At 67.1% G+C, this 56497-nt stretch carries 60 protein-coding genes (1 of these 60 cut by a window edge); 16 read left to right on the forward strand and 44 right to left on the reverse strand.

The genetic code is table 11. From position 1 onward, the window contains the following. Positions 1-132 (forward strand): integrase core domain-containing protein (locus tag BKG60_RS14990; RefSeq protein ID WP_138746402.1); only part of this gene is annotated, 132 nt, incomplete at its 5' end. Positions 133-210: 78 nt separating this feature from the next. Beyond that, on the forward strand, positions 211-1455 hold the full coding sequence (locus BKG60_RS14995; protein WP_075909722.1) for a DUF4303 domain-containing protein: 1245 nt from the start codon (positions 211-213) through the stop codon (positions 1453-1455). Here the strand turns inward: BKG60_RS14995 and BKG60_RS15000 are convergent. Beyond that, on the reverse strand, positions 1437-1943 hold the full coding sequence (locus tag BKG60_RS15000) for a dihydrofolate reductase (protein WP_070944050.1): 507 nt from the start codon (positions 1941-1943) through the stop codon (positions 1437-1439). The genes BKG60_RS14995 and BKG60_RS15000 overlap by 19 nt on opposite strands. After that, the gene (locus BKG60_RS15005) at positions 1940-2740 is read right to left on the reverse strand and encodes a thymidylate synthase (RefSeq protein WP_075909723.1); all 801 of its coding nucleotides are present in this window, start codon (positions 2738-2740) and stop codon (positions 1940-1942) included. Before BKG60_RS15005 ends, BKG60_RS15000 begins: the two co-directional genes overlap by 4 nt. 42 nt (positions 2741-2782) lie before the next feature. Between BKG60_RS15005 and BKG60_RS15010 the strand changes: the two genes are divergently transcribed. Continuing rightward, positions 2783-3532, forward strand: coding sequence for a dienelactone hydrolase family protein (locus BKG60_RS15010; RefSeq protein WP_075909724.1), 750 nt, complete (start codon positions 2783-2785; stop codon positions 3530-3532). Between the two features lie 57 nt (positions 3533-3589). Here the strand turns inward: BKG60_RS15010 and BKG60_RS15015 are convergent, their stop codons facing one another. Genes BKG60_RS15015 through dapB form a run of 4 tightly spaced genes read right to left on the reverse strand, consistent with a single transcriptional unit; the run spans position 3590 to position 5723 of the window. Further along, positions 3590-4054, reverse strand: coding sequence for a hypothetical protein (locus BKG60_RS15015; RefSeq protein WP_075909725.1), 465 nt, complete (start codon positions 4052-4054; stop codon positions 3590-3592). 12 nt (positions 4055-4066) lie between these two features. Beyond that, entirely contained in the window at positions 4067-4522 is a 456-nt protein-coding gene (locus tag BKG60_RS15020; RefSeq protein ID WP_075909726.1) for a flavodoxin family protein, read from the reverse strand. Next, on the reverse strand, positions 4519-4989 hold the full coding sequence (locus BKG60_RS15025; protein ID WP_075909727.1) for a hypothetical protein: 471 nt from the start codon (positions 4987-4989) through the stop codon (positions 4519-4521). Before BKG60_RS15025 ends, BKG60_RS15020 begins: the two co-directional genes overlap by 4 nt. Next, positions 4986-5723: a 4-hydroxy-tetrahydrodipicolinate reductase gene (dapB, locus tag BKG60_RS15030; protein ID WP_075909728.1), complete on the reverse strand. Its 738-nt coding sequence runs from the start codon at positions 5721-5723 to the stop codon at positions 4986-4988. Before dapB ends, BKG60_RS15025 begins: the two co-directional genes overlap by 4 nt. A 126-nt stretch (positions 5724-5849) precedes the next feature. On the opposite strand from dapB, the gene BKG60_RS15035 reads away from it, so the two are divergent. Together BKG60_RS15035 and BKG60_RS15040 are read left to right on the forward strand one after the other, a co-directional pair. Further along, positions 5850-7232, forward strand: a complete 1383-nt coding sequence (locus BKG60_RS15035) for an HNH endonuclease signature motif containing protein (protein WP_075909729.1) — start codon at positions 5850-5852, stop codon at positions 7230-7232. A 48-nt stretch (positions 7233-7280) separates the two neighbouring features. Continuing rightward, positions 7281-8054 (forward strand): META domain-containing protein, encoded by a 774-nt coding sequence (locus tag BKG60_RS15040; protein WP_120764928.1) that lies wholly within the window; start codon positions 7281-7283, stop codon positions 8052-8054. A gap of 2 nt (positions 8055-8056) precedes the next feature. Here BKG60_RS15040 and aldR read toward each other — a convergent pair whose 3' ends face one another. Next, positions 8057-8569 (reverse strand): HTH-type transcriptional regulator AldR, encoded by a 513-nt coding sequence (gene aldR, locus BKG60_RS15045; RefSeq protein WP_070186382.1) that lies wholly within the window; start codon positions 8567-8569, stop codon positions 8057-8059. A gap of 94 nt (positions 8570-8663) precedes the next feature. Between aldR and ald the strand changes: the two genes are divergently transcribed. The 3 genes from ald to BKG60_RS15060 all read left to right on the forward strand — a co-directional run bounded on the left by ald (position 8664) and on the right by BKG60_RS15060 (position 11027). Then, a complete protein-coding gene (gene ald / locus BKG60_RS15050; RefSeq protein ID WP_070186381.1) occupies positions 8664-9779 on the forward strand; it encodes an alanine dehydrogenase in 1116 nt (371 codons plus the stop codon). 98 nt (positions 9780-9877) lie between these two features. Further along, positions 9878-10429 carry a DUF4334 domain-containing protein gene (locus tag BKG60_RS15055; RefSeq protein WP_070186393.1) on the forward strand — a complete coding sequence of 184 codons (552 nt, stop codon included), beginning with the start codon at positions 9878-9880 and terminating at the stop codon, positions 10427-10429. 127 nt (positions 10430-10556) lie between these two features. Further along, positions 10557-11027, forward strand: coding sequence for an Hsp20/alpha crystallin family protein (locus BKG60_RS15060; RefSeq protein ID WP_075909730.1), 471 nt, complete (start codon positions 10557-10559; stop codon positions 11025-11027). Here BKG60_RS15060 and bla read toward each other — a convergent pair. The 6 genes from bla to BKG60_RS15090 form a co-directional block, all read right to left on the reverse strand. Continuing rightward, positions 11019-11903 carry a class A beta-lactamase gene (gene bla, locus BKG60_RS15065; protein WP_075909731.1) on the reverse strand — a complete coding sequence of 295 codons (885 nt, stop codon included), beginning with the start codon at positions 11901-11903 and terminating at the stop codon, positions 11019-11021. The genes BKG60_RS15060 and bla overlap by 9 nt on opposite strands. A gap of 18 nt (positions 11904-11921) precedes the next feature. Next, entirely contained in the window at positions 11922-13211 is a 1290-nt protein-coding gene (locus BKG60_RS15070) for a M16 family metallopeptidase (RefSeq protein WP_075909732.1), read from the reverse strand. A gap of 29 nt (positions 13212-13240) precedes the next feature. Beyond that, positions 13241-15511: a polyribonucleotide nucleotidyltransferase gene (locus BKG60_RS15075; RefSeq protein WP_075909733.1), complete on the reverse strand. Its 2271-nt coding sequence runs from the start codon at positions 15509-15511 to the stop codon at positions 13241-13243. A gap of 291 nt (positions 15512-15802) precedes the next feature. Continuing rightward, positions 15803-16303 (reverse strand): LppU family putative lipoprotein, encoded by a 501-nt coding sequence (lppU, locus tag BKG60_RS15080; protein ID WP_423226855.1) that lies wholly within the window; start codon positions 16301-16303, stop codon positions 15803-15805. Between the two features lie 10 nt (positions 16304-16313). Next, entirely contained in the window at positions 16314-16583 is a 270-nt protein-coding gene (rpsO, locus tag BKG60_RS15085; protein ID WP_070188021.1) for a 30S ribosomal protein S15, read from the reverse strand. Positions 16584-16706: 123 nt separating this feature from the next. Beyond that, a complete protein-coding gene (locus tag BKG60_RS15090) occupies positions 16707-17693 on the reverse strand; it encodes a bifunctional riboflavin kinase/FAD synthetase (RefSeq protein WP_070188020.1) in 987 nt (328 codons plus the stop codon). Between the two features lie 80 nt (positions 17694-17773). Here BKG60_RS15090 and mntR point away from each other — a divergent pair, with 80 nt between their 5' ends. Continuing rightward, positions 17774-18493: a manganese-binding transcriptional regulator MntR gene (mntR, locus tag BKG60_RS15095; RefSeq protein WP_070188019.1), complete on the forward strand. Its 720-nt coding sequence runs from the start codon at positions 17774-17776 to the stop codon at positions 18491-18493. 36 nt (positions 18494-18529) lie between these two features. On the opposite strand, the gene BKG60_RS15100 is transcribed toward mntR, so the two are convergent. From BKG60_RS15100 to BKG60_RS15155, 12 genes are all read right to left on the reverse strand, one after another. Further along, the gene (locus BKG60_RS15100; protein ID WP_070188018.1) at positions 18530-19378 is read right to left on the reverse strand and encodes an SDR family oxidoreductase; all 849 of its coding nucleotides are present in this window, start codon (positions 19376-19378) and stop codon (positions 18530-18532) included. Continuing rightward, positions 19375-20988 carry an acyl-CoA synthetase gene (locus BKG60_RS15105; protein ID WP_075909734.1) on the reverse strand — a complete coding sequence of 538 codons (1614 nt, stop codon included), beginning with the start codon at positions 20986-20988 and terminating at the stop codon, positions 19375-19377. The genes BKG60_RS15100 and BKG60_RS15105 overlap by 4 nt, the downstream gene beginning before the upstream one ends. Beyond that, positions 20985-21821 carry an alpha/beta fold hydrolase gene (locus tag BKG60_RS15110; protein ID WP_070944064.1) on the reverse strand — a complete coding sequence of 279 codons (837 nt, stop codon included), beginning with the start codon at positions 21819-21821 and terminating at the stop codon, positions 20985-20987. Before BKG60_RS15110 ends, BKG60_RS15105 begins: the two co-directional genes overlap by 4 nt. Beyond that, positions 21818-23089: an acyl-CoA dehydrogenase family protein gene (locus BKG60_RS15115; RefSeq protein WP_075909735.1), complete on the reverse strand. Its 1272-nt coding sequence runs from the start codon at positions 23087-23089 to the stop codon at positions 21818-21820. Before BKG60_RS15115 ends, BKG60_RS15110 begins: the two co-directional genes overlap by 4 nt. Further along, positions 23086-23958, reverse strand: coding sequence for an SDR family oxidoreductase (locus BKG60_RS15120; protein ID WP_075909736.1), 873 nt, complete (start codon positions 23956-23958; stop codon positions 23086-23088). The genes BKG60_RS15115 and BKG60_RS15120 overlap by 4 nt, the downstream gene beginning before the upstream one ends. Before the next feature lie 3 nt (positions 23959-23961). Next, entirely contained in the window at positions 23962-24849 is an 888-nt protein-coding gene (locus tag BKG60_RS15125) for a MaoC/PaaZ C-terminal domain-containing protein (protein WP_075909737.1), read from the reverse strand. Next, the gene (locus BKG60_RS15130) at positions 24846-25286 is read right to left on the reverse strand and encodes a type II toxin-antitoxin system Rv0910 family toxin (protein WP_075909738.1); all 441 of its coding nucleotides are present in this window, start codon (positions 25284-25286) and stop codon (positions 24846-24848) included. The genes BKG60_RS15125 and BKG60_RS15130 overlap by 4 nt, the downstream gene beginning before the upstream one ends. Positions 25287-25312: 26 nt before the next feature. After that, the gene (locus tag BKG60_RS15135) at positions 25313-26518 is read right to left on the reverse strand and encodes a lipid-transfer protein (protein ID WP_075909739.1); all 1206 of its coding nucleotides are present in this window, start codon (positions 26516-26518) and stop codon (positions 25313-25315) included. A 122-nt stretch (positions 26519-26640) separates the two neighbouring features. Next, the gene (locus BKG60_RS15140) at positions 26641-27282 is read right to left on the reverse strand and encodes a TetR/AcrR family transcriptional regulator (RefSeq protein WP_070188010.1); all 642 of its coding nucleotides are present in this window, start codon (positions 27280-27282) and stop codon (positions 26641-26643) included. Positions 27283-27366: 84 nt separating this feature from the next. Beyond that, positions 27367-28254: a tRNA pseudouridine(55) synthase TruB gene (gene truB / locus BKG60_RS15145; RefSeq protein WP_207553883.1), complete on the reverse strand. Its 888-nt coding sequence runs from the start codon at positions 28252-28254 to the stop codon at positions 27367-27369. Further along, positions 28251-28925: a 4'-phosphopantetheinyl transferase PptT gene (gene pptT, locus BKG60_RS15150; protein ID WP_070188009.1), complete on the reverse strand. Its 675-nt coding sequence runs from the start codon at positions 28923-28925 to the stop codon at positions 28251-28253. The genes truB and pptT overlap by 4 nt, the downstream gene beginning before the upstream one ends. Continuing rightward, on the reverse strand, positions 28922-29878 hold the full coding sequence (locus tag BKG60_RS15155) for a metallophosphoesterase family protein (protein ID WP_070188008.1): 957 nt from the start codon (positions 29876-29878) through the stop codon (positions 28922-28924). Before BKG60_RS15155 ends, pptT begins: the two co-directional genes overlap by 4 nt. Before the next feature lie 164 nt (positions 29879-30042). On the opposite strand from BKG60_RS15155, the gene BKG60_RS15160 reads away from it, so the two are divergent. Continuing rightward, complete coding sequence (locus BKG60_RS15160) at positions 30043-30636, forward strand: DUF3558 domain-containing protein (RefSeq protein WP_070944072.1); 594 nt, start codon at positions 30043-30045, stop codon at positions 30634-30636. 51 nt (positions 30637-30687) lie between these two features. Next, the gene (locus tag BKG60_RS15165) at positions 30688-32331 is read left to right on the forward strand and encodes a CocE/NonD family hydrolase (RefSeq protein WP_075909740.1); all 1644 of its coding nucleotides are present in this window, start codon (positions 30688-30690) and stop codon (positions 32329-32331) included. Here BKG60_RS15165 and BKG60_RS15170 read toward each other — a convergent pair. Next, positions 32320-32883, reverse strand: coding sequence for a DUF1802 family protein (locus BKG60_RS15170; RefSeq protein ID WP_075909741.1), 564 nt, complete (start codon positions 32881-32883; stop codon positions 32320-32322). The two genes, BKG60_RS15165 and BKG60_RS15170, sit on opposite strands and share 12 nt — an antisense overlap. After that, positions 32880-33146, reverse strand: a complete 267-nt coding sequence (locus BKG60_RS15175; protein ID WP_070188045.1) for a DUF2277 domain-containing protein — start codon at positions 33144-33146, stop codon at positions 32880-32882. Before BKG60_RS15175 ends, BKG60_RS15170 begins: the two co-directional genes overlap by 4 nt. A gap of 22 nt (positions 33147-33168) precedes the next feature. Here BKG60_RS15175 and BKG60_RS15180 point away from each other — a divergent pair, with 22 nt between their 5' ends. Then, the gene (locus BKG60_RS15180) at positions 33169-33924 is read left to right on the forward strand and encodes an enoyl-CoA hydratase (RefSeq protein WP_070188004.1); all 756 of its coding nucleotides are present in this window, start codon (positions 33169-33171) and stop codon (positions 33922-33924) included. A 69-nt stretch (positions 33925-33993) separates the two neighbouring features. Here BKG60_RS15180 and BKG60_RS15185 read toward each other — a convergent pair whose 3' ends face one another. Next, positions 33994-34461 (reverse strand): MerR family transcriptional regulator, encoded by a 468-nt coding sequence (locus BKG60_RS15185; RefSeq protein WP_070188003.1) that lies wholly within the window; start codon positions 34459-34461, stop codon positions 33994-33996. A 45-nt stretch (positions 34462-34506) separates the two neighbouring features. On the opposite strand from BKG60_RS15185, the gene BKG60_RS15190 reads away from it, so the two are divergent. Beyond that, the gene (locus BKG60_RS15190; RefSeq protein WP_070944076.1) at positions 34507-35118 is read left to right on the forward strand and encodes a class I SAM-dependent methyltransferase; all 612 of its coding nucleotides are present in this window, start codon (positions 34507-34509) and stop codon (positions 35116-35118) included. Between the two features lies 1 nt (position 35119). Here BKG60_RS15190 and BKG60_RS15195 read toward each other — a convergent pair whose 3' ends face one another. The 7 genes from BKG60_RS15195 to rimP all read right to left on the reverse strand — a co-directional run bounded on the left by BKG60_RS15195 (position 35120) and on the right by rimP (position 42867). Next, complete coding sequence (locus BKG60_RS15195) at positions 35120-36454, reverse strand: MATE family efflux transporter (protein ID WP_070188001.1); 1335 nt, start codon at positions 36452-36454, stop codon at positions 35120-35122. Between the two features lie 29 nt (positions 36455-36483). Next, positions 36484-37488 (reverse strand): DHH family phosphoesterase, encoded by a 1005-nt coding sequence (locus tag BKG60_RS15200; RefSeq protein WP_075909769.1) that lies wholly within the window; start codon positions 37486-37488, stop codon positions 36484-36486. Then, the gene (rbfA, locus tag BKG60_RS15205) at positions 37481-37984 is read right to left on the reverse strand and encodes a 30S ribosome-binding factor RbfA (RefSeq protein WP_070188000.1); all 504 of its coding nucleotides are present in this window, start codon (positions 37982-37984) and stop codon (positions 37481-37483) included. The genes BKG60_RS15200 and rbfA overlap by 8 nt, the downstream gene beginning before the upstream one ends. 14 nt (positions 37985-37998) lie before the next feature. After that, positions 37999-40782 (reverse strand): translation initiation factor IF-2, encoded by a 2784-nt coding sequence (gene infB, locus BKG60_RS15210; protein WP_075909742.1) that lies wholly within the window; start codon positions 40780-40782, stop codon positions 37999-38001. A gap of 79 nt (positions 40783-40861) precedes the next feature. Next, positions 40862-41245, reverse strand: coding sequence for a YlxR family protein (locus tag BKG60_RS15215; protein ID WP_075909743.1), 384 nt, complete (start codon positions 41243-41245; stop codon positions 40862-40864). A 51-nt stretch (positions 41246-41296) separates the two neighbouring features. Then, entirely contained in the window at positions 41297-42325 is a 1029-nt protein-coding gene (gene nusA, locus BKG60_RS15220; protein ID WP_070187998.1) for a transcription termination factor NusA, read from the reverse strand. After that, positions 42322-42867, reverse strand: a complete 546-nt coding sequence (rimP, locus tag BKG60_RS15225) for a ribosome maturation factor RimP (RefSeq protein WP_070188043.1) — start codon at positions 42865-42867, stop codon at positions 42322-42324. The genes nusA and rimP overlap by 4 nt, the downstream gene beginning before the upstream one ends. 208 nt (positions 42868-43075) lie before the next feature. Between rimP and BKG60_RS15230 the strand changes: the two genes are divergently transcribed. Continuing rightward, a complete protein-coding gene (locus tag BKG60_RS15230) occupies positions 43076-43600 on the forward strand; it encodes a hypothetical protein (RefSeq protein WP_070944174.1) in 525 nt (174 codons plus the stop codon). Next, entirely contained in the window at positions 43597-44076 is a 480-nt protein-coding gene (locus BKG60_RS15235) for a ferritin-like domain-containing protein (RefSeq protein ID WP_070187997.1), read from the forward strand. Before BKG60_RS15230 ends, BKG60_RS15235 begins: the two co-directional genes overlap by 4 nt. 92 nt (positions 44077-44168) lie before the next feature. On the opposite strand, the gene BKG60_RS15240 is transcribed toward BKG60_RS15235, so the two are convergent. From BKG60_RS15240 to mqo, 9 genes are read right to left on the reverse strand one after another with little or no spacing between them, the layout of a single operon-like run. Then, complete coding sequence (locus BKG60_RS15240; RefSeq protein ID WP_070944079.1) at positions 44169-45926, reverse strand: proline--tRNA ligase; 1758 nt, start codon at positions 45924-45926, stop codon at positions 44169-44171. 24 nt (positions 45927-45950) lie between these two features. Next, positions 45951-46613 carry a VOC family protein gene (locus tag BKG60_RS15245; RefSeq protein WP_070944175.1) on the reverse strand — a complete coding sequence of 221 codons (663 nt, stop codon included), beginning with the start codon at positions 46611-46613 and terminating at the stop codon, positions 45951-45953. Positions 46614-46634: 21 nt separating this feature from the next. After that, on the reverse strand, positions 46635-48155 hold the full coding sequence (locus tag BKG60_RS15250) for an MFS transporter (protein WP_070187995.1): 1521 nt from the start codon (positions 48153-48155) through the stop codon (positions 46635-46637). A gap of 33 nt (positions 48156-48188) precedes the next feature. Further along, a complete protein-coding gene (cobA, locus tag BKG60_RS15255; protein WP_070187994.1) occupies positions 48189-49406 on the reverse strand; it encodes a uroporphyrinogen-III C-methyltransferase in 1218 nt (405 codons plus the stop codon). Beyond that, positions 49403-50764 (reverse strand): cobyrinic acid a,c-diamide synthase CobB, encoded by a 1362-nt coding sequence (locus BKG60_RS15260; protein ID WP_165617751.1) that lies wholly within the window; start codon positions 50762-50764, stop codon positions 49403-49405. The genes cobA and BKG60_RS15260 overlap by 4 nt, the downstream gene beginning before the upstream one ends. Before the next feature lie 13 nt (positions 50765-50777). Beyond that, positions 50778-51392 carry a cob(I)yrinic acid a,c-diamide adenosyltransferase gene (gene cobO / locus BKG60_RS15265; RefSeq protein WP_070187992.1) on the reverse strand — a complete coding sequence of 205 codons (615 nt, stop codon included), beginning with the start codon at positions 51390-51392 and terminating at the stop codon, positions 50778-50780. A 34-nt stretch (positions 51393-51426) separates the two neighbouring features. Continuing rightward, positions 51427-53298, reverse strand: coding sequence for a magnesium chelatase subunit D family protein (locus BKG60_RS15270; protein WP_075909744.1), 1872 nt, complete (start codon positions 53296-53298; stop codon positions 51427-51429). A gap of 13 nt (positions 53299-53311) precedes the next feature. Beyond that, positions 53312-53782 (reverse strand): GNAT family N-acetyltransferase, encoded by a 471-nt coding sequence (locus BKG60_RS15275; RefSeq protein WP_070187990.1) that lies wholly within the window; start codon positions 53780-53782, stop codon positions 53312-53314. Between the two features lie 13 nt (positions 53783-53795). Next, the gene (mqo, locus tag BKG60_RS15280) at positions 53796-55298 is read right to left on the reverse strand and encodes a malate dehydrogenase (quinone) (protein WP_070187989.1); all 1503 of its coding nucleotides are present in this window, start codon (positions 55296-55298) and stop codon (positions 53796-53798) included. Positions 55299-55553: 255 nt separating this feature from the next. Here mqo and BKG60_RS15285 point away from each other — a divergent pair, with 255 nt between their 5' ends. Continuing rightward, on the forward strand, positions 55554-56497 hold the 5' portion of the coding sequence (locus tag BKG60_RS15285; RefSeq protein ID WP_075909745.1) for an alpha/beta hydrolase. 88 nt of this gene lie beyond the right edge of the window; the window shows 944 of its 1032 coding nt (coding positions 1-944); the start codon lies at positions 55554-55556; its stop codon lies beyond the right edge, outside the window.

The following is a 56497-nucleotide window of genomic DNA, read 5'->3' on the forward strand; positions in this document are numbered from 1 at the left end:
GAGGCCGAACGCGCCGGAACCTACCAGCACTGGCTGCATCACTACAATCACCACCGACCCCACACCGGCATCGGCGGAATGACACCAATCGAGCGCCTACGCGTTCACAACCTACCCGTGAAGAACACCTAGGGCACCGACAAGTAGCGGAGCGGATTGGAGCGAGAGCACCGACAAGTAGCGGAGCGGATTGGAGCCATACTGGTCGCCGTGGCGTTCGAGTGGGATGCGTTCGAGACCGAATTGACCCTGGCCGCTTCGAGCGCGGTTCGCACGATGGTCCAGGCGGCCACGTCCGAGACCCCGTATGCCGTGGCGTTCAGTGCGTTCTATGCCGAGACCACCGGGGTGATCTATCTACCCAGCCTGGCGCTGGCCACCGAGGAATCGGTCGCGGATCCCGATTGCCGGTTCAGCCCGCCGGACTGGGAGTACCAGGACTATGAGTGGGGCGAGACGGATTCGGGCTGGGGCGAGCAGCTGATCACGGCGGTGACCGGTCTGCCCCGCGCGCAGTGGGAGCAGGAATGGGATCGGTTCGCGCGGTCGATGCTGACTATCGCCGCAGGTACCCGTACCGCTCTCGTCGCGGACGGAACGCTGCCCGAGGATGCGGTGGTCTACCTCGACGACGAGGACGCCGATCTTCTCGTTCGCTCGCTGACCGCGGATGAACTACGGCTCCATTTTCCCGAGTATGTCGCAGCGGCCGATGCCGAGCGGGCGATCCTCGACCTGGCGGTCCCGCAACGCATCACAGCGCTGGCGGTGGCTGCGGGTCTGGCCCCCGGCCCTCCCACGACAGATCTGGGACCGGAACGCGCCGGTGAGCTGCTGCTGGATACAGGGGACGCCGCCGTACCCGTCGCAATCGCCGCACTCGCTCGTCACGACACCGCGTGGCGGGGTGCCAAGCTCCTGGCTGATCTGAACGTCACGACCCCCGGGGTGTTGGATGCCCTGTGGGCCGCCTTGCCACTGCGCCGTAATGCCCACGACTGGGTGGCTGCCGCCCTGGGGCGGCTGGGAGTCGGATTGGAAGTGCTTGCCCGCCAAGATGTTCCAGTTGGTAGCAGGTCGGCCGCGGTCGCCGCGCCGTACCGTTCGTTCCGCGATCACGGCCGCGGGCACCCTCCGCTGGATTACACCCTGCTGGCCGCGGGGCTCGCCGATCCGGCCGTCGCGGCGGCCGTGGCAGACGAACTGCAGCCGGGCCGCGGTTTCTGCACCCTCGACCTCGCCGATCTCGCGGGTGTGCGACCCGGCCTCACGCATGCCCAGCCGCTGATCCGTCGCCACGCGGTCGTCGTGCTCAGCGATCTCATCGGGCCCATGGGCCCCGGAGGCCTCGACCCTGCCGTGGTGACCGAGCTGGAGACGCAGATCGACGAACTGGCCGCAGCGGACCCCGATTCCGAGGTGCGCAGGCTGGCCGGCTACCGAGCCCGGGCGTAGCTGCAGTACCGGTACCGCAGACCTGAGCTGCTGGTGAGCCACTCTCCCGTGGCCTTGGTCCAGGAGTCGTCGAGCTCCGGAGCCATCGCGTCGCCCTCGACGGGTGGCAGGTCGATGTCGATTTCGGTGACCTCACAACGATCTGCGAACGGCAGGGCCCGGGCATAGATCTGTGCGCCACCGATCACCCAACCCCGGAAGACGTCGCCGAATTCGGTCACCACCTCAGCGCCGTCAGCGATGTACCCGGCGTCACGGGTGATGACGACGTTGCGCCGCCCCGGCAACGGACGAACCTTGGCAGGCAACGACTCCCAGGTCAGCCTCCCCATCACCACCGTCTGGCCGAGTGTGAGCTGCTTGAACCTGGCCTGATCCTCGGGCAGCTGCCACGGGATGCCATTGCCACGGCCGATGACGCCAGAAGTCGACTGCGCCCAGATCAGCGCCAGCCGTCGAAGATCACCCTTCACGTGCTTGTCGGTCATACAGCGACGGGCGCCTTGATTGCCGGGTGCGGGTCATAGTTCAGGATGGCGATGTCCTCATAGGTGTAATCGAAGATCGAGTCACGTTGCGCCAGAACGAGTTCTGGATATGGTCTAGGTTCACGGCCGAGTTGCAGGGCCACCTGCTCGACGTGGTTGTCATAGATGTGGCAATCACCGCCGGTCCAGATGAACTCACCGACCCCCAGGCCGGCCTGCGCAGCCATCATGTGCGTCAGCAGGGCGTAACTGGCGATGTTGAACGGCACCCCCAGAAAGAGGTCTGCGCTGCGCTGATACAGCTGGCAGGACAGTTTCTGATCGGCCACATAGAACTGGAAGAAGGCGTGGCACGGCGGCAACGCCATCTGCGGGATCTCGCCGACGTTCCACGCCGAGACGATGTTGCGCCGCGAGTCGGGATCACGCTTGAGCAGCTCAAGAGCGCCGGAGATCTGGTCGATGTGCTCACCGGACGGCGTCGGCCACGACCGCCACTGCACTCCGTAGACGGGGCCGAGATCGCCTGTCTCACTGGCCCATTCATCCCAGATTGTGACACCGTGATCCTGCAACCAGCGCACGTTGGAATCACCGCGCAGGAACCACAGCAGCTCAAAGATCACCGATTTGGTGTGCACCTTCTTGGTGGTGATCAACGGAAACCCGGCCGCCAGGTCGTAGCGCATCTGGTGCCCGAACAGGCTGCGGGTGCCGGTGCCGGTGCGATCGGATTTCGCCACCCCCTGTTCGGTCACCTTCCGTAACAGGTCCTCGTACGGCGTCTGAATCGGCACGCACTCAGCTTACGTGCCGTCGCGGGGAGTAGAACGGAAGCCATGCCGACCACCACAGACACCATCACCACACCCGATGGCACCTGCCCCGTCACCGTCGCCAAGCCCGAGGGAGACGGCCCCTGGCCCGGAGTCGTGCTGTTCCCCGATGCCGGCGGCCTGCGCCCCACCATGGAAGAGATGGCGGCCAAGCTGGCTGGATTCGGCTACGTCGTGCTGGTGCCCGACGTCTACTACCGCACCCCGGGATGGGGACCCATCGACCTCAACACCGTGTTCACCGATCAGGAGCAGCGCAAAAAGCTCTTCGAGCTGATGGGCACGCTCACTCCGGAGATCATCGCCGCCGACGCCGAGGCGTTCTTCGACTACCTCGCCGCCCGGCCCGACGTCTCCGGCGATAAGTTCGGCACCACCGGCTACTGCATGGGCGGACGCGCCTCCCTCATCGTGGCGACCCGCGTCCCGGAGCGGGTCGCTGCCGCGCTCTCGTTCCACGGCGGCAGGCTGGCCGTCGAAGACGATCCCGACAGCCCGCACCTGCTGGCCGACAAGATCCAGGCGACGGTATACGTGGCCGCGGCCGAGAACGACGCCTCCTTCACCGAGGACGACGGCAAGAGGTTGGAGGTCGCGCTGTCGGGCGCGGCAATCGAGCACACCATCGAGTTCTATCCCGCCGCGCACGGATTCGCCGTGCCCGATCATGCGGCGGTATACGACGAGGACGCCGCACAGCGGCACTGGGAGAACACCGAGCGGGTGTTCGGGGCTACTTTGGCTCCCGCCTGACCGTTCCACGACTTCGCACGCCGACGTCACCGGGCATGCATCGCCGCTGACGTTGGATCAGGCCCGCGGTTTGTCGTCGTTTCGGTGCAGGTAGGTGTTGATCGCGCGGGCAATACCGCGGCCCGCGTAGATCGCCGCGGCCACCGAAACGATGATCATCACGATGAAGGTCAGTGTCCAGTTGGGCCGGCTGTGGCTGACGTTCCACCAGATGTACGTGAACAGCAACGCACAGACGAACACCAGGATGTCGCGCCAGTTGCCGCGGTAGGACATCGCGGCCTCACGGATTTCGCGCGTGCGGTCGCCGGCCTCGATCAACTCGTCGATGCGCCGGTCGATGTTGGCCTGGAACCGTGCTCGTCGCTCCGTCTGCTCGGGAGGGATCTTGGCCAGCAGGTCGAGATCCTTGGCGATCAAACCGCGCACGTCCGGTGGCTTGAGGTTGCCTGCGGCCGCGCCCAGCAGAGCACCGCCGGCGATGGGCGCCGCCCCCAGCGCGAGATCAGCGATTCCTGGCATTCCGTCCCTCCATCACTCCATCAGCGTTGCGGCCAGGGTGCCGCCCAGCTCGTAGGCCCGCTCTCGGACACCGCCGTCGACCACACCCGTAACTTCAAGTACACCAGCCGCTTTGACCAACGCCAGCCCCGCAACGATCTTGTCGACCGCGCCTGCCGCACCGACGGTGTCATTGTTGCCGTGCACCCACACCCCGTACGGGCGCCCGGCCACGTGGTCGAGGCTCGGATAGTACACCGTATCGAAAAAATGTTTCAGGGCGCCGCTCATGTAGCCGAAATTGGCTGTGGTGCCGAACAAATAGCCGTCGGCACCCAACATGTCGGTGACCGTCGCAGCTAGTGCGGGCTTCGATTCGACCGTGACACCGGAGATGTCTGGATCGTGGGTCCCGGCCAGCACTGCCTCCAGGAGCTCACGCGTCGCCGGAGACGGCGTGTGGTGCACCACGAGCAGCGTCTTGGTCATGAGGGCTGCTGCTCCTGCATCCGCACAGCGGTCCGCATGGTTTCGCGGGCCCGGCCACGGTCACCGGCGAAGTCGTAGGCGCGGGCCAGTCGGTACCAGCGAACCCAATTGTCCGGGTCGGCCTCCAGTTCGGCCTTGACCGTCATGAACAGCCCATCAGCCGCATCGCGTTCGATGCGGCCCGATGGCCGGGTGGGCAACTCACTGACGTCGAGTTCCATGCCCTGCTCACGGGCCAGACGGGCCAGCCGTTGGTGCGCCAGGCCCGCCCGCAGGGTGGTGACCAGCACCCAGATACCGATCAGTGGGAACACCAGCAGCGCCAGGCCCAGTCCGATCGCGGCCGGCTCGCCCGAAGTGATGAAAACCCACGCGGTGCGCCCCAGCATCAGGAAGTAGACGATCAGCGCCAGGCACATGAAGCCGATCACCAGTTGGATGCGCAGCGACCGCGCGCCGTCACTCACGACAGGTCGAGCAGCGGTTCAATGCCGATGGTCAGACCCGGCCGCTCGCTGATCTTGCGCACGGCCAGCAGCACGCCCGGCACGAACGAGGACCGGTCCAGGCTGTCGTGGCGGATCGTCAGCGTCTCCCCCTGGGTGCCGAACAGCACCTCCTGGTGAGCGACCAGGCCGGCCAACCGGACCGAGTGCACCGGCACGCCATCCACGTCGGCGCCCCGCGCCCCCTCGAGGCCGGTGCTGGTGGCATCCGGATTGGGCGGCATACCTTTTCGCGCCTCGGCGATGAGCTTTGCGGTGCGCGCGGCTGTACCCGACGGCGCATCAGCCTTGTGCGGATGGTGCAGTTCGATGATCTCGACCGATTCGAAATACCGCGCCGCCTGCTGGGCGAAGTGCATGGACAGCACCGCACCGATGGCGAAGTTCGGCGCGATGAGCACCGCGGACTCGGGCTTTGCCTTGAGCCAGGCCTCCACCTGTTCGATGCGGTCCCAGGTGAATCCGGTGGTGCCGACGACGGCGTGAATTCCGTTGTCGATGAGGAACTTCAGGTTGTCCATCACCACATCGGGGTGGGTGAAGTCGATGACGACGTCGGTCTTGGCATCGGTGAGCATGGTCAACGGATCGCCCATGTCGACCCCGGCTGACAACGTCAGATCTTCCGCGGATTCAACCGCGTGCACCATGGTCGCGCCGACTTTGCCTTTTGCTCCGAGAACACCCACTCGCATGGTTGGGAGCCTACTGCCCGGGAGTGTCAGCGACATTGAGGGCGGTCCGAGAAAACTTTGACCTCATTTGTCACTGCAGCATCAGACCAGCCAGATCTGTCAGATGCTCGAACTAATGTTCGAAGCATGGACAGCGGGGTAACCGGCAAGCTCGCCGCACTGGCGGCCGCGGTCGCCGACCTGCAGTCGATACCCTTCACCGCCCTGTCGGCCGCGGAGTTGCTCGACGTGTGCTCAGGCCTGCAGGAGGCCCGCAACCTGATCCCCACCATCGAGCACCCCGCCATCACCGCACTCGCCGAGCAGGGTACAGCGGCCCGCCTCGGCGCGAAGTCCTGGCCCGAGGCGCTGCGCATCCGGCTGCGGGTGTCAGGGACCGAGGCGCGCCGCCGCTACCGCGACGCACTGCACTTCGCGCCCCGGACGTCGATCTCCGGGGAGTCCCTGCCGCCGTTGCGGTCAGCGACCGCAGCGGCCCAGGCCGGTGGTTGGGTCAACTCCGAACACATCGAGATCCTCGAATCGTTCTTTCGCAAATGCCCACAGTGGGTGGATGCGACCAACCGCGCCCGGTTCGAAGAGAAGCTGGTAGCCGTCGCCGCCCAAAACGCCCCCGAGACCTTGCAGCAGTCGGTCAACGAGGCGCTGTATCTGTTGAACCAGGACGGACCTGAACCCGCTGACGAACAGTGCGCACGACGCCGCGGGATCGTCATCGGCCACCAACAGCCCGACGGATCCTCGCGCATCTCGGGCTGGATCAACCCTGAACTACGCGCTGGCCTCGAAGCCGTCAACGCCAAAACCGCGGCACCGGGCATGTGCAACCCCGACGACGAGAACCCCTGCACCAGCGGCACACCCACCCAAGATCAGATCGATGCCGACACCCGCAGTCCAGCCCAACGCACTCACGACGCCCTGCTCGCCCTGGTCCGCAGCGCGCTGATGTCGGGCGGCCTCGGCCAATACAACGGGCTACCTGTCTCGATCGTGGCGACCACCACCCTGCAGGAGCTGGAGGCCGGCGCCGGGGTCGCGATCACCGCCGGCGGCACCAAACTCTCGATCCCCGATGTGATCCGGTTGGCTGCCCACGCCTGGCACTATCTGGCCGTGTACGACAAACACACCAATATGCCGCTCTACCTTGGCAGAACACGACGTATCGCCACCCTGGCTCAGCGCTTGATGCTGTTCGCACGCGAACGCGGCTGCACCCGGCCAGGGTGTACCGCGTGCGGCAACAAGTGCCAGGTACATCACGCCCAACAAGACTTCGCCCAAGGCGGACGCACCAATGTTGATGAACTGACACTTGGTTGCGGTCCTGACCAACGTCTGGTGGGCCCGGGAAAATGGACGACCCGCATCAACAGCCGTGGCCAATGCGAGTGGATCCCGCCCCCACTCCTCGACACGGGCCAAGCCCGCACCAATACCTACCACCATCCACAGCGCTACTTCACTGACGGCGGCGACGACGAAACCGACTGTCATCCAGCCTGATTGCCGACATCGGTGACCGGGACGGATATTGGTCCCTAGGGTGGAGCCATGCGTCTGATCCCGCTGGTCCCTTTCGCCGTCGCCCTGCTGGCCGTCCTCGGGTGTTCTGACAACGCGACCGCCGACGCCGACGACCTCAACGGGCGCACCTTCATCTCCCAACAGGTGGAGGGTGACCAGATCCCCGGCGGTGGACCGCTGACGATCGGTTTCGACGGACCGCAGATCAGCACCTTCGCCGGCTGTAACCACGGTTCGGGCAGCGCCGATCTGTCGGGAGGCCGAATCACCGCCAACCAGTTGGCCATGACCATGATGGCCTGCCCGCCACCGGTGGGCGACGCGGATGCCTGGGTTTCGAAGTTCTTCGACGCCAAACCGACCTGGTCCTTGTCGGGCGACACCCTCACGTTGCACACCGACGCCGCGACCGTCACGTTGCGGGACAAGAAGGTGGTCGACCCCGACCGTGCGCTCACCGGCACCACGTGGCAGGTCACCGGCCTGGTGTCGGCGCAGGCGATCAGCACCTCGGTGGCACTCGAACAATCCAAGCCCACCTTGACCATCGGTGCGGACGGAGCAGTGAGCGGTTCGACGGGTTGCAACCGGATCAACGGCCACGCGACCGTTTCCGGGTCGCCGGCGGTCATCGACTTCGGCCCGCTGACCACCACGAGGATGGCCTGCCCGCCGGAGGTCACCGAGGTCGAGCAGGCCGTTCTGCGGGTCCTCAAGGGCGCGGTCCAGACGGCTGTCGACGGTGACGAGCTGAAACTGTCCGGCACCGACGGCAACGGGCTGGTATTGCGCGCGCAGTGAACTTACAGCGGTGACGCCCCGCGCAGGTGTTCGAAGATCAGTGAAGTCTGCGTACCCGCCACGTCGGCGTCGGCATTGAGGTTCTCGACCACGAATGCCCGCAGATCCTCGGTGTCGCGTGCTGCCACATGCAGGATGAAATCGTCTCCGCCGGCCAGGAAATACACGTCCATCACCTGCGGCCGCGTGCGGATATGGGCGATGAAGTTCCGGATCTTTCCGCGCGCGTTCGACTGCAGGCTCACCGAGATCATCGCCTGCAGACTGAGCCCGACCGCGGCCGGATCGATGTCGGTGTAGAAGCCCCTGATCACCCCGATCTCCTGGAGCCTGCGCACTCGCCCGTGGCAGGTCGATGCGGCGATACCGACCGCGTCGGCCAATGCGCTGTTGGACATGCGGGCATCGGCGTGCAGCGCCAGCAGGATGCGACGGTCCACCTCATCGAGTTCGGGCCGAACATCCTTCGGTGAACGACCCCCACGACCCGGCAAGATTGATGATCCTTCAGTCACACAGTAACCATAACGAATTTTTATCGCAGATATTGATCAGTTATCGAAGGTTCTTCACAATTGTTCTCAGCATCCCAACATTGAAGGAGCAACCATGCTCGTCGGTATCCCGACCGAGATCAAGAACAACGAGTACCGCGTGGCCATCACCCCGGCGGGCGTGGCGGAGCTGACCCGACGCGGCCACGACGTGATCATCCAGGCCGGAGCGGGCGAAGGCTCAGCCATCACCGACAACGACTTCAAGGCCGCCGGCGCCGAGCTCGTGACCACCGCCGACCAGGTCTGGGCCGAGGCCGAACTGCTCCTCAAGGTCAAGGAACCAATCGCGGCCGAGTACTCCCGGATGCGCAAGGGCCAGACCCTGTTCACCTATCTGCACCTGGCGGCATCCAGGGAATGCACCGACGCCTTGCTGGCCTCGGGCACCACCTCCATCGCCTATGAGACGGTGCAGAGCGCCGATGGTTCGCTGCCGCTGCTGGCGCCGATGAGCGAGGTCGCCGGGCGCCTGTCCGCGCAGGTCGGCTCCTACCACCTGATGCGCACGCAAGGCGGCCGCGGCGTGCTGATGGGTGGCGTCCCCGGTGTCGCCCCGGCCGAGGTCGTCGTCATCGGTGGTGGCGTCGCCGGTTACAACGCCGCCCGCATCGCCAAGGGCATGGGCGCACACGTCACGGTGTTCGACCTGAACATCAACACACTGCGCAAGATCGACAACGAGACCAACGCCGGCATCGAAACCCGCTACTCGTCTTCACTCGAGCTCGAGGAAGCCGTGAAGAGGGCCGATCTGGTGATCGGCGCGGTGCTGATCCCGGGCGCCAAGGCACCCAAGCTGGTCACCAATTCAACTGTCGCCCATATGAAGCCGGGCGCGGTGCTGGTCGACATCGCCATCGACCAGGGCGGTTGCTTCGAGGATTCACGGCCCACCACCCACGATGACCCGACGTTCAGCGTCCACGACACGGTCTTCTACTGCGTGGCCAACATGCCCGGCTCAGTGCCGCGCACCTCCACCTTCGCGCTGACCAACGCCACCATGCCGTACGTGCTCAAGTTGGCAGACAAGGGCTGGAAGGCCGCTTGCGCAGACGACGCGGCGCTGGCCAAGGGCCTGTCGACGCACGAAGGTGCGCTGCTTTCCGAGCAGGTCGGCGCCGACCTCGGATTGCCGTTCACCGATCCGGCCACGGTCCTGGCCTGATCCCGCCACCGTCGCCCGGCTGGAGCCCGCTCCGGCCGGGCGATGCGCATCCCGGGGGCGAATCCCATACTTGACACGTGTCAAGTATGGTGACGTCCATGCTGCAGCAGTTGTTTCCGACCGTCCCGACGACGACGCGTGAAGCGCTCACCGTGTTCGACGCGGCCGATGCCGTCGAACCGGAGTTCATGCTCGGTACCTGGAACGGGGCCGAGTTGCCCACCGGACATCCGATGGACGGCGTGCTGGCGGCCAGCGGCTGGTGGGGCAAACAGTTCGTCGACGGCGAAACCGTTCACCCGCTGCTGTTCCCCGCCGGTGACGGCGCATCACTATGGGCCCTCAATCCGGCCCTGGCATTCGGCGGACTCGCCGTGTCGAACAAAGTTCCACTACTTCGGAATCGGTCGATGGTGGCACCCATCGCCGCCCTGCGACCCGTACTGCAAACCCGCGCGCCCAAGGCCAGGCTGCGCACTACGCGCTACCGCGGCGTCGACACCGCGACGATGATCTACGACCAGCTGCCGATCAACGACGTGTTCCGGCGGCTGACCGACGACGCCGTGATCGGAGCGATGGACCTGCGCAATTCCCGCGCACCCTATTTCTTCGTCCTGCAGCGCGACGATTCACTTCGGGTCACCTAGCAGCCGCGCGTACCCGAGCTGTTCACCGCGCATTCGACCCGTGGCTCCACGTGAGTGCTTGGATCGAAAGGGCAAGCGTTACAAGGCCTTTTCCTCCGATCGACGTTCCAGGACTGAGGAGTCACCCATGGTCAACCTGCCCGTCGCGCACCAGCCCCGCCCGCTGCTGCCCGAGCTCTCCGAGTTCTTCGCCGGGATCACCCCGTTCGCCGGCCTGCGGCCCATCTTCGAGCGCAATCTCATGCGCATCGAGGACGAGGTCACCGAAGACCATTACGAACTGCGGGCCGAGATCCCCGGCATTGATCCCGGCAACGATGTTCAGATCACCGTGGCCGACGGCCAGCTGACGGTGAAGGCCCAACGTTCGGAGCGCGCCGACACCACCGCCCGGTCGGAGTTCTCCTACGGCTCGTTCCTGCGCACGGTGACGCTGCCCGCCGAGGCCGACGAGGACAACATCACCGCCGGTTACGAGCGCGGCATCCTGACCGTGCGCGTGCCGTTGTCGCAGAACCCCGCCGGCGCCCGCCAGATCGCGATCCAAGGCACCGAGAACGGCTCGACCGCAATCGAACCCGCTGAACACTCACAGTAGCGACGGCAGCACCAGGGCTGTCAGCTCACCGATGAGCGGTCGCAGGTTCTCGGCCTTGGGGTCGTCGGCCTGCGATCGCGTCATCATCACCAACAGCAACCGCTGACCCTCGGGACCGAAAGCGATTCCGGCGTCATTGGTGCTGCCGTAATCCCCGCTACCGGTCTTGTCAGCGGTGGTCCAGCCCTCCGGAAGCCCGGAACGCATGCTCGAGGTCTGGTTGGCCCGCATCCAGTCCTCCAGCAGGCGGCGCCGCGGCGGGCTCAACGCGTCACCCGCCAACACCGCGCGGTATCCGACCGCCAGCGCCGAAGGCGTGCTGGTATCCCTCGGGTCCCCGGGAATCGCCGAGTTCAACTCGACCTCCCAGCGGTCCAGGCGGGTGCGCTCATCGCCGACGCTGCGGGCGAAAGCGGTGACAGCCGCGGGCCCGCCGATGGTCTTCAGCAGCAGGTTCGCCGCCGTGTTGTCACTGCGCTGAAGCGCCGCCTGACACAACTGAGCCAATGCCATTTCGCCACCGGCACGGGTCTCGGTGACCGGGGAGTTCGGCACGATCGCCTCACGGTCGATGAACACCCGATTGTCCAGTGAGACCTCGCCGTGCTCAGCCATCTGCAGCACCCGCGCGGCCGCATAAGCCTTGAACGTCGAGCACATCGCGAACATCTCGTCGGCACGGTGCGTCAGGGTGCGGCCGGAATCCAGATTGGACGCGTACAAGCCGACGAAGGCGTTGTTCCTACGCTCCAGTTCGGCGATCCCGTCGTCAACCGGGGCCGCGAAAGCCGGTGCGGCGTTACCCACACCGGCACCGACGGCGGCCGCCGCCACAAGCGAACCGATCAGAACATTGCGCCGTGAAAGTCCGGTCATCGGACCCAGCGTAGCGGGTCAGCCGGCGATAGTTTGAAGTTGTTGCGGCAGAGACTTTTTGGATCGGTAGGGGCCGAGCACGGCGGCACCGTAGTCACGGGACAGCAACTGATGAGCGACGGCGTTGACCTCTTCGAGCGTGACGGCCTCGATCTGGGCCAACGTGTGATCGATGGTCCGGTGTTCGCCGTAGTTGAGCTCGCTGCGACCGATCCGGTGCATACGTGATCCGGAATCCTCCAGCCCGAGCACCAGGCCACCACGCAACGACCCCTTCGCGATACGACACTCGTCGGCGGTGATGCCGTCTCTGGCAACGCCTTCCAACACATCGGTGGTCACCCGGACCACTTCGTCGAACCGTTCCGGCTGACAACCGGCGTACACCGAGAGCGCCCCGCTGTCGGCGAACGTGTCCACCGTCGAGTACACCGAGTAGGCCAGGCCCCGTGACTCGCGAATCTGTTGGAACAGACGCGAACTCAGGCCACCGCCGAGCGCGGTGTTGAGCACCGACAGTGCCCACCGATGTTCCCAGTGCCGGCCCGGCGTGCGAACCCCGAGCGAAACATGGGACTGCTCCCCGTCGCGGTCGATCATGAGCAGCGACGGTTTGCCGCCTACGCGTCCGGCGCCCTTGCGCGGAGACACCGCGGCGCGGCCGGCCTCCAATCTCGGACCGAAATGCTGCCGAACCAGCGACACCACCACATCGTGGTCGATGTTGCCGGCCACCGCCACGATCATCCGTTGCGGCGTGTAACGACGCACGTGAAACGAATGCAATTGCGCACGGGTCATCGTTTCGATCGACTCGACGCTCCCGATCACCGGACGTCCCACCGGATGGTCGCCGAACATCGCCGAGAGGAAGACGTCACCGAGACTGTCCTCGGGATCGTCGTCGCGCATCGCGATCTCTTCGAGCACGACGTCGCGCTCCACCTCGACATCCTCGGTGGCGCACCGACCCCGCAGCACCACATCGGACACGAGGTCGACCGCGAGCTCCAGATCGGTGTCGAGCACATGTGCGTAGTAGCAGGTGTGCTCACGCGTGGTGAACGCGTTCAACTCACCGCCGACGGCATCGACGGCCTGAGCGATGTCGACCGCGCTGCGCGTCGGGGTGGCCTTGAACAGCAGGTGCTCCAGGAAGTGGGCGGCACCCGCGACGCTTCGTCCTTCGTCGCGGGAGCCGACACCCACCCAGACCCCGACGGACGCCGAACGCACCGACGGGATGTACTCAGTGACCACCCGGAGTCCGCCGGGCAGATCTGTCCGGCGGACATGTGTGGTGTTCAGTGCAGACGCCTTGGGTCGAGCTGAGGTGATCAGGACTCGGCAGCGGCGGCGTCGGCGGTAGCCGGGGCACCGTCGGCAGCCGGATCCGCCTTCTCCGCCGACTCTTCGTCGACGAGCACCAGCGAGATCTTGCCCCGGTTGTCGATGTCGGCGATCTCGACGCGCAGCTTGTCGCCGACCTTCACCACATCCTCGACCTTGGCGATGCGCTTGCCGCGGCCCAGCTTCGAGATGTGGACCAGGCCGTCACGACCGGGCAGCAGCGACACGAACGCACCGAAATCGGTGGTCTTGACCACGGTGCCGAGGAAACGCTCACCGATCTTGGGCAGCTGCGGGTTGGCGATGGCGTTGATCTTGTCGATCGCGGCCTGCGCCGCTTCGCCGTTGGAGGCGCCGACGAACACCGTGCCGTCGTCCTCGATGGAGATGTTGGCGCCGGTCTCCTCGGTGATCGAGTTGATCATCTTGCCCTTGGGCCCGATGACCTCACCGATCTTGTCCACCGGAACCTTGATGGTGGTGATCCGCGGGGCGTACGGGCTCATCTCGTCCGGCGCGTCGATGGCCTCGGCCATCACGTCCAGGATCGTCAGGCGGGCGTCCTTGGCCTGCGCCAGCGCACCGGCCAGCACCTTGGACGGGATGCCGTCGAGCTTGGTGTCGAGCTGCAGCGCAGTGACGAAGTCCTTGGTGCCTGCGCACTTGAAGTCCATGTCGCCGAAAGCATCCTCGGCGCCGAGGATGTCGGTCAGCGTCACGTAACGGGTCTCGCCGTTCACCTCGTCGGAGACCAGGCCCATCGCGATACCGGCCACCGGCGCCTTGAGCGGCACACCGGCGTTCAGCAGCGACAGCGTCGAAGCACACACCGAGCCCATCGAGGTCGAACCGTTCGAGCCGAGGGCCTCGGACACCTGACGGATGGCGTAGGGGAACTCCTCCACGCTGGGCAGCACGGGAACCAGGGCCCGCTCGGCCAGCGCGCCGTGGCCGATCTCGCGGCGCTTGGGCGAACCCACGCGGCCGGTCTCACCGGTCGAGAACGGCGGGAAGTTGTAGTGATGCATGTAGCGCTTGCTGGTCTCGGGTCCCAGCGAGTCGATCTGCTGGGCCATCTTGACCATGTCCAGCGTGGTGACACCCATGATCTGGGTCTCGCCGCGCTCGAACAGCGCGCTTCCGTGCGCCCGCGGGATGATGGCCACTTCGGCCGAGAGGGCACGGATGTCGGTGACACCACGGCCGTCGATACGGAAGTGGTCGGTCAGGATGCGCTGGCGCACAAGCTTTTTGGTCAGCGAGCGGTAGGCCGCGCCGATTTCCTTCTCACGGCCGGCGTAGGTCTCGCCCAGGCGATCGAGCACCTCGACCTTGATCTCGTTGGTGCGGTCGTCGCGCTCGTGCTTGCCTGCGATGGTCAGCGCCTCGGCCAGCGCCTCGGTCGCCACCGCGGCCACGGCGTCGTAGACGTCTGCCTCGTAGTCGGGGAACAGCGGGTACTCGGCGATCTCCTTGGCGGCCTTCTCGGCCAGCTCGGCCTGGGCGTCGCACAGCGCCGCGATGAACGGCTTGGCGGCTTCCAGGCCCTCGGCCACGACAGTCTCGGTCGGCGCACCGGCGCCGCCGGAGACGAGCTCGATCACGTTCTCGGTGGCTTCGGCCTCGACCATCATGATCGCGACGTCGTCGCCCACCTTGCGGCCCGCGACGACCATGTCGAAGACAGCGTTCTCCAGCTGCTCGACGGTCGGGAAGGCGACCCATTGGCCTGCCTTGTTTTCAGGGGTGGAGATCAGGGCGACTCGCACGCCGCCGACCGGCCCGGAGAACGGCAGGCCGGAGATCTGCGTGGACGCCGAGGCGGCGTTGATGGCCAGCACGTCGTACAGGTCCTTGGGATCCAGGCTCAGCACGGTCACCACGACCTGGATCTCGTTGCGCAGACCGCTGACGAAGGACGGGCGCAGCGGCCGATCGATCAGGCGGCAGGTCAGGATCGCGTCGGTCGACGGACGGCCCTCGCGCCGAAAGAAGGAGCCGGGGATCCGGCCCGCGGCGTACATCCGCTCCTCGACGTCGATGGTCAGCGGGAAGAAGTCGAAGTGGTCCTTCGGCGTCTTGCTGGCGGTGGTCGCGCTCAGCAGCATGGTCTCGTCGTCGAGGTAGGCGACGACGGAGCCGGCGGCCTGCTGCGCGAGCCGCCCGGTCTCGAATCGGATGGTGCGGGTGCCGAAGCTCCCGTTGTCGAGGGTTGCGGTGGATTCGAACACACCGTCTTCAAGTTCAACTACAGACATAGAGTCCGTTGGCCTCTTTCGAATTCATTCAACTGTTTCGCGTCGTCACGGTGGCGATAGGCCACGGGGCCTGGATACGGCTACGGCCGTCGATCGAAGCGGCCGGATGGACCCCGCCAAACGGGGTTCCGGCAGCCACTACCGAAGACCGCCCGACCAGGCGGGCCCGATATGACTCGCAGGAACAACGCCCGCGGACCGCGGGTGTCGCACCTGTGTTCAGCGCAGACTTCGCCCGCCGAACGACCTCATGTTACACGGCAGCAACGGCCCGATCGGCATCCGTGCCAGCTAGGACACGTCCTCGACGCACACGGTGAACTGGCGTTCCGGGTAGGCGTAACCGACCCCGCTGGCGCACTGATCGACGTCCGATTCCCCGCGCAGGACCTCGGTGGCCCGTTGCCGGTGTGGCGCAGACGAATCCGCGCAGTCCACTCGGTAGGGGTCCTTGTCGTTCTCGGGATCGATGCTCATACAGGCGCCGGTGAGCCAGTCGACGTCGAGACAGAGCGTCTGCGTCTCCTCGCTGAACGCACTGCGCACCGAGTAGTAGGTATCGATGTCGCCCGGGCACTGGTCGCTGTCGGTGACCGTCGAGATCACCTTGTAGTTCGAGGCGTCACTGCCGCACTCCGCCCGAGTGGCGTCCGGACGCTCGTAGGTGCCGCTGATCTTCAGGCAGTCCCCGGCCTTCATGTCTGCGCCTGCGGCCGACGAGCATGCGGTCAGGCCGCCGATGAAAAGTATCGCGGCTGCCCCGAGAGGGGCAGCCGCGGAAAACGGTGGCATCGACGCCGCGTCAGCGACGCAGCCCGAGGCGCTCGATCAGCGAGCGGTAACGCGCCACGTCAACCTGCGCGACGTACTTCAGCAGCCGGCGACGGCGGCCGACGAGCAGCAACAGGCCACGACGCGAGTGGTGGTCGTGCTTGTGCTGCTTGAGGTGCTCGGTCAGATCGATGATCCGCTTGGTCAGCAGGGCAACCTGGGCCTCCGGCGAGCCGGTGTCGGTCTCGTGCAGACCGTAGCTGCTCAGGATTTCTTTTTTCTGCTCGGCAGTAAGCGCCACGAAAGTAACTCCATCATTTCAGTCCCGCGAACATTTTCTCGGCACAGCCACCGCGGACTGCAGCATGCACCGGATCGGCGAAAAGTTTAGCAGCACCGCGGCGAGCCACGAATTCAGCCTTTGCTAGTGCGAGCTCAGAATCGTGCGGGCCTTCTCGGCGTCGCGCTTCATCTCGGCGACCAGCTCCTCGACCCGGTCGAACTTCTCCATGCCCCGGATCCGGGCCACGAAATCGACCGCCACATGCTGCCCGTACAGATCGGCCTCGGTGTCGAGCACAAATGCCTCGACCGTGCGGGTGCGCCCGGAGAAGGTCGGATTGGTGCCGACAGAGACCGCCGCCTCGTATCGCTCGCCGGGGATCACGGTGCCCATCACCGGGCCGTGCCCCAACACCGTGAACCAGGCGGCGTAGACGCCGTCGGCCGGAATCGCCGAGAACATCGGCGGCGCCACGTTGGCCGTCGGGAATCCCAATACCCGGCCGCGCCCGTCACCGCGCACCACCACGCCCTCGACGCGATGCGGCCGGCCCAGGGCTTCGGTGGCGGCCACCATGTCGCCGGCGTCGACGCAAGAACGGATGTATGTCGACGAGAACGTGACCCGCTCGTCGCGATGCTCGGCGTCGAGCGTCTCGGTGACCAGCGACATGCTCTCGACGGCAAAACCGAAGCGCTCCCCGGCCGCGCGCAACATCGCCACGTTGCCTGCTGCCTTCTTGCCGAAGGTGAAGTTCTCCCCCACCACGACCTCGACCACGTGCAGGTCTTCCACCAGCAACTCGTGGATGTAGCGCTCCGGGGTGAGCTTCATGAAATCCGTGGTGAACGGCATGACCAGGAACACGTCGACACCGAGTTCCTCGACCAGCTCGGCACGCCGGGTGAGCGTGGTCAACTGCGCCGGGTGACTCCCCGGAAACACCACTTCCATCGGATGGGGGTCGAAGGTCATGAGGACCACCGGCACTCCGCGTGATCGCCCGGCTTTCACCGCATGGCTGATCAACTCCGCGTGTCCACGGTGAACCCCGTCGAACACCCCGATGGTGACTACACACCTGCCCCAGTCCGTGGGGATCTCGTCCTGCCCACGCCAGCGCTGCACGCACTCAGCCTACGACCCGAACGCGGCACGGTCTGCTCTAGATCCCCCGATCAGGTGATGATTGCCTAAACTTTCCTACTGTGAGTCCCGACGGTAACCACCAAGACCTCTCCACGGTTGCCCAGGACTATCTGAAAGTCATCTGGACGGCCCAGGAGTGGTCTCGCGAGAAGGTCAGCACGAAACTGCTGGCCGAGCGGATCGGCGTGTCGGCATCCACGGCGTCGGAATCGATTCGCAAGCTCGCCGACCAGGGCCTGGTCGATCACGAGAAGTACGGCGCGGTGACGCTGACCGACGCGGGCCGGCGCGCGGCGCTGGCGATGGTCCGCCGGCACCGGCTGATGGAGACCTTCCTGGTCCAGGAGCTGGGCTACGGCTGGGACGAGGTGCACGACGAAGCCGAGATCCTCGAGCACGCGGTCTCCGACCTGATGCTCGACCGCATCGACGCCAAGCTGGGCCACCCCACCCGCGATCCACACGGCGACCCGATCCCGGCCGCCGATGGCCAGGTGCCCACACCTCCGGCCCGCCAGCTGTCGGCGTGCCAGGACGGCGAAGCCGGCACGGTGGCCCGGATCTCGGATGCCGATCCGGAGATGCTGCGCTACTTCGACAGCGTCGGCATCGCCCTCGATTCCCGGGTACGGGTGCTCGCGCGACGTGATTTCGCCGGCGTGATCTCGGTGGCCGTAGGAAGACCGGGCGAACCCGACGATCCGTCGAACCCGGACACCGGAATACAGGTGGAGCTGGGCAATCCGGCGGCCGAGGCGATCTGGGTCGTCGCGAGCTGACTCGTCGCGGGAGGCGATCACGCGACGCTTACGGCCTCAGGCTTGCAGCCGCCGGTGATACGCCTGCCGGGCATCGGCGTCTACGCGGGTGAACGCGGTATCGAAATGCGCGGCGTGGGCGATTCGGTGCCGCATCCGGTCGGGTAGCGCCGAGGCGATCTTGATCATCGCGCCGAGCGCCCGTGGTACCGAAACCGTGGTCCGTTCGCCTCCCACGGCAGCGACTATCGCGATCGCGACGTCCTCGGGCTCCACCTCCGCGATCGGCCGGATCCATTTCGGCGTGCTGTGCCCCGCGGACAGTTCGGTGTGCACGACTCCGGGCAGTACCGCGGTGACTCCGATGCCGTGCCCGCCGAGCTCAAGGTGCAGCGCTTCGGAGAATCCGACGACGGCATGCTTGGTGGCGCAGTAGGTCGCCAGCCCCGGGAAGGCGCTCACCCCGGCCAATGACGCCACATTGACGATGTGGCCACCATGCCCGGCCATCCGCCGGGCGGCGAGCTTCGATCCGTTGAGGACCCCAGACAGGTTGATCGCGACCATGCGGTCGGTCATCGCGTCGGTCTCGTCGGTGAAACTGCCTGTAGGCATGATGCCGGCGTTGTTGACCAAGGCGCCCAGTGGGCCGAGTCGTTCCTCGACCGCATCGAGAAACGACGAGAACGATGACCGGTCGGTGACGTCGAGCGGTAAACCGCAGGCCACACCGCCGGTGGCCGTCTCAAGTTCGACCGCCGTCTTCTCGACCAGCTCGGCATCGATGTCGCCGAGGGCGACCCGCGCACCCGCCCGTAGGAACTCGGCCGCGGTTGCCTTCCCGATCCCGCGCGCTCCTCCGGTGATCGCCACCACCCGGCTCCCCTGGCGTGGGATCGCGTTCATCTGAACTCCTTCCGCAGCACACCTTTGAGCAGTTTTCCGGTTTCGTTGCGTGGCAACGTCGGAACGAATACGACGTCGCGGGGCACCTTGTGCCGGGCCAGGTGTGCACGCACGTACGCCCTGATATCGTCCGCTTCCAGATCAGCACCGGGATCGCTGACGATGAAGGCACGCAACCGCTTTCCGAAGTCGTCGTCGTCGACGCCGATCACCGCGACGTCCACGACGCCAGGGTGCGCAACGAGGAGGTTCTCCACTTCCAGCGGGAAGACGTTCTCACCGCCGGAGACGATCATCTCGTCATCGCGGCCGTCGACGAACCACAACCCGTCGGAGGCGAAATGCCCGGTGTCGCCCGAAGACAACAGGCCGTCGACGATTTCTTTGTGCCCGCCGTCGGTATAGCCGGAGAAACTCAACCCGCTGGAGACGAAAAGCGTTCCGGTCCTACCTGGTTCGGTGATCCGGCGCCGGTGTTCGTCATACACGGCCAGGGTGCAGCCGACCGGAGGGCGCCCCACGGTGCCCGGCGCCGCACGCAACTCACCTGGTGTGGCGACAGCGGCAACAGCGACTTCAGTCGAGCCGTACAGGTTGTAGAGCACGTCGCCGAACACCTCGGCGGTGCGCCGGCAGAGGTCGGGCGACAGCGCCGAGCCGGCAGCGAATACCACCCCCAGCGACGATGTGTCATAGCGGGCGAGCACGTCGGACCCCAGGTCGAGAATGCGTTGCAACATCGTCGGCACGACAATCAGCGCATTCACCCGGTGGGTCTCAATCGCTGCAAGTGTGTCCTCGGGCTCGAACCGGCGAGCCAACACAACGCGATTGCCCAGGGCAAGCCCCAGCGAGCAGGTCGCCAATCCGGTGGCATGAAACATCGGTGCCGCCACACAATAGGTGCCGCCTGCGGGCCACGGGATCCGGTCAAGCAGCTGCGCGGACTGCAACGGACTCACCTTGTTTCGCGGTGCCCCCTTGGGGGTCCCGGTGGTACCGCTGGTCAACAACACCATCCCGCCCACCGCTCTCGGCGCCGGCAGTGGGTCGGGCCACTCTCCCGCTGCGATCGCATCAAGGGTCGGCAGCATCGTCGCGTCATCAGCCCATCCGATGATGCGCTCGATGTCCGCGGGCAACGCATCGAGCAGTCCGACGAACTCCTCATCGGCGACAACCGCCGAGACATTCTCCCGCTCACAGACATCAGCCAGCTGCGGTGCAGCGAAGCCCGTGTTGAGCAGCACCACCCTGGCGCCGACCTTGCCCGCCGCAGCCAAGGCAAGCATGAGTCCCCGATGGTTGCGTTCGAGGACACCGATCACAGATCCCGCTTTGATTCGCCTGCTGGACAGTCCACGGGCCAACGCATTCGACGTTCGTTCGAGATCGCGGAAGCTCATGGTGCCGGCCTCGTCAACGAGCGCGGTCGCGTCACCGTAGCGTGCAGCGGCGTGGGTGAGCAGGCCGCCGAATGACCCATACTTGCGCAAGGCGTGGGACGCGCGGAGCGCTTCGAGGGGATCGCTCAGATCGACCAGCCCACGGCGCTGCAGAACCAGCGCCGCCGCCGCGACATCGCGGAGCTGATGCAGTGCACCCATCATGCGGCCGCTCCGATTGCCGTGATCAGCCGAACCACGGCGTCGGGGTCGTCGAGTTGGGGGCAATGACCAGATCGGGGCAAGACCACGAGCTCACTTCCTGGAATCTGTTGGTGCAGAACATGACTCGCGTCAACCGGGATGATGCGGTCGCGTGCGCCGTGTACCACAACCGTGGGGCAGGTGACCCGGACGTCGCGGTGGCCGCCGCGGGTCTCACGCGCGTACTGGAATGCATATCGGCCGAGTGCGGCAACGGATGCCTGGCTGGCGCAGATTGTCGCCCAGTGGGTCATGACCACCGGGTCGGGTTCGATGGTGGGCGAGCCGTACAGCACGCGCACCACACTTCGCCTCGCCGCCCAGCGGACCGCGGTAGCCGGTACCGGAATTCGTCCCACGCCATTCCAGAACCGGACCGGGAGGTCGCGGTACCTGGCCGCGCGGGCCAGCCAGTGCCGTGCATTCAGCGGGTCGTCGAGGGCCACCAACCCGCACACCGAGCCCGGATTACGGGTAGCCGCACGCACGGCGGTGGCCGCTCCGAGTGAGTTGCCCACCAGAATCGCAGGCCCGTGCTCAGCCAGTAGCGCGTCGGTAAACGCATCGAACTGCGGTAGCAATGGTCCTGGCCGGCGGTGATCCGCCCGGCCGAAGCCGGGCAGATCAACCGCAACCGCGTTGCGCCCCAACGCCTCCAGTCGTGTGAGCACGGCGCGCCAGGTGTCGGCAGAATCGGCATAGCCGTGCAGCATCACCACCGGGGTCCCGTTGCCCGGCACCGACAGCACCCTGGTGCCCACCCCACCGAACCTGGCCCGACTTTCCGCGATCATCCCGCGAGCAGCCCCTTCGCGATGTGCGTCACCTGCACCTCGTTGCTGCCGGCGTAGATCATCAGCGACTTGGCGTCCCGGGCGAGTTGCTCCACCCGGTACTCGGCCATGTAGCCGTTGCCGCCGAACAGTTGGACGGCCTCCATGGCGACTTCGGTCGCGGCTTCCGAGGAGTAGAGCTTGATCGCCGACGCTTCGGAAAGGGACGGCATCTGTCCGGCCTTGAGCCGCTCCAGTGTCTGGAACACCATGTTCTGCACGTTGATCCGGGCAATCTCCATCTTGGCCAGCTTCAGCTGGATCAACTGGAACTCGGCGATCCTCTTGCCCCACAGCGTTCGGGTCTTCGCATAGTCGAGGCACAGCCGGTGGCACTCGTTGATGATGCCCAACGACATCAACGCCACCCCGACCCGTTCCGCTGCGAAGTTGGCTCGCGCACTGTCACGCCCGTCGCCGCCGGTGTGGGATTCGGTCTCCCCCAAAAGCCGATCGGGGCTGATCCGCACGTTGTCGAAAAACAACTCACCCGTGGGTGAGGACATCATGCCCATCTTCTTGAACGGCTTGCCCTGGGTCAGCCCCGGCATCCCGGCGTCCAGCACGAAGGTGAGCACCGGGCGGTCCCGCCGGTCTTCGGACGAGCGCTCGCGCGAGGACCCTGTTGAAGCGTGATTGCCCTCGTCCAGCTTGGCGTAGACGATGAGGACGTCGGCGTAGGGGCCGTTGGTGATGAAGGTTTTCTGCCCGTTCAGGATGTAATCCGCACCGTCACGCTTGACGTAAGTCTTCATGCCACCGAAGGCATCCGAACCCGCGTCTGGCTCAGTGATCGCCCACGCCGCAATCTTCTCCAGCGTCATCAGCTCCGGCAGCCACCGCTCCTTCTGCGCCAGGGTGCCGCGACTCATGATGGTCGCCGCACCGAGTCCCAGGCTGACGCCGATGGTGCTGAGCAGGCCGATGCTCACTCCAGCGAGCTCCGACACCATGACGGCAGCCATCGAGGCCTGCTCACCGAGCGCGCCGATACCCCCGGATTTCTCGCGGCTCTCACCCGAACCACGCTCACGCTCTTTGTCGAGCATGGTCTTGACCGCCTCGGCGGCCATCACGTCGAGACCGAACTCACTGAACAGCTTGCGCGCGAACGGGTACGGCGACAGCTCACCGCTCTCCAGCCCGTCGAGATGCGGCCGGATCTCCTTGTCGATGAACTCGCGCACCGTGTCGCGCATGATCACGTCGGTGTCGGACCACTCGATCATGACGGCAACCGCCCGGCGATGTCGTCGATCTGCCACAGTCCGTCGGTCTCGATGGTCTCGACGTCATGCCAACCGGCCAGTTGCGAGATCGCCCCGCCCTGAACCGCGTACACCCGCCCGGTGATCGGGCACTTCTCCGTCGCGAGGTAGGCGACGAGCGGAGAGATATTGGCCGGACTGAACAGGTCGACCTCCCCCTCGTCCTCGGGTTCGGCCATCAGCGCGCCCATGCCGGGCGTCGCCAGCGTGAGCCGGGTCCGCGCGATCGGAGCGATGGCGTTGACCCGGACGCCGTAGCGTTCCAGCTCATCGGCGGCGACCAGGGTGAGTGCGGCGATCGCGGCCTTGGCCGACCCATAGTTCGCCTGGCCGGCATTCGGGATCGTGGTGCCCGAGCCGGATGCGGTGTTGATCACCGCTGCGTTGGGCTGATCTCCGGCCTTCGACTGCGCCTTCCAGTACTCGGCCGCATGGCGCAGCACCGAGAAGTGCCCCTTGAGGTGGACCGCGATCACCGCATCCCAGTCGGATTCGGACATTGTCGGAATGAACCCGTCCCGCAGGATTCCGGCGTTGTTGACCACCACGTCGAGCCGACCGAACTCGTCGATCGCCTGCTGGACCAAGGACTTCGCCCCGTCCCAGGTGGCAACGTTCGCGGTGTTGACCACAGCCTTGCCGCCGCCAGCCTGGATCTCCGCGACCACGTCATGCGCCGGCCCGGCGTCTGTGCCCTCACCGGCATTGCTGCCGCCCAGATCGTTGACGACGACACTCGCGCCTTCCGACGCGAACAGCAGGGCATGTTCCCGCCCGATTCCACGACCCGCGCCGGTGATGACCGCGACGCGTCCTTCCAATGCACCCATCTGCTATGCCTCCTCGGCTATTTCGGCCAGGCCGTCGGTGATGACGAAATCGGAACCCCTGGCGGTTTCGAATGCGTATGTCGTGACCCCGTCGGACGACCCCTTCCGCCAGATGCGGGTCTCGAGGTCGTCGCCAGGGAGCACCATCTTGGAGAACCGCACCGCAAACCGCTTGAGCCGGTTCACATCCGATCCCGCGACTTCTGTGAGCACGGCCCACGACGTGAACGCCATGGTGCACAGGCCATGCGCGATGATGCCGGGCAGGCCCGCGTCGCGCGCCACCTCCTCGTCGAGGTGAATGGGCATCGGGTCGCCCGAAGCCGGGCTGTACCGGAATGTCTGGTCGTCGTCGACGTGCTGGACGACGGTCGCCACCGGGGCGCCGGCCCGCAAAGCCTCGTCGAAGCGGTGGGTCGGGCTCAACTCCCCCATCGTCTTGCCGGCATCGAAGCCCCGCACGAATGTGGTGACGTACTGCTCGTTGACCAGTTCGCCTTCCTCGGTGCGACATTCGAGGTAGATCGCGGCCCGGGTACCGTTCTCCAGCCCCTCGTACCCGATCATCTTGCCGCGGGACACCAGCTTGTCGCCGGGCCGGATCGGCCGGTGGAAGTGGAAGTCCTGTTCGCCGTGCACCACCCTTGGGATGAGTTCGACGGGTAGTACGTCGACGGCAGGAACCAGCAGCGCCTCGAACACTGGCACGATGGCGAACACCGGTGGGGCGATGTCACCGGATCGGTGCGCCGGAATGGGATCGTTGGTGGCCGCGGCGTATTCGGCGAGCCTCTCCCGGGTGACCTCGAACCGTTCCTCCTCGGTCCAGGTATTCAGCCCGGAGTCGTCGAAGACCAGTTCTTCGTCCGTGGTGCTGTTCGCCGCGGTCATGCCGCCGCCGAGGCCAGCGCGTCGAGTGCGTCCAGGCTCTTGTCGAGCTGCTTGACCCCGTCCTTCTCCACGGCCTTGGCCAGCGCTCCCTTGACCAGGGCCCCTTCGAAATCGCCGGTGACAGTGAACCGGGATCCAGTGGCTATCGGCTCGATCGTGAACGCGAACTTCGCCTTTACACCGGCCATCCCGGTGCCCGACAGCACCAGGCTGTTGGGCGCATCGACCGATTCGATGGTCCACTCGATCTTGTTCGCCATTCCGAGCATGACGATCTTGGCTGTGAGCCGGGCACCCTCGGTCAGCGTGGCCGGCGGCTCCTCCAACCACTTGTCGTGCACGGTGAACCACTTGTCCCACGTCTGTGGGTCCGACACGGTCGCCCACAGCGCATCAGGGCCGGCCGTCAGGTCGCGGGTTGCTTCGATATGTCCCATTGTCGATACTCCTTCGGTTTGGTTGGTTAACGGTCAGCCCGCTGGTAGGCGGTCACCACGGCGGCCCCGCCCAGGCCGATGTTGTGCTGCAGTGCGGCAGTGACGTTTTCCACCTGACGCTTGTCGGCGGAGCCGCGCAGCTGCCAGGTCAGCTCGGCGCACTGGGCCAGGCCGGTGGCACCGAGCGGATGCCCCTTGGAGATCAGTCCGCCGGACGGATTGACCACCCATCGACCGCCATAAGTGGTGTCGCCGTTGTCGATCAACTTTGGTGCCTCACCCTCGCCGCACAATCCCAGGGCCTCATAGAGCAACAGTTCGTTGGCACTGAAGCAGTCGTGCAGCTCGACCACCTGAAAATCGTCCGGCCCAAGCCCGGACTGGTCGTAAACCTGCCGGGCCGCAGCGACATTCATGTGGTAGCCGATCAACGCTTTGCAGCTGTCGTCGAAGCTGTTCTCGAAGTCGGTGGTCATCGCCTGCCCGACGATCTCCACAGCTTGGCCGGCCAGCCCATGCTTATCGACGAAATCCTCGCTGGCCAGGATCGCCGCTCCGGAACCGTCCGAGGTCGGTGAGCACTGCAGCTTGGTCAACGGGTCGTAGATCATCCGCGAACCCAGGATGTCGTCCATGGTGTATTCGTCCTGGAACTGCGCGTACGGGTTGTTCACCGAGTGCTTGTGGTTCTTGTGGCCGATCTTGGCGAAATGTTCGGCGGTGGAGCCGAATTGCTTCATGTGCTCCCGGCCGGCCGCGCCGAACATCCACGGGGCGGGCGGAAACAGCACTTCGGAGATCTCGGCGAGCGCGAGGAAGTGCTTGGCCATCGGCTGTTCGCGATCGTCATATGTCGACCCGAGGGAACCGGGCTGCATCTTCTCGAAGCCCAGCGCCAGCGCGCACTCAGCCATGCCGCTGCGCACCGCGCGGGCAGCCAGGTACAGCGCGGTGGAACCGGTCGAACAGTTGTTGTTCACGTTGACGATCGGCAGGCCCGTCATCCCGAGCTCATAGACGGCGCGCTGCCCCGAGGTGGACTCGCCGTAGACGTAACCGACGTAGGCCTCTTGAACCTCGTGGTAGTCAATCCCCGCGTCCGCCAACGCCTTCGAGCCAGACTCGCGCGCCATGTCCGGGTAGTCCCACGCCGACCCGTCGTCGTTGACGCGGTGACCGGGCTTCTCGAACTTCGTCATTCCGACACCGATCACATACACCTTGTTGGGCATCAAACCCTCTCTTTCTGTGCGGTGCCAGAAACATACCAACTGGTTTGTATCTTTACAAGAGGCTCGAATCGGCCCATCTCATGGCGACGAATTACCGGTAAACGGCCCCGGCGCGGCCCTGCCTACGACGAGATTTCAGCAGTCAAGGTGTCGGAGAGCATGCGGCGCAGGTGCACACACACCCGGTCCCACCGCTTTCTTGTCCGCTTGGGATCGCGGTCGGCGAAACTCGACAACAGGATCCCCCGCAGGGCATCCATCGCGGTGTACGCCAGGTCACGCAGTTCTTTCTGCGCAGCCCGATCCGGAACCAATTGCGCAAGCGCACCGACCAAGGCACCGGTGACGATCGGTTCGACGCGCTCGATCTGCGCGGCCAGCACCTCGTCGGTCCGTGCGGCCACCCAGAGTTCCAGCGTCGCAACGAATACCGGTCCTTGGTGGGACTCCCACAAGTAGTCGAGCACCATCGAGGCGGCATCGGGACTCGCCGCCACCCGGCCCAGATCGCGAACCGCGGCTTGGGCGCGCTGCTCGGCCAGATGTTCGATGGCCGCCACCACGAGGTCTTCCTTGGATCGGAAGTGGTGCACCTGGGCGCCTCGGGTGACACCGGCGACCTCGGCGACCCGCTGCGTGGTGGTGCCGGCGTATCCGTAGGTGACCAGGCACTCGACGGTGGCATCCAGCAGCCGGGTGCGCATCGCCGCGCTCCGTTCGGCCTGCGTGCGTCGCCCGCCGCGATTACCGACCACTTCCGACATCGACCGAATCCTAGTCGACCGCGGCAGCCACTCGGGCGTTGTTCACATACCAACTTGATTGCATGTTATTCACCCCGGGTGGACCTACAACGTCGCGGGCCGCAACACCACGACACCCTTGGTGCGCTTGGGCCCGTCTTCGAGCAATGCGATGACCCGCCCGTCGGGCGCGGTGGCCGCATAGACCCCGTCGATACCGGCCGGCGTCAGGGCGCGCCCGTGCCGGGTGTCCTCGGTTTCCGCCTCGGTCAGGTCCCGGCGCGGAAACCCGACCAGGCAGGCCTCGTCGAGTGAATAGCTCAGCCGGGCCTGCTCGGCGAGGTCGTCCAACGTGCGGGCCTCGTCCAGCCCATAACGACCCACCCTGGTGCGGCGCAGCGCCGTCAGGTGGCCGCCCACACCGAGCGCGACACCCACGTCGCGAGCCAGCGCCCGGATATAGGTACCCGACGAGCAGTCCACCTCGACGTCCACATCGACGAAATCGTCGACCCGCCGGGATGCGAGCACCTCGAACCGGTCGATCCGCACAGGCCGGGCAGCCAACTCGACTGTCTGTCCTTCGCGGGCCAACTTGTAAGCGCGCTGACCGCCGACCTTGATCGCACTCACCGCCGACGGCACCTGCTCGATGTCGCCCCGTAATGCCGCGACCGCGGACCCGATCTGCTCATCCGTCACGTGCGCGGCCGAAACCTCCTGCAGCACTTCACCTTCGGCATCTTCGGTGGTGGTGGTCTGTCCGAGTCGGATGGTCGCGGAATAGGACTTGTCGGTGGCGGTGAGAAGGCCGAGGATCTTGGTGGCGCGTTCGATGCCGACCACCAGCACCCCGGTCGCCATCGGGTCGAGGGTGCCGGCGTGGCCGACCTTGCGGGTGCCGAACAACCGACGGCAGCGCCCCACCACGTCGTGGCTGGTCATCCCGGCCGGCTTGTCGACGATCACCAAGCCCGGATCTGGGCCGCTCACAGCACGATCGCCGTCAGCGTCACGCCGTTGCGCACCGACCAGCGGCCGTCCAGAGCGGTCAGCGGCGGCCCGTGTTCGGCGGCGGGGTCGATGAGGACCTGGGACCGGAATGTTCCGGCCGTGCCCGTCCCGTCCACCCCGAACGTGATGTGGGCATCCTCGAACCCGAGCCATCGGTGCGTCAGCGGATACCAGGCCTTGTACGTGGCCTCCTTGGCACAGAACAGGATTCGATCCCAGTGCAGACCGTTGGGCAGCCCGCTGATCTCCGAGCGCTCCAACGGCAGCGAGATGGCACCCAGAACTCCGTCCGGCAGCACGTCATGCGGTTCGGCATCGATGCCGACCGACCGCACGCCACCGACGCGGCCCACCACCGCACCCCGGAAGCCCTGGCAGTGGGTCAGGCTGCCGACGATGCCCTCAGGCCAGCATGGTTCGCCCTTGTCCCCCTTGAGGATCGGTACCGGGCCTACGCCCAGCTCACCCAATGCCCGGCGGGCGCAGTACCGCACCGTGGTGAATTCGTTGCGCCGCTTGGCCACCGCGCGAGACACCAGCGCCGCCTCCTCGGGCAGCGCCGGCAAGCCGGGCGGGTCGTCATACATCTCGGCCGCGGCGAGCGTATCCGGCATCGCGGGCAGCACCTGTCCCAACAACGTGTCGCTCATGCGCGCCTGGCCTTGATCCGTTCCTGCATCTGCTGCGCGTGGGCGCGCATCTCGGCGGTGATCTGGAAATGCCCGCCGAACTCGTTGAGATAACCGGGCGCGTAATCGGGGTCGGGCAAGATCTGGCGCAACCAGCGGAAGGGCTTGCGGCGACGCCACTCGCGCGGATAGCCCACCGACACCTCTTCGAAGCGCACATCGTCGTACCAGGTGGTCCGCGGAATGTGCAGGTGACCGTACACCGAGCAGATGGCGTTGTAGCGGGTGTGCCAGTCCCTGGTGGCCGTCGTCCCGCACCACAGCGAGAACTCCGGGTAGAACATCGCATCGCAGGGCTCCCGCACCAGCGGGAAATGGTTGACCAGAACCGTGGGCGTCATCCAGTCCAGATCGTCGAGTCGCTTGCGGGTCGACTCCACCCGATCGCGGCACCACGCGTCGCGGGTCGCATACGGCTCGCTGGACAGCAGGAACTCGTCGGTGCCGACCACATTGCGCTCCCGGGCGATGGCCAGCCCCTCACCCTTGGTGGACGCCCCCTCGGGCAGGAAGGTGTAGTCGTAGAGCAGGAACATCGGCACGATTGTGGCCGGGCCGCCCTGTTCGGTCCACACCGGGAAAGGGTGCTCGGGGGTGATCACACCCATCTGATCGCACATGTCGACCAGATAGTCGTAGCGCGCCCGCCCGAAGATCTGCATCGGGTCTTTGTTGGTCGTCCACAGTTCGTGGTTGCCCGGAACCCAGATGACTTTGGCGAACCGCTTGCGCAGCAGGTCAAGGGCCCACCGGATCTCGTCGGTACGCTCTCCGACATCGCCGGCGACGATCAGCCAATCCTCGGGCGAGGCCGGGTACAACGACTCGGTGACCGGCTTGTTCCCGTTGTGCCCGGTATGCAGATCGCTGATCGCCCACAGGATCGGCTGCCGGTCCCTCGACTCGTGATCCATCACCACAGTTGCATCACCACAACGGACCAGCCTAACCGGGCGGCGGCGCTGCGCGCCGTTGACAACTAGAACAGGTTCTCGTTTATGGTCGAGTCCGTTGCGACCGACCGCTACACTCCCCGCAAGCCGGGGAACGTTTTGCCACCAAACGATGAGGGGGTGTGATGGCCGCCAAGTTGCGACTCCTGTCGGCGTCGACAGGGCTGGTTGCGGCGCTGGTGTCGGCGGTGATCGTAGGGTGGCAGTCGAACCCGACCGGCGGTGCGAGCGGTCCGCTTCACCTCGATGTCACCGATCTGCCGATGACCAACGTCTCCACGACGATCAAGTGGCCGGTCATCGAGACCACCGACCCGTCGCCGTTCGACCCCTGCAACGACATCCCGTTCGACGTGGTCCAGCGGATCGGCCTGGCCGTCAGCCCACCGGAGCCCGAGGACAGCCTGCGGTGCCATTACGACGCCGGCAATTACCAGATGGCGGTCGAGGCTTTCGTGTGGCGCACCTACGAGCAGACCATCCCGCCCGACGCGGTCGAACTCGACATCGACGGGCACCGGGCCGCCCAGTACTGGATCATGAAGCCCACCGACTGGAACGACCGCTGGTGGACCACCTGCATGGTGGCGTTCAAGACCAGCTACGGCGTCATCCAGCAGTCGCTGTTCTACTCCCCCATCCATTCGCCGGACCGGCCCGACTGCCTGCAGACCAACCTGCAGCGGGCCCACGAGCTGGCGCCCTACTACAAGTTCTGAGATGCACCGCGGTATGAGCAGCACGGTGAGCGATCTACGTAGCCTGGTCGCGTGAGCACATTCCGCCGGTACGCCGGTAAGGCCGTCAGCAAGGTTCTGGGGCTACCGCCGCACGAGACCGACTTCACCGTGCGCCACGGGCTGCGGGTGCCGATGCGGGACGGCGTCGAACTCGTCGCCGACCACTACGCGCCCGTCACCGACCGTCCCGCAGGCACGCTGCTGGCGCGCGGACCCTACGGCCGTCGCTTCCCGTTCTCACCGGTGTTCGCTCAGGTCTACGCGGCCCGCGGCTATCACGTGGTGTTGCAGAGTGTGCGCGGCACCTTCGGCTCCGGCGGGCGGTTCACCCCGATGGTCCACGAAATGGCCGACGGCGCCGACACCGTGGCCTGGCTGCGGGACCAGCCGTGGTTCACCGGGTCGTTCGCCACGGTGGGGCTGTCGTACCTCGGTTTCACCCAATGGGCGCTGCTGGCCGATCCGCCGCCGGAGATGAAAGCGGCCGTGATCACCGTCGGCCCGCACGATTTCAGCGAATCAGCTTGGGGCACCGGATCCTTCACGCTCAACGATTTTCTGGGCTGGAGCGCGATGGTGGCCCGTCAAGAAGAGCCCGGTGTGGTCCAGGCGCTGGCCCGCCAACTGCGAGGACCGGCCGAACTGGCCAAGGCGACCGCCGGGTTGCCGATGGGCTCGGCCAGCCGCCGGCTGCTGGGCGCCGGTGCCCCGTGGTTCGAATCCTGGCTGGAACACCCCGAACGTGACGATCCGTTCTGGGATTTGCTGCGGTTCGATGAAGCACTGCAACACGTCGAGGTGCCCATCCTGTTGCTCAGCGGGTGGCAGGACCTTTTCCTGGGCCAGACGCTGGAGCAGTACGAGCAGCTGCACCGGCGCAACGTCCCGGTGGCATTGACCGTCGGTCCGTGGACGCATACGCAACTGTTGACCAAGGGACTCACCACCGTGGTCGGCGAGTCCCTGGACTGGCTGGGCACCCACCTGGCGGGCGACGGCCAAACCGACCGCAGCGCCGTCCGCATCCATGTCAACGGCCACGGCTGGGTGGATCTGGCCGACTGGCCGCCGGCCATGCCCGAGCATGAATTGTTCCTGCAGCCGGCGGGGCGCCTGGGTGACTCGGTGCCACCGGACACGTCACCGGGTTCCTCGTTCACCTATGACCCCGCCGACCCCACACCCACCGTCGGCGGCCGGCTGTTGGCCGCTACCGGCGGTTACCGCGACGACACTCGCCTGGCCCGGCGCAAGGATGTGCTGACCTTCACCGGTGACCCACTTGCCGCCGACCTCTACCTGGCGGGCAGCCCGGTCGTCGAGCTGGCGCACAGCTGCGACAACCCTTACCACGACATCTTCGTGCGGATCAGCGAGGTGGACATGAAAGGCCGGTCCCGCAACGTATCCGACGCATTCCGCCGGTTGAACGGTCACACCGGGCCGGTGCGCCTGGAGCTGGACGCGGTCGCACACCGCTTTCAGGCGGGGTCACGCATCAGGGTGATGATCGCCGGTGGCTCGCACCCGCGGTTCGCCCGCAATCTGGGTACCGCCCAGCCCCCGATCTCCGGCTCCGAGCTGGTTCGCGCCACCCATACCGTGTATCACGGCGAGGGTGGACTGTCGCGGGTCGTGCTGCCGGCCGGGCCGGTACCGCCGTCAGCCGACTGAGGTCCGCACCCGCTCGGCGACGTCACGCAACAATGCGTCGTCGTGCACCGGTGGGCCCCAATCCGCAGGCACGGGCAGCTCGACCCAGCTCTTACACCCGGCGAACTCGGGTGTGCGGGCCAGCCGAACCGGCGGGCGCAGCGGGCTGACCTGGACCACCAGCACGGTCAGGCGGTGCTTGGGACGGAAATCGAGCCGGTCGGCACGCACCGATTCAGCGGTCCAGATGTGCAGATCGGCGAGTTCATCGATCGACTCCGGGTGGTTGACCTCCACTGCGGCAACCACTTTCGCACCGGCTCGAATGGTCACCGCATCCTCGGTGCTGTCCTGGGCAGCGGCGTCGAGCAGATCGGCGTGTTCTGGCCGCACCCGTTCGGCATGGCTGTGCGCCACCGTCGGGAACAGAACGAACTCCGGCGCGGCCACCGAGAATCGTTTCTCGTGGATACCGCCCTTGCGCAACAGCACGCTCTGACGACCGTCCAGCAGCGCGTGCACGGCCGCGCTCCACTCTTTGAGGGCCGGGAGGGTAGCCAGGCTGTGGGTCACTTCGCAGCCAGCCGGGCCCGGACCTCCGGGCGGCGCAGTGGCGGGACGGTCTTGGGCGGCTGCCGGCGCGGGGCCAGCCCGTCGAGCAGCCGGGTGGTCGTGGCGGTGACCTCGGCGACGGCGGTCTCGAACGCCTCGATGTTGGCCCCGCTCGGGCGGGTGATGCCGCTCACCTTGCGTACGTATTGGCGGGCGGCGGCCTCGATCTCTTCGTCGGTGGCAGCGGGCTCAAGACCACGCAGCTCCGTGATATTGCGGCACATGACCCCACGATAGGTTGATCGCATGAGTGATGACGTACTGCTGATCGAGACCACCGACCGGGTCCGCACCCTGACCCTGAACCGGCCCGCGTCCCGCAACGCCCTGTCGTCGCGGCTGCGCACCGAGTTCTACCGGGCATTGCGCGACGCCCAGGCCGACGAGGGTGTCGATGTCGTCATCCTGACCGGCGCCGATCCGGTGTTCTGCGCGGGCCTGGATCTCAAAGAACTCGGCGACACCACCGAGCTGCCCGACATCTCCCCCAAGTGGCCGGCCATGACCAAGCCGGTGATCGGCGCGATCAACGGCGCCGCGGTCACAGGCGGTCTGGAACTGGCGCTGTACTGCGACGTCTTGATCGCCTCCGAGCAAGCCAAGTTCGCCGACACCCATGCGCGGGTCGGGCTGCTGCCGACCTGGGGCCTGAGCGTACGTCTGCCGCAGAAGGTCGGCGTGGGCATGGCCCGGCGGATGAGCCTGACCGGCGACTACCTCTCGGCCACCGAGGCGCTGCGCGCCGGATTGGTCACCGAGGTGGTCCCCCACGACGAGCTGCTGCCCACGGCTCGCAAGGTGGCCGCCTCGATCGTGGCCAACAACCAGGCTGCCGTACGGGCCCTGCTCGCCTCCTACCACCGCATCGACGAGTCGCAGACAAATGAAGGGCTGTGGATCGAAGCGGCCTCTGCGCGTGAGTGGATGGCGACGGCCAGCGGTGACGACATCGCGGCCAGCCGCAGCTCGGTCATCGAACGGGGACGCGCGCAGGTGCGCTGACCCGCTCTTTGTCACGCTGGGGTGGCAGTCGAGGTCGAGTGCCACCCCAGCGTGACAAGCGGGTCTTGTTCAGCCGGATTCCTCGGGGGCCCGCTGCTCGACGAGCCAGCCATTTCCGTTCTGATCGGCGGCGAGTTCCTCCACGCTCATTCCATCGACTAGCCGGTCCAGCGCCCCGATCATCGTTTCGCATTCGCGCGCCGGATGGTCTTTGGGGCAACGCAGCGCATGCATCAGAAACTGTTGTGCCCCTTGCGCTTGCGCGATCACCCGATCCAGTGCGGCGATCTGCTCCCGCACCGTCTCACGCCACTGCTCACTCGGTGCATCCAGCACCGCTGCCGCGGTGTCCAGTGGAAGACCCAACCGGTTCACGATCTTGAGCAGTGCCAGCCGGCGAAGCTCCTCGGGGCCGTACATCCGCTTGCCGGCCCGCCGCAACCGTGGCGACACCAGGCCACGTTCGTCGTAGTAACGCAACGCCGAGGGACTCATCTGCAACCGCGCCGCGGCCTCGCCGATCGGAATCACGTCCATGCCGCCATTTGACTTCAAGCCGCCTTGAACCGGCAAGGTCTACCTATGAACGCCGCACGTGCGATCAATCACCATGCCGACCACCCTGGGTTCGCGGGGGTCACCGGGGTGCTGTGCGCGGTGGCCTTCCTGCTGGTGGGTCGGGCAAAGGCCAGGATGGCCGCCGACGTCGCGCGGATCTCGCCCCAGGACCATGTGGTCGATGTGGGCTGCGGTCCCGGTACTGCCGCCCGCGTGGCTGCGCGACGTGGCGCGCGAGTCACGGGCGTGGACCCCGCCTCGGCAATGCTGCGCGTGGCGCGGCTGGTGACCCCGCGGCGCATGCCCATCACCTGGAGTGAGGGCTGTGCCGAAACCCTGCCGGTGGCCGACGGGTCGGCGACGGTGGTGTGGGCGCTGGCCACCGTGCATCACTGGCAGGACGTCGGTGCGGCGGTGGCCGAGGCCCGCCGCGTGCTGGCACCGGGTGGGCGATTGATCGCCATCGAACGCCAATCTCCCGACGACGCAACCGGATTGGCCAGCCACGGCTGGACACGGCAGCAGGCAGAGTCGTTCGCCGCGTTGTGCCGCGAGACCGGATTCGACGACGTTTCGGTGTCCGAGAGTGGCAGCGGCAAGGGGGCCGTCTGGGTGGTGTGCGGTACCCGCCGCTGATTCAGGCCGCCCCCGGCACCAGCCAGCGTCCGGAGAAGGCGCGCCGGCCGACGAAGATCAGCCGCAGCACCATGAATGTGCTCAGGCCCGACCAGATGCCGAACAGCCCCCAGCCGTAGATCAGTGACAGCCAGATCAGCGGGAGAAAGCCGATGAGTGCGCTGGCCAGCGTGGCGTTACGCATGAACTTCGCGTCGCCCGCGCCCAGCAGCACGCCGTCGAGTGCGAACACGATGCCGGCCACGGGCAATTGAGCCACCATGAACCACCACGGCACCCCGATGGCGGTCAACACCGACTCATCGTCGGTGAACACCGTCGGCAGCACGGACGAACCGACGGCGAACACCACGGCCAGCGCCACCCCGGCCAGGGTGGAGAACAGTGTCACCCGCCCGGCCACGCTCTTGGCATGTACGAGCTGGCCGGCCCCCAGCGCCGCACCCACCAGTGACTGCGCGGCGATGGCCAACGAATCAAGAACCAGCGCCAGGAAACTCCACACCTGTAGCACCACCTGGTGCGCCGCCACCGAGGCCGCACCGAATCGCGCGGCCACCGCGCCTGCGGACAGGAAACACGCCTGGAAAGCCAGGGAGCGCAGGAGCAGGTCCCGGCCCATGGTCAACTGTGCCCGCAGCACCGCGGGCCGCACCCGCAACGCTGCCTTCTCGATCACCAGGGCACGGAGAAACAACACCGCCGCCACCCACTGCCCCGCCAGGTTCGCCCACGCTGAGCCCGCCAACTCCAGCCGGGGCAGACCTAGCCAGCCGTACACCAGCAGCGGGCACAGCACCGCCGACACCGCGAACCCGAACACCACATAGCGCAGCGGTCGGACGGTGTCCTGCACCCCGCGCATCCAGCCGTTGCCGGCCAGCGAGACCAGGATCGCCGGGGCGGCCAGGATTGCGATCCGCAGCCAGGGCAGTGCGGCGCCGGCGATATCGGAACGGCCGGCGATCGCCGCGAGCAGCGGCACCGCCGCGGCTTGCACCACCACGATGATCAGCAGTCCGAGCCCGAGGGCGAGCCAGGTGGCCTGAACGCCTTCACCGACCGCTGACTCGCGGTCACCTGCCCCGTACATCCGGGCCGAGCGTGACGTGGTGCCGTAGGACAGGAACGTGCCCTGCGAGTTGACCAGGCCCAAGATCAGACCACCGATGGCCAGCCCGGCCAGGGCGAGTGCACCGAGACGCCCGACGACGGCGATGTCGAAGAGCAGATAGACGGGCTCGGCCGCCAGGACCCCGAGCGCCGGGAGCGCCAGACCGGCGATGCGACGGGTGGTGGCCGGCGCGACGGGGATGTCGCCTTCCGGCTCAACCATGTCGGCTACGCAAGGCGCCCCTGACGCAGTCAGGCAAGAGCCGCCGCCAGCGCCTGAACGACGTTATCGGCCGGGCCCGCCGCCGAATACCCGGCCGCGTGCGGGTGGCCACCGCCCCCGAACGAGCTGGCGACAGCGGCGAGGTTCAGCGACTTCGCCCGCATCGAAACCGACCAATGTTGCGGCTCGATCTCTTTGAACACCGCGGCGACCTCGGCCTGTTGCGTGGTACGCACGATGTCGACGATGCTCTCCACTTCCTCCGGCCTGGCGGTGGACCACTCGTCATGCGGCACAACGGCATACACGAGCCCGCGGCCGCCGACCGCCTCCGGCAACAGGCGCGCCGACGCCAGCACCCGGGACAGCATCGGTAGCCACGCAAACGGGTGGGTGTCGAGCAGTGCGCGGCTGATCGAGGCGTTGTCAACCCCGAGCTCGACCAACCGGGCCGCCAGCCGGTGCGCCCGGGCGGTGGCCCAGCGGAACGAGCCGGTGTCGGTGGTCAGCCCGGCATACAGGCAGTGCGCCACCCGTTTGTCTATGGGCTTGTCCCAGGCGTCGAGAAGCTCGGCCACCAGCATCGTGGTGGAGTCCGCCGTCGGATCCACGTAGTTGGCGGTACCGAACAGCTGGTTGGACGCGTGATGGTCGATGACCAGTACCTCGCGACCCTCGCCGGCCAGTCCGGCCAGCGCGCCGAGTCGATTGACACCCGGAATATCCACCGTGACAACGAGATCCGCGTCATCCCGGATGGCGTTGGGAGCGACCATCAGATGCCCGCCCGGCAGGGTCTGCAAGGACTCGGGCAGCTGGTCGGGGGCCGCGAAGGCGACCTCGACCTGTTTACCCGCGTCGTCGAGCACCTGCGCCAGCGCCAGGCCGGCGCCGATGGTGTCGGCGTCGGGATAGACGTGGCACACGACGCTGATGCTCGCCGCATCAGAGAGGAGGCCGGCTGCCGCACGCGCGTCGACACGCAGACCGGAAGGGCGCCCATTGGGAGCCCCCGAATGAGCCGTATCAGTCATCCGTTCGATCGCGGTCACCGGCATCCTCTGTGTCTGCCCCGTCGGCAAGGGAGTCCATGCTCTCCGCCCCGCTCACACGGTACGGGTCTTCGTCGCCGGCGTGCTTGGCGCCCTCCCGAACCCTCGCCAGATCCTCGTCGGCGGCCCGTGCCCGGGCCAGCAGCTCCTCCATCCGGTGTGCCGCGTCGGGCACGGTGTCGCGGACGAACGCCAGGGTCGGGGTGAATCGCACCCCGGTCCCGGCGCCCACCTTGGACCGCAACACGCCCTTGGCCTTCTCCAGCGCCGCCGCCGCACCGGCATAGTCCGGTTCGTCTTCGAGCGACGACCCCATCACCGTGTAGTACAGCGTGGCATCGTGCAGATCACCCGACACCTTCGCATCGGTGATGGTGACCCCCGCCAGGCGGGGATCCTTGATCTCATACTCGATCGCCGAGGCGACGATGGTGGAGATCCGCTTGGCGAGCCTCTTCGCACGTGCTGGATCAGCCATTTGTATCGCCGTGCCTACACACGCTGCTTTTCCACCAGCTCGTACGTCTCGATGACGTCGCCTTCCTTGATGTCGGAGTAGGTCAGCGTCAAACCGCATTCGTAGCCCTCGCGCACCTCGGTGGCGTCGTCCTTCTCGCGCTTGAGCGAGGACACCGTGAGGTTTTGCGCAACCACTGTGTTGTCACGCAGCAGCCGGGCCTTGGCGTTGCGGCGCATGATGCCCGAGGTGACCAGGCAGCCCGCGATGTTGCCGACCTTGGACGACCGGAAGATCGCCCGGATCTCGGCGCGGCCGAGCTCCTTCTCCTCGTACACCGGCTTGAGCATGCCCTTGAGCGCGGCCTCGATCTCGTCGATGGCCTGGTAGATCACCGAGTAGTAGCGGATCTCCACACCCTCGCGGTTGGCCAGCTCGGTCGCCTTGCCCTCGGCACGGACGTTGAACCCGATGATGATCGCGTCCGAGGCCGAGGCCAGGTTGACGTTGGTCTCGGTGACACCACCGACACCGCGGTCGATGACCCGCAGCTCCACTTCGTCGTCGATCTGGATGCCCATCAAGGCTTCCTCGAGGGCTTCGACCGTACCGGCGTTGTCGCCCTTGAGGATCAGGTTCAGCTGGCTGGTTTCCTTCAGCGCCGAATCCAGGTCTTCCAGGCTGATCCGCTTGCGGCTGCGCGCGGCCAGGGCGTTGCGCTTGCGCGCGCTGCGCCGGTCGGCGATCTGGCGGGCGATGCGGTCCTCGTCGACAACCAGGAAGTTGTCACCGGCACCCGGCACCGACGTGAAGCCGATGACCTGGACCGGACGCGAGGGCAGCGCCGCTTCGACGTCGTCGCCGTGCTCGTCGACCATGCGGCGGACGCGACCGTAGGCATCGCCGGCCACCACAGAGTCGCCGACTCGCAGCGTGCCGCGCTGGATGAGCACCGTGGCCACCGGGCCGCGACCGCGGTCCAGGTGCGCCTCGATCGCCACACCCTGGGCCTCCATGTCGGGGTTGGCCCGCAGGTCCAGGGCTGCATCGGCGGTCAGCACGACCGCTTCCAGCAGCGCCTCGATGTTGGTGCCCTGCTTGGCGGAGATGTCGACGAACATGGTGTCGCCGCCGAAGTCCTCGGCCACCAGGTTGTACTCGGTCAGCTGCGCCCGGATCTTGGCCGGGTCGGCGCCTTCCTTGTCGATCTTGTTGACCGCCACCACGATCGGCACCTCAGCGGCCTGCGCGTGGTTGATGGCCTCCACCGTCTGCGGCATGACGCCGTCGTCGGCGGCGACCACCAGGATCGCGATGTCGGTGGCCTTCGCACCACGGGCACGCATGGCGGTGAACGCCTCGTGACCCGGGGTGTCGATGAAGGTGATCGGCCGGACGGTGCCGTCCAGGTCGACCTCGACCTGGTAAGCGCCGATGTGCTGGGTGATGCCGCCGGCCTCGCCCTCGCGGACGGTGGCGTTTCGGATGGTGTCCAGCAGTCGGGTCTTGCCGTGGTCGACGTGACCCATGACGGTGACCACCGGCGGGCGGACCTCCAGAGCGGACTCGTCGCCGGCATCTTCCCCGTAGGTCAGGTCGAAGGACTCCAGCAGCTCGCGGTCCTCGTCCTCGGGCGAGACGACCTGCACCTTGAAGTTCATCTCGCTGCCGAGCAGTTCCAGGGTGTCGTCACCGACGGACTGGGTCGCGGTGACCATCTCGCCGAGGTTGAACAGCGCCTGGACCAGTGCGGCCGGGTTGGCGTCGATCTTCTCGGCGAAGTCGCTCAGTGACGCGCCGCGGGCCAGCCGGATGGTCTCACCGTTGCCCTTGGGCAACCGCACACCACCGACGACCGGCGCCTGCATGTTCTCGTATTCGGCGCGTTTCGCCCGCTTCGACTTGCGACCGCGCTTGGGGGCACCGCCGGGACGACCGAACGCGCCGGCCGCGCCACCGCGCTGGCCGGGACGACCGCCGCCACCACCGGGACGACCCCTGAAACCGCCGGCGGCCGCTCCGCCGCCACCGCCGCCGGCACCGCCACCGCGGTAGTTACCGCCGCCACCACCGGGACGACCGCCGCCACCGGCACCGCCGGGACGGGGGCCACCGCCAGGACGCGGACCCGGGCGCGGGCCACCACGGCCGGGAGCACCGGCACCTGCCGGTCGCGGCGGCATGTTGCCGGGCGACGGGCGCGGGCCACCGCCGGGACGCGGGGCACCGGGCCTGGGCTGCGGACGTGGGATGGGCCGCTCAACGGGCTGCTGCGAGGAGAACGGGTTGTTGCCGACCCGCGGGGCACGCGGGGCCGGCTTCGGGGCACCGGACGCCGGACCCGGACGCGGGCCGGGCGTGGCACCGGGAGTGGGCCGGGGACCGGGCGTGGCGCCCGGAGTCGGCGTGCCGGGTGCCGCGGCTGCCGGTGCGCTCGGTGCGGCCGGAGGCTGCGGAGCGGCGGGCTTGGGTGCCGCGGGCCGTGGGGCAGCCGGAGCGGCCTCAGCGGCGGGCGCCTTGGGTTCGGCCTCCGGAGCCGCGGGAGCGGCGGGCTTGGCCGGAGCCGGCTTGGGCGCACCGGGCTTGGGTGCCGCGGGTGCGGCCCCAGAGGTGCCCTGCGGGCGGGGCTTGTCTTCGGTCTTCTTGCCGCCGGCCTTTGCGCCGAACGATTCGCGCAGCCGACGCGCGACCGGCGCCTCCACCGTGGAGGACGCCGACTTGACGAACTCGCCCTGCTCCTTGAGCTTGGCTAAGAGTTCCTTGCTGGTGACACCGAGTTCCTTCGCCAACTCGTGTACACGGGCCTTACCTGCTGCCACTACATCTCCTCGTCTGGAGGCAACAGCGGTGGTAGGCGCCGCGCCTCGGGTTTAGCTATGACGCATGGTCATCGGGACTTCACGGTGTGCTCATGTTCTTCGCTACCTGTTCTGTTGCCGGGGTATCGGGCTCATCGAGATGTTCGGCGAACTTCTCGACGTACTCGATCACCGCGGATGTATCCGGTGAACCGGTGAGTCGCAACGCTCGGACGAAGGCTCGTCGCCGCACTGCCATCTGCGCGCACTGCTGGTCGGGGTGCAGCCACGCACCACGCCCTGGCAGGCTTGCCGCAGGATCAACGGTTACGGAACACGTCCCGTTCCCGTCGGTCACCGCGACCACTCGGAGCAACTCGGCGGCCAACTCTCGCTTCCGACACCCGACACAGGTCCGCACTGGTCCGACCGATGTGTCGGAGGTGCTTCGAGGCGTCAGAGCCGGAGTCTCGCGCTGGATCACGGCTGAGTCTACCGCCCCATGGGCTGTGGTCCGAAACGCCGGTCACTACTGTCAGTCGTGTACCGCCCCGGGCCGCACGTCATGTTCGGGCTGCGGCGCCGCATCGCTGCGGATATCGATCCGCCAACCGGTGAGCCGAGCCGCCAACCTGGCATTTTGACCTTCCTTGCCGATCGCCAGGGACAGCTGGAAGTCCGGCACGATCACCCGTGCCGCACGCGCGGCCTCATCGATCACCGACACCGAGACCACCTTGGCCGGTGACAGGGCGTTCGCGACGAATCGCGCCGGGTCCTCGTCGTAGTCGATGATGTCGATCTTCTCGCCTGACAATTCACTCATCACGTTGCGCACACGCTGGCCCATCGGGCCGATACACGCGCCCTTGGCGTTCAGGCCGGGCACCCGTGAGGCCACCGCGATCTTGGAGCGATGCCCGGCCTCCCGGGCCACCGCCACGATCTCCACGGACCCGTCGGCAATCTCGGGCACTTCCAGCGAGAACAGCTTGCGGACCAGGTTCGGGTGGGTGCGTGACAGCGTGATCAACGGCTCACGGGCCCCCCGAGTGACGCCGACGACGTAGCAACGCAGCCGGTCGCCGTGTTCGTAGCGCTCCCCCGGCACCTGTTCGGCGCTGGGGATCACCCCTTCGGATCCCTTGGTCTCGCTGCCCATCCGTACGACGACCAACCCGCGGGCGTTGGCCCGGGCGTCTCGCTGGATCACTCCGGCGACGATGTCGCCCTCGTGGGCCGCGAATTCCCCGTAAGTTTTCTCGTTCTCGGCGTCACGTAGCCGCTGCAGGATCACCTGCCGGGCGGTGGTCGCCGCAATCCGGCCGAATCCCTCAGGTGTGTCGTCCCATTCGTGCAGGAGGTTGCCGTCGGCGTCGGTCTGGCGGGCGATCACCTTGACCACACCGGTCTTTCGGTCGACGTCGATCCGGGCGTCGGGCTCATGCCCTTCGGTATGGCGATACGCGGTGAGCAATGCCGACTTGATGGTCTCGACGACCACATCCACGGTAATGCCCTTGTCGGCCTCTATCGCATGCAGCGCCGCCATGTCGATGTTCATTCGCCGGCCCCCTTCCCGGTTTCTCCCGACAGTTCCAATTCGCGTCGGTTTGGAGGTGAAAACTCCACTTGCACAACAGCTTTGGCAATATCTGCAAGAGCGAGTTCACGGACGGCCAGCTCCCGGCCTTCCGGCACCACAACCCTCAGTACCGAGCCATCGGTTTCCCCCAGCCTGCCGGTGAACACCGAACCGTCGGTCAGCGTCAGTTCAGCCTTCCGTCCGCGGGCGCGGCGAAAATGTTTGGCCTTGGTCAGCGGCCGGTCCACACCCGGAGAGGTGACGTCGAGCACATACGGCGTGTCGCCCTGCGCCAGCTGGTCGAGCAGCTCCGAAGCCGTTCGCGCCAGCGCTGCCAGGGCATCGAGATCGAGGCCCTCGTCACCGTCGGCGATCACGGTGATGCGGGGCGGGCGAGCGGATGCGTCGACCACGACATCGTCGATTTCGTAACCGGCGCGCGCGAACTCGCCGTCAAGTAGCTCGATCACCTGCGTCTGCGACGGCAAATCCGCAGACCGCAACTTTGGATCCGGTGCCACGGCGAGCTCCTCATCTTGAATTGTCTCCGACACAAATCCCAGGGCCAGCCACCTGGATCGGCCCTGGAATCGCCTATTCACGATACGCCAGGCCCGCCCCAGCAACCGCCAATCGAAGACTGGTGCGTGGCGAATGTCGTCTCCCGGGCCCGCACCGACCGGTCGGCGCGGCGTCAGGCCGGTGCGGCAGCAATGGCAGGATGTTCACGTGCCGAGCGCCCATGCAGACATCAGCCGGCGGCGCGTGCTGCTCTCGGCCGCGGCCCTGGCCCTGTTGGGGACCACCGCCGCCGCATGCGGTACGACGACGCCTCAGCCCGAAGTGGACGACTTGACCGAGCAGTGGGCCCGCGCGCGGGCCGACAGTGCACTGGCTGCCGATGTGGCGGCCGCCCAGCCGCCGCAGTCGCCGGTGAACCGGGCCTTGGACGCGGTAGCCGGCGATCGCACTGCCCACGCCAAGGCCTTGTCGGAGGAGTTGGCCCGGATAACGGGTTCAGCACCCGCGGAAACCCCCACCAGCACCCCCCGGAGAACGGCCGAGACCACCCCGGGCACCCGAGCGGACGGGTCCGCACCGAGGGTCGACGACGTCGTCGACGCGCTCAAAGAGTCCGCAGACAGCGCCGCGGGTCTGGCCCGCACGCTCTCCGGCTATCGCGCCGGCCTGCTCGGATCGATCGCCGCCTCGTGTACGGCGGCCTACACCGTCGCACTGGGAGGTGCACAGTGACCTCGCCGGGATCACGCTCGACGACCTCGCCCAGCCGTCCGACCACTGCCGCCGATGCCGCCCTCTTCGACGCCGTGGCCGTGGAGCACGGAACGATCTACGGCTACGGGCTGGTTTCGGCCCATTCGACGCCCGAGGACAACGCCCTGGTGGCGACGGCGATGGCCGAACACCGTGCGCGCCGCGAATCGGCCATCGTCATGCTCGAAGCCCGCTCGGTCACGCCCCCGCTACCGGCGGCCGGCTATCAGTTGCCCTCGCCGGTGACCGATCCGACCGACGCCGCCAACCTCGCGATACGCATGGAAGAGGACTCGTCGGTGGCCTGGCGAGCGGTGCTCGAACAGGCCACCAGCGCCGAGGATCGCGCGTTCGCGGTCGCGGCGCTGTCTGAGACTGCCGTCGCGGCGGCCAAGTGGCGCGCGGTCGCGAACGCCTGGCCAGTGACGGCGGCCTTCCCCGGCGGCGGCGAGTAACCGGTGAGCCGGCGCCCCGGCCACCGACTTCTACACCTGGGCTGTTGCCCGGCGCTCAGGGCAGCCCCAGTGTAGGAATCGGCAAACCCGGGTCAGGCCCTCAGCGCGGCCGAGATCTCGGTGGCCGCGTCGTCGACGGCGATCGCGCGGTTCTCCCCGGTGAACCGGTTGCGCAGCTCCACCACGCCGTCGGAGAACCCACGCCCGACCACCACGATCCACGGCATGCCCAACAACTCGGCGTCCTTGAACTTCACGCCCGGCGAGGCCTTGCGATCGTCGAACAACACCTCATGGCCGAGCCGGTCCAGCGTCGCGACCAGTTCGGTCGCCCCGGTCCGTGCGGCTTCGTCCTTGTTGGCCACCACCACGTGCACGTCGAAAGGCGCGATCGACGCCGGCCAACGCAGGCCGAGTTCGTCGTGCTGCTGCTCGGCGATCACCGCGACCATGCGGGACACCCCGATGCCGTACGAACCCATCGTGAGCCGCACCGGCTTGCCGTCCTCGCCGAGCACATCGGCGGTGAAGGCATCGGCGTACTTGCGGCCCAGCTGGAAGATGTGACCGATCTCGATGCCCCGCGCCGAGGTCAGCACGCCGGCCCCGTCGGGAGACGGGTCACCGTCGCGGATCTCGGCCGCCTCGATCGTGCCGTCCGGGGTGAAGTCACGGCCGGCCACCAGGCCGACCACGTGTTTGTTGGGCGCGTCGGCTCCGGTGATCCACGCCGTGCCGTCCACCACGCGCGGATCGACGAGGTAACGAACTCCGTTGTCCTGCAAAGCCTTCGGGCCCACATAGCCCTTGACCAGGAATGGGTTCTTGGCGAAGTCGGCATCATCGAGCAGAGCGAACTCGGCCGGCTCCAGCGCAGCCCCCAAGCGCTTCTCGTCGACCTCACGGTCGCCGGGCACGCCGACGGCCAGCAGCTCCCACTCGCCGCCGGGCTCACGGGTCTTGAGCAGCACGTTCTTCAGGGTGTCGGCGGCGGTCACCTCACGCCCCGAGAACTGCGGCAGCTCAGCCGAATTGGCCCAACCGACCAGTGTCGCGATGGTCGGGGTGTCCGGGGTGTCGCGTACCTGCGCCGGGGGCTGCCCCTCGATCGGCAGCGGCACCGGCGCCCGGGTGACCACGGCTTCGACGTTGGCGGCGTACCCGGATTCCAGGCACCGCACGAACGTGTCCTCGCCGACCTCACTTTCGGCCAGGAACTCCTCGGAGGCGCTGCCGCCCATCGCGCCCGAGACCGCGGACACGATCACGTAGCGCACCCCGAGGCGCCCGAAGATCTTCTGGTAGGCCTCTCGGTGGGCGTGGTAGGCGTTCTTGAGCCCGTCTTCGTCGACGTCGAACGAATACGAGTCCTTCATCACGAACTCGCGGCCCCGCAGAATGCCTGCGCGCGGTCGTGCCTCGTCGCGGTATTTGGTCTGCACCTGGTACAGGATCGCCGGGAAGTCCTTGTAGGAGGAGTACTCCCCTTTGACCGTCAGCGTGAAGATCTCCTCGTGCGTCGGCCCGAGCAGATAGTCGTTGCCTCGGCGGTCCTGCAGCCGGAAGAGGGTGTCGCCGTATTCGGTCCACCGGTTGGTGGTCTCGTACGGGCCGCGCGGCAGCAGCGCGGGCAGCAGGATCTCCTGGCCGCCGATCGCGTTCATCTCTTCCCGCACGATCGTCTCGATGCGGCGTAGCACCCGCAGACCCAGCGGCAGCCAGCTGTAGATGCCGGGGCCGACCGGCCGGACGTAACCGGCCCGGATCAGCAACTTGTGGCTGGGCACCTCGGCGTCGGCGGGGTCGTCGCGCAGGGTTCGCAGGAACAGCTCGGACATGCGGGTGATCACAGGCGACAACCTTAAGGCGTGTCTTCAGTCACGGCCCTGCCAGGTACAGATGCAGGCCTCGTTGCCCTCTGCGTCGGCCAGTACCCAGAAGCGCGGTGCCACGCGGTCACTGAGCAACCGGCCGCCGGCGGCCAGCGCCGCCTCCACGCGGGCCTGCGCCGCGTCGTGGGTGACGTCGATGTCGAGATGGATCCGATTGCGTTGCGGCCGGGGCGCATCCATCTGCTGAAACCAGATGGCCGGGCCGCGGCCGAACGGATCGACGAGCCCGGCGTTGAGGTCCGCATCGCCCGGCTCATCGACATAGCCCGTGACGGCCTTCCAGAACGGCCGGACGGCACCGATGTCGAGGGCGTCGATCGCGATCTCCATCGCCTGGATGGCGCCGGCTCCGGTGGTCTGCTCGAAGCCACGCGCGGCCAGCTCATGGGACACCTCGCGGGCCAGCGCCAGGTCGCGCCCCGTGACCGCGTGGGCGTCGCGCGTGCGCAGTCGCAGCACCGCCCGATCGGCGCGGATGTCGATCGAGAGATGGCCCGACGCGTCGGAACCGGCCGCGTGCACCGCGTGAGAGGCCGCCGCGATCGCGTCGGCCATCGAAGGCACCAGCACCTCGGTGTAGACGGCTCCCAGAACCAGGCGCCAGCCCAGCGGACCGACGGCCTCGGAGATCTCCTGGCGGTTCATCGGCATCGTGCTGACCAACCGTCAGTCGAGCTCGAGCTCTCCGGAGTCGATGGCGTCCTTGACCTCTTGGGCATGGGCCACCTGTTCGGAGGTGTAACCGATGAACAGTGCCGCAGCGCCGACCAGCACCGCGACCGCGGCCACCCACAGCAACCCGTAGGTGTAGCCGGCATCGAGGGCAGCCAGTTGCGGACCGTTCATGTCCTTCACCGGGCCGGTGATCCCGCCCAGGTAGAGGGTGCGCGACGTGATGACGGCCTGGATGATCGCCAGCACCAGCGGACCGCCGAGGTTCTGCAGCATGAGCGCGATGGCCGAGGCCGGTCCGATGCGGTCGAAGCCGACACCGGCGATCGCCGAGAGGGTCAGCGGCACCACGATCATGCCGATGCCGATGCCGCCGATGGTGATGGGGAGCACGAGGTTCGGGAAGTACGGAATGCCGGCGTGCAAGGTCGAGCCGTAGAGCATCGCTCCGAGCACCAGGATGCCGCCCGCAATGACCACGAGGCGGGGCTGGAAGAACCGGACGACCTGTGAGGACAGGCCCAGGCCGATGCCCATGCCGATCACGAACGGGATGAAGCCGACTCCGGCGTGCAGGGCGCTGTAGCCCAGGATGTCCTGGACGTACAGACCGATCAGCACGGTGAGGGTGAACAGCACACCGCCGGCCAGGAAGATCGCCGCGAAGGTGGCGACCCGGTTGCGCTCGTGGAAGAGGTCGAACGGCACCACCGGGTTCTCGGCGCTGCGCTCGGCGAGCAGGAAGGCGATACCGAAGACGGCTGCCGCCGCACCCGACCCGAGCGTGATCGGCGACAGCCATCCGCTCTCCGGGCCCTGGGTGAAGGCGAACACCGCGGCCGTGCAGGCCAGGGTCGCCAGCAGGGCACCGGCGGCGTCCAGCTTCATGCGCTCGCGGTTGGTCTCACGCAGTGCGGTGCGGGCCAGGTACAGCATCACCAGGCCGATCGGAACGTTGACCAGGAACGCCAGCCGCCAGGACACCTCGGTGAGCGCACCGCCGACCACCAGGCCCATCACCGAGCCGATGGCCGTCATGGCGCCGAACACCGCGGTGGCCAGGTTGCGCGCCGGTCCCTTCGGGAACGTCGTCGCGACGAGCGCGAGCCCGGTGGGCGAGGCGATCGCCGCGCCCACACCCTGCAGCAGCCGCGCGGTCACCAGCGTCGCTTCATTCCAGGCGATGCCGCACAGGATCGAGGCGATGGTGAACAACGTGACGCCGACGATGAAGGTGCGCTTGCGCCCGATGGTGTCGCCGAGGCGCCCGCCGAGCAGCATCAGGCCGCCGAAAGTCAGGACGTAGGCGGTGATGACCCAGCTACGTCCAGCGTCGGACAAGCCGAGTTCGTCCTGGATCCGCGGCAACGCGACGATCGCGACCGTGCTGTCCATCGTGGCCAGCAGCTGCATACCGCCGATCGCGATCACTGCGGAAAGGAAGCCCCAGGACGGGAACCAGGACGGGAGGCGGGCGGCGAGGCCCTCGCGCTCGGCGTCGTTGAGTGCCGTCATAGGCGGCCACCTTACCGGAATCTTAAGAATCCTTTAACCGGCGAAGGCGGCCACCGGCCCGATCACGATGATCGCCGGAGGTCGAATACCGTCCGCACGAATCCGCTCGGGTGCGTCGCCGAGCGTGGCCCGCAGGGTGCGCTGCGCGACGGTCGTGCCGTGTTGCACCACCAGCACCGGTGTATCCGCTGGTCGGCCGCCTTCCAGCAGCGCCTTGGTGAACAGCTCGATGCGTTCGACGGCCATCAGCAGCACGATCGTGCCGGTCATCGCCGCCAGGGCATTCCAATTCACTAACGATTCGGGGTGACCCGGCGCAACATGGCCGCTGACCACCACGAACTCATGGGTCATGCCCCGATGGGTGACCGGGACCCCGGCCAGCGCGGGCACCGATATGGCACTTGTCACACCTGGGACCACGGTGACCGGAATGTCGGCCTCGGCGCACGCCAGCACTTCTTCGTAGCCGCGGGCGAAGACGAACGGATCGCCGCCTTTGAGGCGGACGACGAACTTCCCGGCGCGGGCGCGATCCACCAGGACCTGATTGATCGCCTCCTGAGCCATCGCACGCCCGTAGGGGATCTTGGCCGCGTCGATGACCTCGACGTGAGGGCCGAGTTCGGCCAGCAACTCCTGGGGCGCGAGCCGGTCGGCGACGACGACGTCGGCACGGGCCAGCAGCCGCCGACCGCGCACGGTGATCAGCTCGGGGTCGCCGGGTCCGCCGCCGACCAGCGCCACTCCCGTGGGCACCTCTCCCGGCTCGTCACCGGCCTCCGCTGTCAGCAGGCCGCTCTGCAGCGCTTCGTGGATCGCGGTGCGGATGGCCGCCGAACGACGGTGCTCTCCGCCGGCGAGGACACCCACCGACAGTCCGTCGGACTCGAACGTGGCCGGGGTCACCGCGGAGCCCTCGCGAGCAATATCGGCGCGAACGCAGAAGATGCGCCGCTGCTCGGCTTCGGCGGCGATGGCGGCGTTGACCTCACGGTCGTCGGTGGCCGCCAGGACGTACCAGGCGCCGTCGAGGTCCTCGGCCCGGAAGTCACGCAACTGCAGGGTGATCCCCGGTTCGTCGTGCGACAGTGCTTCCACTGCGGGGCTGGCCGCCCGGGCGATCACGTGTACGTCGGCGCCGTGGGCGATCAGCAGGGGCAGTCGACGTTGCGCGACGGTTCCGCCGCCGACGACGACGACCTTCTTGCCCGACAGGCGCAGGCCGACGAGGTAGGCATTCTCGGTCACCCGCCGAGCTTAGTGGTTGCTGCCGTTGCCACGAAGCGGGTGATGGCCTCCGGGTGTGCGGCCGGGTGCGTGTGCAGGTACCCCGCGTGCACCCCGTGCTGCACGGCACCGTCACGCCGGCCGGCCTGTCCGGGGCCGGTGAACGCCCACGCCGGCGGTTGGTCGTCGACGAATTCCACTGCGGTGCGGTGAAATTCATGCCCGCTTACCCGGCCACCCGCGGTGTGCAGGCAGGAGTCGACGACCGCGACCGCGTCCCGATAACCCAGGGTCAGACGCTCGGTGAATCGCGCCGAACCAGCGAGCACGCCGCACATCGGCATCCCGTCGAGGTCGTCGACCAGATAGGTCAGACCGGCGCACTCGGCATGAACCGGGGCGCCGCGCGCGGCGAGATCCCTGATCTGCTGGCGGACAAGATCGTTGGCCGACAGTTCGGCGGTGAACTGCTCGGGGAATCCCCCGGGCAGCACCAGCGCGTCCACTCCGGCAGGCAGGGGTTCGGCCAGCGGGTCGAACTCGGCCACGCGCGCACCGGCCCCGCGCAACAGCTCGGCGTGCTCGGCATAGCTGAAGCTGAAGGCCTTGCCCGCGGCCAGGGCCACCGTGACATTGGTCACCGACTCGGCCTCCGGGCTCCACGGCTCGGCCGTGACGTGGGCGGCAGACGATGCCACCAGGGCAGCGAGATCCACGTGCCGGGCCACCAGAGCGGTCATCGCAGCGACTGCGTCACGCGCCTGCCGGCCGTGCTCGACAGCGGTGATCAATCCGAGATGCCTTGATGGGACCGATAATTCGTCGGCTCGCGGGATCGCACCGAGCACCGCAACACCGGCATGCTCACAGGCTTGGCGCAACACGGCTTCGTGCCGGTCGGAGCCCACCCGGTTCAGGATCACCCCGGCGATCCGCACCGCCGGGTCGAAGGTGACGAATCCGTGCAACAGCGCCGCGATGCTGTGGCTCTGCCCGCGGGCGTCGACCACCAGCACCACGGGAGCCCCGAGCAGACCCGCGACCTGGGCCGCCGACCCCCGCGGGGTCCCGGCCATCTGCGCCTCGATGCGGCCGTCGAACAGGCCCATGACGCCCTCGACGACGGCGATGTCGGCGCCGGTGCAGCCGTGCATGTACAACGGGCCGATCAGCTCCTCGCCGACGAGCACCGGGTCCAGGTTGCGGCCCGGCCGGCCGGCTGCCAGGGCGTGATAACCGGGGTCGATGAAGTCAGGCCCGACCTTGAACGGTGCCACCACGTGACCGGCCTGACGCAGCGCACCGACCAAACCCGTTGCCACGGTGGTCTTCCCGCTGCCCGATGCCGGTGCTGCGATCACCACCGCCGGCGTGGTCACCGGCGCACCATGCTCACCACTCGATGCCCTTCTGACCCTTGCGGCCGGCATCCATCGGATGCTTGATCTTGGTCATCTCGGTCACCAGATCCGCGGCGTCGATCAGCGCTTGCGGGGCGTCGCGTCCGGTGATCACCACATGCTGGGTGCCCGGCCGCGTGCCCAGCACCTCAACCACCTCTTCTACGTCCACCCAGCCCCACTTGAGCGGATAGGTGAACTCGTCGAGCACGTAGAAGTCGTGGCGTTCCTCGGCCAGTCGGCGTTTGATCTCGGCCCAACCGTCGGCGGCCGCGGCCGCATGGTCGACATCGCTGCCGTGCTTGCGCGTCCAGGACCAGCCCGAACCCATCTTGTGCCACTCGACCGGGCCGCCGGCACCGTGCTCATCGTGCAACCGGCCGAGTTGGTTGAACACGGCCTCCTCCCCGACCTTCCATTTCGCGCTCTTGACGAACTGGAACACCGCCACCGAGAACCCCTGGTTCCACGCGCGCAACGCCATCCCGAAGGCCGCGGTCGACTTACCCTTTCCCGGCCCGGTGTGCACGGCCAGCAGTGGCGCATTGCGCCTGGCCTTGGTGGTCAAGCCGTCGTCGGGAACGGTCAGCGGCTGTCCCTGTGGCATGGGCAATCCTTCCTGGGCGCGGAGTCGGGCCGCACTAGGCGGCGGTCTGGTGCAGAACCAGCCGGGTCAGTTCAGCCGCACGCAACTGTTCGAGCCGGACTGCCGGCGCCCCCAGTTGTTCGGCCAGTTGCCCGGCCAGTCCCAGTCGGACGAAAGATGTTTCACAATCGACCACCACGGCCGCCGCGCCCTCGGCCACCAACGCGGCCGCAGCCTGCCTGGTGCGGCCCAGCGGATCGGGACCGCCGGTCGCACGACCGTCGGTGAGCACCACCACCAGGCTTCGCCGGGCCCGATCGCGGGCCTTTTCCCGGACGACGAGGTCCCGGGCGGCCATCAGCCCCTGGGCCAGTGGGGTCTTGCCGCCGGTATCGAACCGGGCCAGCCGGCGACTGGCGATGTGCACCGACGTGGTGGGCGGCAACAGCACCCGCGCATCCTGTTGACGGAACGTGATCACCGCGACCTTGTCGCGGCGCTGGTAGGCGTCGCGCAGCAGCGAGAGTGTCGCACCGGTGACCGCGGACATCCGGTCGCGGGCCGCCATGGACCCGGAGGCGTCGACGACGAAGAGCACCAGATTGCCTTCCCGGCCCTCCCGAACCGCACGCCGAATGTCTTCGGGACGGGGACGTGGCAGGCCGGCGCCGGGTTGACGGCCCGCGGTGGCCAGCAGCGTGGCGAACATGTGCAGCCCGTGGCCCGCACCGGGTTCGGCGGTGGCCGCGATCGGCGTTCCGGTGCGATTGCGGGCCCGTGAACGCCGGCCCGGCGCACCCTCGCCGACCCCGGGCACCACCAGCGCCCTGGTCCGGAACACCGCCGAGGGTGGTGCACTGGAACGCGTCGAGGCTTTTGAACTTCCCTGCGGTGCAGCACCTTCAGAGCCGGCATCGGCTCCCCCGCCGGGTGGGTCGAAGTCGGGATCGAAGTCCGGATCCGGCGGCTCCGTATCCTGCTCCGGTTGCGCAGCCGACTCCCCCGCCTGCTGCATGGCTTCGTCGAGACGTTCGGGGTCGAGACCCGGATCGTCGAACGGATCGCGTCGACGACGGTGCGGCAACGCCAGTTCGGCGGCCACCCGGATGTCCTCTTCGCCGACGGTGCCGGCGCCGCGCCAGGCGGCGTGGGCAACCGCGGTGCGTGCGACCACCAGATCGGCACGCATCCCGTCGACGTCGAATGCCGCGCACAATGCGGCGATCCGGCGAAGTTCGGTGTCGGGCAGGACCACCGAGCCGATCGCGGCCCGTGCCGCGGCTATGCGGTCGGCCAGTTCGGCGTCGGCGTCCGCGTACCGCTCGACGAACGCATGCGGGTCGGACTCGAACGCCATCCTGGCCCGGATCACCTCGACGCGTACGTCGACATCACGTGAGGCCGCCACGTCCACCGTCAGCCCGAACCGGTCCAGCAGCTGCGGACGCAGCTCACCTTCCTCGGGGTTCATGGTGCCGATCAGCACGAACCGGGACTCGTGCGAGTGTGAAATGCCTTCACGCTCAACGTGTACCCGGCCCATGGCGGCGGCATCAAGCAGCACGTCGACCAGGTGGTCGTGCAGCAGGTTGACCTCGTCGACATAGAGCACGCCACCGTGGGCGCGGGCCAGCAGACCCGGTGAGAAGGCATGCTCGCCGTCGCGAAGCACCTTCTGCAGGTCCAGTGAACCGACCACGCGGTCTTCGGTCGCACCGATCGGCAGTTCGACCAGCCGGGCGTCGGCGTCAACCGCGGTCAACACCGCGGCCAGGCCGCGTACCGCGGTCGACTTGGCCGTCCCCTTCTCGCCGCGGATCAGCACGCCGCCGATCTCCGGGTGAACCGCGCACAGCAGCAGGGCCAGCCGCAGCCGGTCCTGCCCCACCAGCGCACTGAACGGGTATGTGTAATTCTGTGCCGTCATCAGATGGCCGCCATCAAGAAGGCTCGCTCTCGAGTCGTCCGGCACGCACCATCGGCACATGCGGGATTCCGTCGTCAAGGAATTCGTCGCCGTCGCGGACGAATCCGTGCTGGCCGTACATGTCGATCAGGTAGGTCTGGGCGTTGATGTGGCACGGATAGTCGCCGACTTCGGCCAGGGCCGCCTGCATCAGCCGGGAGGTGTGTCCCTTGCCCCGAGCACTGCGCTTGGTACACACCCGGCCGATCCGGAACGCCTTCTCCCCGCCGGGATGCTCCTCCATCAGCCGCAACGTCGAAATGACTTCTCCGTCAGGGTTTTCCAGCCAGAAGTGACGCGTCTCGGCGAGAAGGTCCCGGCCGTCGAGCTCCGGGTAGGGAGTCGCCTGCTCCACCACGAACACCTCGACACGAAGCTTCAGCAACTCGTAAAGCGTTGGTACGTCGAGATCTTTGGCCCAGCTGCGGCGTAGTGCGACCGTCATCCCCCGGCCCCGGTCACGCCGTCACAGGGACGTCCAGCTTGAGCGCCTTGGTTCCCCACGCCCAGACCTCCTCGAACAGGCCGGGCTCATCGGACAACTTGGTGCCGAGCGACGGCACCATCTCCTTGAGTTTGGGCATCCAGCTCTGGTACCGATCGCTGAAGCAGCGCTCCAGCACGTCGAGCATTGCGGGCACCGCGGTGGACGCGCCGGGTGAGGCTCCCAGCAGCCCGGCGATGCTGCCGTCGGCCGCCGTCAGCACGGTGGTGCCGAACTCCAGCACACCGCCGGCACCCTTGCGCCGGATCACCTGCACCCGCTGGCCGGCGATGTCCAGCTCCCAGTCGGAATCGACTGCGCTGGGCGCGAATTCCCGCAAGGTGTCGACCCGCGCTGCCTCACTGAGCAGCAGCTGTCCGACCAGGTAGTTGACCAAACCCATCTCGGTGAGACCGACACCGAGCATGGACATGATGTTGTTGGGCTTGACCGACAACGGCAGGTCGGTGAACTTGCCCTGTTTGAGGAACTTCGGCGTCCAACCCGCGAACGGGCCGAACAACAGCCAGGATTTGCCGTTGATCACGCGAGTGTCCAGGTGCGGCACCGACATCGGCGGGGCACCCAGAGGCGGAAGACCGTACACCTTGGCCTGGTGCCCGGCGGTCAGCACCTGGTTGTCGGTCCGCAAGAACGCGCCGCCCACCGGGAACCCGCCGAAGCCCTTGGCCTCCGGAATACCCGACTTCTGCAGCAGCGGTAGGGCGCCGCCGCCCGCGCCGACGAACACGAACTTGGCGTTGAACTTGCGCTTCATACCGGTGCGCCGGTTGGTCACCTTGAGCGTCCAGCTGCCGTCCGATTCCTTGTGCAGGTTGCGCACCTCGTGACCGAACAGGGTGTCCATCCCGCGCTGCGCGCTGAAGCCGATCAGCTGGCGCGAGAGCGCGCCGAAGTCGACGTCGGTGCCGTGCTGCGACCAGTTCAACCCGACCGGGTCCGAGAAGTCCCGCTTGGCTGCCATGAACGGCAACCGCCGGGCGAATTCATCCTTGTCGTCGATGAATTCCATCGAGGCGAACAGCGGGTTGCCGACCAGCGCCTCGTAGCGGCGTTTGAGGTAGTCGACGTTGCCGGCTCCGTGCACGAAACTGACGTGCGGGATCGGGTTGAGGAAGCCGCGTACGTCGGGCAGCACGCCGTTCTCCGCCGCGTAGGCCCAGAACTGTCGCGACACCTGAAACTGCTCGTTGACGTTGATGGCCTTGGTGGTGTCGATGGACCCGTCCGAACGTTCGGGCGTGTAGTTCAGCTCACAAAGGGCCGAGTGCCCGGTTCCGGCGTTGTTCCACGGATCGCTGCTCTCGGCGGCGGCACCGTCGAGCCGCTCGATCATCGTGATGGACCAGTCCGGCTCCAGCAGCCGAATCAGAGCACCGAGGGTCGCGCTCATGATGCCGGCCCCAACCAGCACGACGTCGGTCTTCTCGGTCGTACCCACGTTTGCCTCAGACACCCTGATCGCTCGTCCTTTGTATTGCGCGGCCCGTCATCGTCGACGGCTTTCTTGTTATGCCCAGGTTATCGCGCCGCGAATCCCGGTTGGCCAGGCATGGTAGTGCGATCCGTCACCCGGGTCCTATCCGCCGGGCCCGTCCGCGAGCGGCGCGACGTGGCGGATGCGCTGATTGTGATCCCGATCCAAGGTTGCCGGCCGTCCCGACGACAAACGGAGGCAAGCCTCCGCATTGGTTCGGTTTAGGGTGGAACCGTGACGTCACGGGAGCCCGAGTGGGAGCCGGATGTATTACCGGGGTTCTGGCAGCACACCATCGATGCCGGGCCCGATCCTGACGGCGAGGGCGACCTGGTGGCCACGCTGGTGCGGCGGGGCCCCGGCGGCACGGCATCAGCCGGGACGGGCCACGCCGTACTGGCGTTGCACGGTTATACCGACTACTTCTTCCACACCGAACTCGCCGATCGATTCGCCGATCGCGGGTTCTCGTTCTACGCGTTGGACCTGCCCAAGTGCGGGCGGTCCCGCCACGACGGACAGACCCCGCACTTCACCACCGATCTGGCGCGTTACGACACCCAACTGGAAGAGGCCCTGTCCGTCATCGCGGCCGACACCGGCGACGCCGCGGTGTGCCTGTACGGCCATTCGGCGGGTGGGCTGATCCTGACCTTGTTCGCCGACCGTCTGCGCCGAAGCGGCCGGTTGGCCGCCCATCACGTCGGCGGCTTGGTGCTCAACAGTCCGTTCTTCGACCTGCACGGCCCGGCCATCCTGCGCACCGCGCCCACGTCGGCCGCCTTGATCGCCTTGGCTCGGATGCGCAAGCTGTCGGTGATCCGCAAACCCACCGAAGGCGGTTACGGCACCACGCTGCACCGCGACTACGGCGGCGAGTTCGACTACAACCTGGAGTGGAAGCCGTTGGGAGGCTTCCCCGTGACATTCGGATGGATCAACGCGATCCGCCGCGGACAGGCCCGCCTGCACCGTGGGCTGGACGTCGGCGTACCGAATCTGATCCTGCGGTCGGACCGCAGTGTCACCGAAACTTCGGATCCGGCAGCGATGCAGCGCGGCGACGCCGTCCTCGACGTACGCCAGATCGCGCGGTGGTCCGGTTGCGTGGGCAACCACACCACGGTGGCGCCCATCACCGACGCCAAGCACGACGTCTTCCTTTCGGTGGCCGACGC

Origin of the sequence: Mycobacterium syngnathidarum, assembly GCF_001942625.1 — a bacterium.
GTDB classification, from domain to species: domain Bacteria; phylum Actinomycetota; class Actinomycetes; order Mycobacteriales; family Mycobacteriaceae; genus Mycobacterium; species Mycobacterium syngnathidarum.

Coding starts and splice junctions, on each gene's coding strand:
- BKG60_RS15105 (WP_075909734.1), bottom strand. CDS start 20,988: ATGATGGGTGCACTGCATCAGCTCCGCGATGTCGCGGCGGCGGCGCTG.
- BKG60_RS15195 (WP_070188001.1), bottom strand. CDS start 36,454: ATGGTTGAGCCGGAAGGCGACATCCCCGTCGCGCCGGCCACCACCCGT.
- ald (WP_070186381.1), top strand. CDS start 8,664: ATGCTCGTCGGTATCCCGACCGAGATCAAGAACAACGAGTACCGCGTG.
- BKG60_RS15180 (WP_070188004.1), top strand. CDS start 33,169: ATGAGTGATGACGTACTGCTGATCGAGACCACCGACCGGGTCCGCACC.
- dapB (WP_075909728.1), bottom strand. CDS start 5,723: ATGCGAGTGGGTGTTCTCGGAGCAAAAGGCAAAGTCGGCGCGACCATG.
- BKG60_RS15155 (WP_070188008.1), bottom strand. CDS start 29,878: ATGGATCACGAGTCGAGGGACCGGCAGCCGATCCTGTGGGCGATCAGC.
- BKG60_RS15270 (WP_075909744.1), bottom strand. CDS start 53,298: ATGACGGCACAGAATTACACATACCCGTTCAGTGCGCTGGTGGGGCAG.
- BKG60_RS15200 (WP_075909769.1), bottom strand. CDS start 37,488: ATGACTGATACGGCTCATTCGGGGGCTCCCAATGGGCGCCCTTCCGGT.
- BKG60_RS15055 (WP_070186393.1), top strand. CDS start 9,878: ATGCTGCAGCAGTTGTTTCCGACCGTCCCGACGACGACGCGTGAAGCG.
- cobO (WP_070187992.1), bottom strand. CDS start 51,392: ATGCCACAGGGACAGCCGCTGACCGTTCCCGACGACGGCTTGACCACC.
- BKG60_RS15140 (WP_070188010.1), bottom strand. CDS start 27,282: ATGTCGGAAGTGGTCGGTAATCGCGGCGGGCGACGCACGCAGGCCGAA.
- lppU (WP_423226855.1), bottom strand. CDS start 16,303: ATGCCACCGTTTTCCGCGGCTGCCCCTCTCGGGGCAGCCGCGATACTT.
- BKG60_RS15250 (WP_070187995.1), bottom strand. CDS start 48,155: ATGACGGCACTCAACGACGCCGAGCGCGAGGGCCTCGCCGCCCGCCTC.
- BKG60_RS15120 (WP_075909736.1), bottom strand. CDS start 23,958: ATGGGTGCATTGGAAGGACGCGTCGCGGTCATCACCGGCGCGGGTCGT.
- BKG60_RS15125 (WP_075909737.1), bottom strand. CDS start 24,849: ATGACCGCGGCGAACAGCACCACGGACGAAGAACTGGTCTTCGACGAC.
- BKG60_RS15000 (WP_070944050.1), bottom strand. CDS start 1,943: ATGACCGACAAGCACGTGAAGGGTGATCTTCGACGGCTGGCGCTGATC.
- BKG60_RS15110 (WP_070944064.1), bottom strand. CDS start 21,821: ATGATCGCGGAAAGTCGGGCCAGGTTCGGTGGGGTGGGCACCAGGGTG.
- BKG60_RS15040 (WP_120764928.1), top strand. CDS start 7,281: ATGCGTCTGATCCCGCTGGTCCCTTTCGCCGTCGCCCTGCTGGCCGTC.
- BKG60_RS15020 (WP_075909726.1), bottom strand. CDS start 4,522: ATGACCAAGACGCTGCTCGTGGTGCACCACACGCCGTCTCCGGCGACG.
- BKG60_RS15100 (WP_070188018.1), bottom strand. CDS start 19,378: ATGAACGCGATCCCACGCCAGGGGAGCCGGGTGGTGGCGATCACCGGA.
- BKG60_RS15275 (WP_070187990.1), bottom strand. CDS start 53,782: ATGACGGTCGCACTACGCCGCAGCTGGGCCAAAGATCTCGACGTACCA.
- bla (WP_075909731.1), bottom strand. CDS start 11,903: ATGACCGGACTTTCACGGCGCAATGTTCTGATCGGTTCGCTTGTGGCG.
- BKG60_RS15190 (WP_070944076.1), top strand. CDS start 34,507: ATGAACGCCGCACGTGCGATCAATCACCATGCCGACCACCCTGGGTTC.
- rbfA (WP_070188000.1), bottom strand. CDS start 37,984: ATGGCTGATCCAGCACGTGCGAAGAGGCTCGCCAAGCGGATCTCCACC.
- BKG60_RS15015 (WP_075909725.1), bottom strand. CDS start 4,054: ATGCCAGGAATCGCTGATCTCGCGCTGGGGGCGGCGCCCATCGCCGGC.
- BKG60_RS15245 (WP_070944175.1), bottom strand. CDS start 46,613: ATGAACCGCCAGGAGATCTCCGAGGCCGTCGGTCCGCTGGGCTGGCGC.
- BKG60_RS15115 (WP_075909735.1), bottom strand. CDS start 23,089: ATGATCGAGTGGTCCGACACCGACGTGATCATGCGCGACACGGTGCGC.
- BKG60_RS15060 (WP_075909730.1), top strand. CDS start 10,557: ATGGTCAACCTGCCCGTCGCGCACCAGCCCCGCCCGCTGCTGCCCGAG.
- BKG60_RS15035 (WP_075909729.1), top strand. CDS start 5,850: ATGGACAGCGGGGTAACCGGCAAGCTCGCCGCACTGGCGGCCGCGGTC.
- BKG60_RS15135 (WP_075909739.1), bottom strand. CDS start 26,518: ATGCCCAACAAGGTGTATGTGATCGGTGTCGGAATGACGAAGTTCGAG.
- BKG60_RS15185 (WP_070188003.1), bottom strand. CDS start 34,461: ATGGACGTGATTCCGATCGGCGAGGCCGCGGCGCGGTTGCAGATGAGT.
- pptT (WP_070188009.1), bottom strand. CDS start 28,925: ATGAGCGACACGTTGTTGGGACAGGTGCTGCCCGCGATGCCGGATACG.
- BKG60_RS15175 (WP_070188045.1), bottom strand. CDS start 33,146: ATGTGCCGCAATATCACGGAGCTGCGTGGTCTTGAGCCCGCTGCCACC.
- BKG60_RS15160 (WP_070944072.1), top strand. CDS start 30,043: ATGGCCGCCAAGTTGCGACTCCTGTCGGCGTCGACAGGGCTGGTTGCG.
- BKG60_RS15075 (WP_075909733.1), bottom strand. CDS start 15,511: ATGTCTGTAGTTGAACTTGAAGACGGTGTGTTCGAATCCACCGCAACC.
- BKG60_RS15130 (WP_075909738.1), bottom strand. CDS start 25,286: ATGGGACATATCGAAGCAACCCGCGACCTGACGGCCGGCCCTGATGCG.
- nusA (WP_070187998.1), bottom strand. CDS start 42,325: ATGAACATCGACATGGCGGCGCTGCATGCGATAGAGGCCGACAAGGGC.
- BKG60_RS15010 (WP_075909724.1), top strand. CDS start 2,783: ATGCCGACCACCACAGACACCATCACCACACCCGATGGCACCTGCCCC.